Below are 54751 nucleotides of genomic sequence, written 5' to 3'. Positions count from 1 at the left end.
ATGTCTGGTCGACAGGCCGCGTGTCGGATCGGGGAGTTCCCATGGAGAGTATCGGAACGCCGACCGAGACATCGTCAGGCACTTATTCCGAGAAAACCCTGGCTCAATGAGTCGGGGTTTTTTCATGTCTGGCCAATCGCGCAGGGCGCCGGTTCCTCGTGAGAGTCCGGGGCGCTGCTGTTCTCGGGCTGCGTCGGGTCGGTCCGGGCCTTCGTCGGGGGCGCCGAGGATGCTGGAGGGATGAGGGGCGCGTGTGTCGGTAAGGAGCGACAGACTGGCCTAGCGCGACGCGTTTCGGGGGTGGCCACGGCAATAGTTGGCGGCTAGGCTGGGAGGGTATTGACGCGGAAGCCGACACATCTCAGGAGGAGATACCATGATGACACAGCAGATCCTGCGCAAGATCGCCCTGGCGAGCTTCATCGGCATGACGGCCTTCGGCCTGGCCGCCTGTGAAGAGGAGGGGCCGGCAGAAGAGGCCGGTGAAAACATCGACCAGACCATGGAAGAGGCTGGTGAAAGCGTGGATGAAACCATGGACCAGGCCAGCGACTCCGTCGAGGAGGCGGGCGACAGCATCGCCGCGACCGCCGACGAGGGCATGGAAGAAGCCGGCGAGGCCGCCGACGCGACGGGCGATGCCATCGAGGGCGCCGCCGACGAGGGCATGGAAGAGGCCGGTGAGGCCGCCGACGCGACGGGCGATGCCGTCGAAGGCGCCGCCGACGAGGGCATGGAAGAGGCCGGTGAGGCCGCCGACGCCACGGGCGAGGCCGTCGAAGAGGCGGGTGACAGCGTCGAGGACGCCGCCGACGAGGCCGATTCAAGCTACTGAGTCGGAGTGGCGCTTCTGATGTGAAGCGTGACACGCAAAAGGCCGGGCTTTCGCCCGGCCTTTTGCGTTATGGCGCGAGTCGGAGCCTGTGCCCGGGAATTTCCGGCGCCGCGGCAGTTCCGCTAGAATGAGCGTTTTTCCCGGCAAGGGCGCATGCATGACCATTGGTGACCTGATCCGCCTGTTGAGCGATGGCGAATTTCATTCCGGCGAACAGCTGGGCGAGCGGCTGGGCGTGTCCCGCGCGGCCGTCTGGAAGCAGCTGCGCAAGCTGGAGTCGCTGGGGATTCCCATGGAGGCGGTGAAAGGGCAGGGCTACCGCCTGGCCGAGCCGCTGGAGCTGCTCGACGGCGCCACCATCGTGGCCGGCCTGTCGCGGGAGGTGCGTCAACACGTCAGTCGCCTGTTCGTCGAGGAGACGCTGCCCTCGAGCAACCTGTTCCTGCGCGAGCGCTTCGCGCAGGGGGCGGGCCACGGCGAGATCTGTCTGGTGGAGCAGCAGAGTGCCGGTCGTGGGCGCCGTGGGCGCACCTGGGTGACGCCCTGGGGGCGGACCCTGATGTTCTCGATCGGCTGGCGGGTGGAGTCCGGGGTGGCCGCTCTCGAGGGGCTCAGCCTGGCCGTCGGTGTCGTGCTGGCCCAGGTGCTGGAGCGCCATGGGGTGCGGCCTCGCCTCAAGTGGCCAAACGACGTGCTGCTGGAGACAGAGTCTGGCGAGCTGGGCAAGCTGGCGGGCATCCTGGTCGAGCTGACGGGGGATGCGACGGGGCCCTGCGAGCTGGTGGTCGGCATGGGGATCAACGTGGATTTGCCGCTGGCGTTCCGGGAAGGGATCGAGCAGCCGGTGGGGGCGGTCCGCGACCAGGCCCCGGGGCTGTCGCGCAACCAGCTGGCCGTGGAGCTGTTCGACGGCCTGATGCCGCTGCTGGCAGAGTTCGAGCATCAGGGCTTCGGTGCCTGGCAGGAAGCCTGGAATGCTCGGCATGCCTTCGCCGGGCGTGAGGTGGACATCATCCGCGGTGAACGCCGCGAGCCGGCGATCGCCGAGGGGGTCGATGCGGCGGGCAACCTCTGGGTGCAAGGGGAGGGCGGTCGCGAGCGTCTCGCCGGGGGCGAGATCAGCGTGCGGGGGCGGTAATGATCCTGGACCTGGATATCGGCAACACCCTGTCCAAGTGGCGGCTGAAGGATGCCGAGAGCAGCGAGATCCGTTCGCGCGGAGCCGTGTGGACGCGCGAGGAATGGCGCCCCGGGGCCGACATCCCCGATCTCGACGTGGTCGAGGCGGTGAGGATCTCCAGCGTGGCGCGCAAGGCGGTGCTGGCCCAGACCGTGGCTCTGCTGCAGCGTCGGGTGCGCAGCGTGCATGTGGCGCGCTCGGAGCCCGAGGCGCTGGGGGTCACCAACGGCTATCAGGAGCCCGGCAAGCTGGGGGTGGACCGGTGGCTGGGCGTGCTGGCCGGCTATCAGCTGGCGGGCGGCTGCTGCACGGTCGACTGCGGCAGCGCCATCACCGTGGATTTCGTGCTGCCCGGCGGGCAGCATCTGGGCGGCTATATCCTGCCCGGACTCCGGCTGATGAAGGAAAGCCTCAAGCTCGGTACGCGCAACGTGGCGATCGATCCCGACAGCGAGGCCGACGCGCTGCTGGTGCCGGGCGAGCGCACGGTGGAGGCCGTCAATCATGGCATCTACATGGCGGCGGTGAGTGCGGTGAATCGGATCTACAGCGAGGTGTGCGACCGCGAGGGGGTGTCGCTGCCGCTGCTGCTGACCGGGGGGGATGCCCGGGTGGTCTCCCGCGGGGTGCAGGTCCCGCATGCCGTCTGGCCGGACATGGTCTACGGCGGGCTGGAGGCCTGCTTTCCGCTCACGGCGGCGGAGCGGGCGGGCCGGATGTCCGGGGCGCCGACGGTGCCGCGTCGGGTGCCGCTGGAAAAGATTCGCGCAGGGCTTGCGTTCTCCATGCTGCTTTGACACAATGCGTCGCGTTCTAGGGGAGCAGGCGAGCCGAGGCCGCCGTGCCATGCTTCAAGAAGATTGGTAAAACAATCACTTGACACCGAGAACGGGAGCGGTAAAATGCTCCGCCAGTTGGAGGGGTTCCCGAGTGGCCAAAGGGAGCAGACTGTAAATCTGCCGCGAAAGCTTCGAAGGTTCGAATCCTTCCCCCTCCACCAGGTTTGGCCGCACTCGTCGAGGCGGGTGGTGGCAGCAAGAGCGGGCAGGCGGGCATAGTTCAATGGTAGAACCTCAGCCTTCCAAGCTGATGATGCGGGTTCGATCCCCGCTGCCCGCTCCAAGCTAAGGTTTTGCTCATGTAGCTCAGGGGTAGAGCACACCCTTGGTAAGGGTGAGGTCGACGGTTCAAATCCGTCCATGAGCTCCAAATTGAAAAGGCGAGCGCGAGCTCGCCTTTTCTCTTTCCCTGGCCGGTGCGAGAGAGGCTGGATCAGGGGTTGTCAGTACGGGCGGCATTCGCTATGATGGCGCCCGCTGTCGCTGAGGCCTCCCGCAAAGGGCGGTCGCGGAAGCAACAGGCCAGTAGCTCAATTGGCAGAGCAGCGGTCTCCAAAACCGCAGGTTGGGGGTTCGATTCCCTCCTGGCCTGCCAGTCTTCCCCAGGCTGGTGAGATTTCTTTTGTCTTTCATGTTTCGATTGCCGCACCTTGAGGAGTCTCGTTTTCATGAAACATAACGCCGAGGTGCAGGAGACGCGCCACGACGGTCTCAAGTGGGCGGTTGTCGTTACCCTGCTGGTTCTTGCCGTGGTCGGCAACACCTATTTTGCCGATCAGGCGCTGCTCTATCGCGTGCTTGGCGTCGTCGCCCTGAGCGTGGTGGCGGCGCTGGTGGCGCTGACCACCACCAAGGGGCGTGAGCTGGTCGAGCTGGCCCGCAGTGCCAAGAAGGAAATTCAGCGCGTCGTCTGGCCCAGCCGTCCCGAGACCGTGCAGACCACCGCCATCGTGCTGGTCGCCGTTCTGGTCGTGGGCCTGGCGCTGTGGCTCATCGACACGCTGCTTGGCTGGGCCATGTCCGGCGTCATTGGTTAGGAGTCTTCATGTCCAAGCGTTGGTACGTCGTTCACGCCTACTCCGGCTTCGAGAAGCATGTCATGCGCTCGCTCATCGAGCGCGTGAAGATGTACGGCATGGAAGATCGCTTCGGCGAGATCCTGGTGCCGACCGAAGAAGTCGTCGAGATGCGTGACGGCAAGCGCCGCAAGAGCGAGCGCAAGTTCTATCCCGGCTATGTGCTGGTCGAGATGGAAATGGATGACGAGACTTGGCACCTGGTCAACGAGACTCCGCGCGTCATGGGGTTCATCGGTGGCACCAAGGAGAAGCCGGCGCCGATCACCCAGCGGGAGGCCGATGCCATCCTCAGCCGGGTCAAGGACGGCACCGACAAGCCGCGCCCCAAGACGATGTTCGAGCCGGGTCAGTCCGTGCGCGTCATCGACGGCCCGTTCGCCGACTTCAACGGCGTTGTCGAGGAAGTCAACTACGACAAGAGCCGTCTGCAGGTCAGCGTGCTGATCTTCGGCCGCGCCACGCCGGTCGAGCTGGAGTTCTCCCAGGTCGAGAAGGAATAACCTTCCTCTCGCCAAGCAGACTTTCGTGACGGCCGCCGAGAGCGGCCGTCTTAACCGGGGAGCCGCAAGGCGCTATCACCCATCTGGAGTAAATCATGGCCAAGAAAGTACAGGCTTACATCAAGCTGCAGGTTGCAGCCGGTAAGGCCAACCCGAGTCCCCCCGTGGGCCCCGCGCTGGGTCAGCACGGCGTGAACATCATGGAGTTCTGCAAGGCGTTCAACGCCGAGACCCAGAACCTCGAGGCCGGTCTGCCGACGCCCGTCGTCATCACCGTGTACTCCGACCGCAGCTTCACCTTCGTCACCAAGACGCCGCCCGCAGCCGTCCTGCTGAAGAAGGCCGCTGGCATCAAGTCCGGCTCCGGTGAGCCGAACAAGAACAAGGTCGGTACCGTGACCCGCGAGCAGCTGGAAGAGATCGCTCAGGCCAAGGAGCCGGATCTGACCGCTGCCGACCTCGACGCCGCGGTGCGTACCATTGCCGGTAGTGCCCGCAGCATGGGCCTCAACGTGGAGGGCCTCTGATCATGGCTAAGCTCACCAAGCGCGCTCAGCAGATTCGCGAGAAGGTCGACCCGAACAAGGCGTACTCCCTCGAGGAGGCCGTGGCCCTGCTCTCCGAGCTGTCCACCGTCAAGTTCAACGAGTCCGTTGACGTCGCCGTCAACCTGGGGGTCGATCCGCGTAAATCCGACCAGGTCGTGCGTGGCGCCACCGTCATGCCGAACGGCACCGGCAAGGACGTGCGCGTTGCCGTCTTCACCCAGGGTGCCAACGAAGAAGCCGCCAAGGAAGCCGGTGCCGACATCGTCGGCATGGACGACCTGGCCGAGCAGGTCAAGAAGGGCCAGCTCGACTTCGACGTGGTCATCGCCTCGCCGGACGCCATGCGCGTCGTCGGCCAGCTGGGTCAGATCCTCGGTCCGCGCGGCCTGATGCCGAACCCGAAGGTCGGTACCGTGACCCCGGACGTGGCCACCGCCGTCAAGAACGCCAAGGCCGGTCAGGTGCGTTTCCGTACCGACAAGAACGGCATCATCCACGCCACCCTCGGCAAGGCCGACTTCGACGCCGACGCCATTCGCGGCAACCTCGAAGCCCTGATCGCCGACCTGAAGAAGCTCAAGCCGAGCACTTCCAAGGGCGTGTATTTCAAGAAGATTTCCCTGTCCACCACCATGGGCCCGGGTCTGACCGTCGATCACGCTGCGTTCGTCTAACGCCGCGATCGACAATCGAGCAAGAACTTTGCGGTCCCCGTGCACGACATCGATGCGAGTCGGCGGGGCATCGTCAAAGACCGCAGGTGCCGCCTCGCTGCCGAGGCGGCTTAATCGTCCCTCGGGACCGCCTGCGCAGATGGTGTGGCCGCCAGATATCTGGTGAGCACCATCACCCAGGACCCCCGGCCCGCGGCCTCATGGCCCGGCCGGGGGAGATGGTAACCACCGGAATCCTCTGCGGAGATTCCGGCACGAAGGAGTGATCACCGTGCCACTAGCACTCGAAGGCAAGAAGGCCATTGTTGCCGAGGTCAGTGAAGCGGCCAAGGATGCTCTCTCCGTCGTCGTTGCCGACTCTCGTGGCGTCTCGGTCACCAAGATGACCGAACTGCGCAAGCAGGCCCGCGAGAATGGCGTCCAGATCCGTGTTGTCCGCAACACCCTGGCACGCCGCGCCCTCGAAGGCACTCAGTGGGAGTGCCTGAACGAGTCTTTCGTGGGTCCGACTCTGCTGGCCTTCTCCACCGATCATCCGGGCGCCGCCGCCCGTCTGTTCAAGGAGTTCGGCAAGTCCGAGGAAGACTTCGAAGTCAAGGCGCTGGCATACGAAGGCGAGTTCATCCCGGCGAGCGATCTCGACCGCCTGGCAAGCCTGCCGACCTATGACGAGGCCATCGCGAAGCTGATGTCCGTCATGAAGGAGGCTTCTGCCGGCAAGCTGGTTCGTACCCTCGCCGCGCTGCGTGACCAGAAGGAAGGCGAGGCCGCCTGAACGGCGAACTCGACCTCCTCTCGCGAATCGAATATTGAATCACCGAGTCGTCGGCCCGCCGAGACTCCCGCAAAGTTAGGAACGTGAAAATGGCACTGACCAAAGAAGACATCATCAACGCCGTCGCCGACATGTCCGTGATGGAAGTCGCCGAGCTGATCGAAGCGATGGAAGAGAAGTTCGGCGTGACCGCCGCTGCTGCTGTCGTCGCTGGCCCGGGTGGCGGTGAAGCCGCTGCTGCCGAAGAACAGACCGAGTTCGACCTCGTCCTGACCGCCGCTGGTGACAAGAAGGTCAACGTCATCAAGGCCGTCCGCGAGATCACCGGTCTGGGCCTGAAGGAAGCCAAGGGTGCCGTCGACGGCGTCCCGGCTACCCTGAAGGAAGGCATGTCCAAGGAAGACGCCGAAGAAGCCAAGACCAAGCTGGAAGAAGCCGGCGCGAGCGTGGAGCTCAAGTAATCCTTGTGCCCATGGCTTCACGCGCTGCGTAAGCTTCCATGGCTGGTGGCGGGACACCCGCTGCCGGCCTTTTTCTGTTGTCGCTAGGCGGTACGCCCCTCGGGCCTCCGCTAGCCGAATTCCGACGGCGAGCCTCCCTCCGGGGGCTTGCCGTCAGCGCCTGACGGAGCCGCGTCCGTCGGGTGGCGCCGACACGCATCGGTCACCCATGGTGAACAAGCTGGGGAATACAGATGGCTTACTCATACACTGAGAAAAAACGCATCCGCAAGGATTTCGGCAAACTGCCCCAAGTGATGGATGTGCCTTACCTGCTGGCCATCCAGCTTGATTCCTATTACGACTTTCTCCAGCAGGATCGCTCCCCCGAAGAGCGCCTCGACCTGGGCCTGCATGCCGCCTTCCGCTCGGTCTTCCCGATCGAGAGCTTCTCCGGCAATGCTGCGCTGGAATACGTCAGCTACCGTTTTGGCACTCCGGCCTTCGATGTCAAGGAATGCCAGCTGCGTGGCGTCACCTATTCGGCTCCCCTGCGCGTTAAAGTCCGCCTGATCATCTATGACAAGGATTCGTCCAACAAGGCGATCAAGGACATCAAGGAGCAGGAAGTCTACATGGGGGAAATCCCCCTGATGACCGAGAACGGTACCTTCGTCGTGAACGGTACCGAGCGCGTCATCGTTTCCCAGCTGCACCGCTCCCCGGGCGTGTTCTTCGATCACGACAAGGGCAAGAGCCACTCCTCCGGCAAGCTGTTGTATTCCGCTCGGGTGATTCCCTACCGCGGTTCCTGGCTGGACTTCGAGTTCGATCCCAAGGACAACGTCTTCGTGCGTATCGACCGTCGCCGCAAGCTGCCGGCCACGGTGCTGCTGCGCGCGCTGGGCATGAGCGCCGAGGAGATCCTCGACGAGTTCTTCGACACCAGCACCTTCCACATCGAGAAGCGCGGCTTCTCCGTGGAACTGGTGCCGTCTCGCCTGCGCGGCGAGACCGCGACCTTCGACATCAAGGATGGTGACGGCAACGTCATCGTCGAGGAAGGTCGTCGCGTCACCCAGAAGCACATCCGTCAGCTGGAGAAGGCCGGCCTCGAGCGTCTCGAGGTGCCGATGGACTACCTGTTCGGCAAGGTGCTGGCCAAGGACCAGATCGATCCCAACACCGGTGAGCTGATCTGCCCCTGCAACACCGCGATCACCCCGGAAGTGCTGGAGTCCGTGGGCCAGGCCGGCCTGACCCGCCTGGAGACCCTGTACACCAACGATCTGGATTGCGGCCCGTTCGTCTCCGACACCCTCAAGCTGGACACCACCGGTTCCCAGCTCGAGGCGCTGGTCGAGATCTACCGCATGATGCGCCCCGGCGAGCCGCCCACCAAGGAAGCCGCCGAGACGCTGTTCAACAACCTGTTCTTCACCGAAGACCGCTACGACCTGTCCGGCGTCGGTCGCATGAAGTTCAACCGTCGTCTGCGCCGCGAGCAGGACGAGGGCGCCGGCGTCCTCGACCAGCGCGACATCCTCGACGTGCTTGGCGAGCTGATCAACATCCGTAACGGCTTCGGCGACGTCGACGACATCGACCACCTGGGCAACCGCCGCATCCGCTGTGTCGGCGAGATGGCCGAGAACCAGTTCCGCGTCGGCCTGGTGCGTGTCGAGCGTGCGGTCAAGGAACGCCTCTCCATGGCGGAGAGCGAAGGCCTGATGCCGCAGGACCTGATCAACGCCAAGCCGGTGGCCGCGGCGGTGAAGGAGTTCTTCGGCTCCTCCCAGCTGTCGCAGTTCATGGACCAGAACAACCCGCTGTCCGAGGTGACGCACAAGCGCCGCGTCTCCGCCCTCGGCCCGGGCGGTCTGACCCGCGAGCGTGCCGGCTTCGAGGTGCGTGACGTTCACGCCACCCACTACGGCCGCCTGTGCCCGATCGAGACCCCCGAGGGTCCGAACATCGGTCTGATCAACTCGCTGGCCACCTACAGCCACACCAACAGCTACGGCTTCCTTGAGACGCCGTACCGCAAGGTCGTGGACGGTCAGGTGACCGACGACGTGGTGCATCTCTCCGCGATCGAGGAGGGCAACTTCGTCATCGCCCAGGCCTCGGCCACCGTGGACGAGGGCGGCAAGCTGGTCGACGACCTGGTGCAGGTCCGCCACCGCGGCGAGACCACCTTCATGCGCCCCGAGCAGGTCACCCTGATGGACGTCTCGCCGCGTCAGGTGGTGTCCGTGGCCGCGGCCCTGATCCCGTTCCTCGAGCACGATGACGCCAACCGCGCCCTGATGGGGGCGAACATGCAGCGTCAGGCCGTGCCGACCCTGCGCGCCGACAAGCCGCTGGTCGGTACCGGCATGGAGAAGTTCGTCGCCCGCGACTCCGGCGTCTGCGCCGTGGCCCGTCGTGGCGGCACCATCGACTCCGTCGATGCCAAGCGCATTGTGGTGCGGGTCAACGAGGACGAGATCATCGGCGGCGAAGCCGGCGTCGATATCTACAACCTGACCAAGTACCTGCGGTCCAACCAGAACACCTGCCAGAACCAGCGTCCGATCGTGCGCCCCGGCGACAGCGTGTCGAGCGGCGACATCCTGGCCGACGGCCCGTCCGTCGACATGGGTGACCTGGCCCTGGGCCAGAACATGCGCATCGCCTTCATGCCGTGGAACGGCTACAACTTCGAGGACTCCATCCTGCTCTCCGAGCGGGCCGTCCAGGAAGACCGTTTCACCACCATCCACATCCAGGAGCTGACCTGCGTCTCCCGCGACACCAAGCTGGGCGCGGAAGAGATCACCTCCGATATCCCGAACGTCGGCGAGTCCGCGCTCGGCAAGCTGGATGAGGCCGGCGTCGTCTACATCGGTGCCGAGGTCGGCGCGGGCGACATCCTGGTCGGCAAGGTCACGCCCAAGGGCGAGACCCAGCTGACTCCGGAGGAGAAGCTGCTGCGTGCGATCTTCGGTGAGAAGGCGTCCGACGTGAAGGACACCTCCCTGCGTGCCCCGACCGGCATGAAGGGCACCGTCATCGACGTGCAGGTGTTCACCCGCGACGGCGTGGAGAAGGACTCCCGTGCGCTCTCCATCGAGCAGCAGCAGCTCGACGAGGTGCGCAAGGATCTCCAGGAGACCTACCGCATCGCCGAGGACGCCACCTTCGAGCGTCTGCAGCGCACCCTGGTCGGTCAGCCGGTCAACGGCGGTCCGAAGCTCAAGAAGGGCGACGTGCTCAGCGACGAGTACCTCGAGGAGCTGCCGCGTCAGCAGTGGTTCAAGCTGCGCATGCAGGACGAGAGCCTCAACGAGCTGCTGGCCCAGGCCGACGAGCAGCTGGAGACCCGTCGCAAGGAGATGGACGAGCGCTTCGAGGACAAGAAGCGCAAGCTCACCCAGGGCGACGACCTCGCGCCGGGCGTGCTCAAGATCGTCAAGGTCTACCTCGCCATCAAGCGTCGCCTGCAGCCGGGTGACAAGATGGCCGGTCGTCACGGTAACAAGGGTGTCATCTCGGCCATCATGCCGATCGAGGACATGCCGTTCGATGACAACGGCGAGCCGATCGACGTGGTGCTGAACCCGCTGGGTGTCCCGTCGCGGATGAACGTCGGCCAGATCCTCGAGACCCACCTGGGCATGGCCGCCCGCGGCCTCGGGGTGAAGATCGAGCACATGCTGCGCGACGCCCGCGACCAGCAGGTCTCGCAGATCCGTGAGTTCCTGGGCAAGGTCTACAATACCGAGTCGAGCACCCGGGTCGAGGACATCGACTCGCTCTCCGACGACGAGGTGATCTCCCTGGCCAAGAACCTCAAGGCGGGTGTGCCCATGGCCACGCCGGTCTTCGACGGTGCTCGCGAGCAGGAGATCAAGCACCTGCTGACCCTGGCCGATCTGCCGGACTCCGGTCAGACGACCCTCTACGACGGGCGTACCGGCGATGCCTTCGATCGCCCGGTCACCGTGGGTTACATGTACATGCTGAAGCTCAACCACCTGGTGGATGACAAGATGCACGCGCGTTCCACCGGCTCCTACTCCCTGGTGACCCAGCAGCCGCTGGGCGGCAAGGCGCAGTTCGGTGGTCAGCGCTTCGGGGAAATGGAGGTCTGGGCCCTGGAAGCCTATGGCGCCGCCTACACCCTTCAGGAAATGCTCACCGTCAAGTCCGATGACGTGGAAGGCCGCACCAAGATGTACAAGAGCATCGTGGATGGTGACCACACCATGCAGGCGGGCATGCCGGAATCCTTCAACGTGCTGGTGAAGGAAATCCGTTCGCTGGGCATCGATATCGAACTGGAGAGCTGAGGCTGCCGCTAGGCGCTTCGCAGTAATGACGGTCCGCGGGGGCGTGCGCGCCCCCGCCCATGACAACTCCGCAACGGAGCCGACCCATGAAAGATTTGGTGAAAGTCCTCAAATCGCAGTCTCAGTCCGACGAGTTCGACGCGATCAAGATCACGCTGGCGTCGCCGGACATGATTCGCAGCTGGTCCTTCGGCGAGGTCAAGAAGCCCGAGACCATCAACTATCGTACCTTCAAGCCGGAACGTGACGGCCTGTTCTGTGCCAAGATCTTCGGCCCGGTGAAGGATTACGAGTGCCTGTGCGGCAAGTACAAGCGGATGAAGCATCGCGGCATCATCTGCGAGAAGTGCGGCGTGGAGGTCACCAAGGCCGCCGTGCGCCGCGAGCGCATGGGTCACATCGAGCTGGCAAGCCCGGTCGCGCACATCTGGTTTTTGAAGTCGCTGCCGTCCCGCATCGGCATGTTCCTGGACATGACCCTGCGCGACATCGAGCGCGTGCTGTACTTCGAGAGCTTCATGGTCGTCGACCCGGGCATGACCACCCTCGAGCGCGGCCAGCTGCTCAACGACGAGCAGTACTTCGAGGCCCTCGAGGAGTTCGGCGACGACTTCGACGCCCGCATGGGTGCCGAGGCCGTCCAGGCCATGCTCAAGGACATCGATCTCGAGGAAGAGATCGAGCGTCTGCGTGAGGAGATCCCGCAGACCAACTCCGAGACCAAGATCAAGAAGCTGTCCAAGCGCCTGAAGCTGCTGGAGGCCTTCCAGGGCTCCGGCAACGATCCGGCGTGGATGGTCATGGAAGTGCTGCCGGTGCTGCCGCCGGACCTGCGTCCGCTGGTGCCGCTGGACGGCGGCCGCTTCGCGACCTCGGACCTGAACGACCTGTACCGTCGCGTGATCAACCGCAACAACCGCCTCAAGCGGCTGCTGGATCTCAACGCGCCGGACATCATCGTGCGCAACGAGAAGCGCATGCTGCAGGAAGCGGTCGACGCCCTGCTCGACAACGGCCGTCGCGGCCGGGCCATCACCGGCTCGAACAAGCGTCCGCTGAAGTCGCTGGCCGACATGATCAAGGGCAAGCAGGGTCGTTTCCGTCAGAACCTGCTGGGCAAGCGCGTCGACTACTCCGGCCGCTCGGTCATCACCGTGGGCCCGACCCTGCGTCTGCACCAGTGCGGCCTGCCGAAGAAGATGGCGCTCGAGCTGTTCAAGCCGTTCATCTACTCCAAGCTGCAGGCCAGCGGCCAGGCGTCCACCATCAAGGCCGCCAAGAAGATGGTCGAGCGCGAGCTGCCGGAGGTGTGGGACATCCTCGCCGACGTCATCCGCGAGCACCCGGTACTGCTCAACCGCGCCCCGACCCTGCACCGTCTCGGCATCCAGGCCTTCGAGCCGCTGCTGATCGAGGGCAAGGCGATCCAGCTGCACCCGCTGGTGTGTGCCGCCTACAACGCCGACTTCGACGGCGACCAGATGGCCGTGCACGTGCCGCTGACCCTGGAGGCGCAGCTCGAGGCCCGCGCGCTGATGATGGCCACCAACAACGTGCTGTCACCGGCCAACGGCGAGCCGATCATCGTGCCGTCCCAGGACGTGGTGCTGGGTCTGTATTACATGACCCGCGAGAAGATCAATGCCAAGGGTGAAGGCATGGTGTTCTCCGACCTCAACGAGGTCGAGCGCGCCTTCGGCACCCAGAGCGTCGACCTGCACGCTCGCGTCAAGGTGCGCCTCGATGAGGTGGCCGTCGACGAAGAGACCGGCGAGAAGACCGAGACCCGCAAGATCTACGACACCACCGTGGGTCGCGCGCTGCTGTTCCGCATCCTGCCCGAGGGCGTGCCCTTCGAGCTGATCGATCAGCCGATGAAGAAGAAGGCGATCTCCCAGCTGATCAACGAGGTGTATCGCTGCTCCGGCCTGAAGCCGGCGGTGATCTTCGCCGACCAGCTGATGTACACCGGCTTCCGCATGGCCACCTGGTCCGGCGCCTCCATCGGCGTCAACGACTTCGTCATCCCGGACGCCAAGGCCGAGATCGTCGAAGCCGCCGAGGAAGAGGTCAAGGAAATCGAGGACCAGTTCTCCTCCGGTCTCGTGACCGCGGGCGAGAAGTACAACAAGGTCATCGACATCTGGGCGCGGGCCAACGACCAGGTCGCCAAGGCGATGATGACGGGCATCTCCAAGGAGAGCGTGATCGACCGCGAGGGCAACGAGGTCGAGCAGGACTCCTTCAACAGCGTCTTCATCATGGCCGACTCCGGCGCCCGGGGTAGTGCCGCCCAGATCCGCCAGCTGGCGGGCATGCGTGGCCTGATGGCCAAGCCGGACGGCTCGATCATCGAGACCCCGATCGTCGCCAACTTCCGTGAGGGTCTGAACGTACTGCAGTACTTCATCTCGACCCACGGCGCGCGTAAGGGTCTGGCGGATACCGCCCTCAAGACGGCCAACTCCGGTTACCTGACCCGTCGTCTGGTCGACGTGGCCCAGGACATGGTCATCACCGAGGCCGACTGCGGCACCGAGAACGGCCTGACCCTGCATCCGGTCATCGAGGGCGGCGACATCATCGTCTCGCTGGCCCAGCGCGTGCTCGGCCGCGTGGTCGCTCAGGACGTCGTCGATCCCGAGAGCGAGGAAGTGCTGATTCCGCGCGGCACCCTGCTCGACGAGGCGTGGTGCGCCGAGCTCGACACCATGGGCGTCGACGAGATCGTGGTGCGCTCCACGATCAGCTGTGACACCAGCCATGGCGTCTGCTCCGCGTGCTACGGCCGCGACCTGGCGCGCGGCCATCAGGTCAACGTCGGCGAGTCCGTGGGCGTCATCGCCGCCCAGTCGATCGGTGAGCCGGGTACCCAGCTGACCATGCGGACCTTCCACATCGGTGGTGCGGCCTCTCGTGCCTCCGCGGTGGACAGCGTCCAGGTCAAGCACGGCGGCAAGGTGCGCCTGCACAACATCAAGCACGTGGAGCGCGGCGACGGCAAGCTGGTCGTGGTCTCCCGCTCCAGCGCCCTGGCCGTCGCCGACGAGCATGGCCGCGAGCGCGAGTACTACAAGCTGCCCTATGGCGCCGAGCTCTCCGTCAAGGACGGCGATGCCGTCGATGCCGGGCAGACCGTGGCCAAGTGGGATCCGCACACCCACCCGATCGTGGCCGAGGCCGAGGGCAAGGTGCAGTACGCGGACATGGACGAGGGCGTCACCATCCACCGCAGCGTGGACGAGATGACCGGCCTGTCCTCCATCGAGGTGATCGAGTCGGCGGCGCGCCCCATGGCCGGCCGCGACAAGCGCCCGATGATCCTGCTGTCCGACGAGGCCGGCAAGCCGGTGACCCTGGCCAACTCCGACACCCCGGTGCAGTACCTGCTGCCCGGCAACGCGATCGTGACCGTCGACGACGGCTCCAAGATCGGCGTCGGCGAGGTGGTGGCCCGTATTCCGGTGGAAGCCACCGGCAACAAGGACATCACCGGTGGTCTGCCGCGCGTCGCCGACCTGTTCGAGGCGCGCAAGCCGAAAGAGCCGGCGATCCTCGCCGAGATCAGCGGCACCATCAGCTTCGGCAAGGAGACCAAGGGCAAGCGTCGTCTGGCGATCACCCCGGAATCCGGCGATCCGTTCGAGATGCTGATCCCGAAATGGCGCCAGATCGCCGTGTTCGAGGGCGAGAGCGTCGAGAAGGGCGAGGTCATCTCCGATGGCCCGAGCAACCCGCACGATATCCTGCGTCTGCTCGGCATCGCCGAACTGGCCAAGTACATCGTCGCCGAGGTGCAGGACGTCTACCGTCTGCAGGGCGTGGGCATCAACGACAAGCACATCGAGGTGATCGTGCGTCAGATGCTGCGCAAGGTCGAGATCACCGACGCCGGCGATTCCGACTTCATCCCGGGCGATCAGGTCGAGCTGGTGCGCGTGCTGGAGCAGAACGCCGCACTCGCCGCCAACGACAAGTTCCCGGCCAAGTTCCAGCGCCTGCTGCTGGGTATCACCAAGGCCAGTCTGGCCACCGAGTCGTTCATCTCCGCGGCCTCCTTCCAGGAGACCACGCGGGTGCTGACCGAGGCGGCGGTCACCGGCAAGCGCGACTACCTGCGCGGCCTGAAGGAAAACGTGGTGGTGGGTCGTCTGATCCCGGCCGGTACCGGCCTGACCCATCACGCGGAGCGTCGCCGCAAGCGTGAAGACGCCGAACGCGTGCTCCAGCCGTCGGCCCACGATGTCGAGCAGGAGCTGGGCGCTCAGCTCACCGCGCTCGACTCGGACGACGACGAGATCTGACGTCCACGGCCCCAAGTGCGGCGCTCCTCGGGGCGCCGCGCTTGACGGTGCATGGCGTCAGCCATTAGAATGCGCAGCCTTTAACAGTGGGGCGGGTGCGCCCGCGCCATTGGTGAAGAGGAACGCAAGACAGGAAGCGAACGGCTACTCGCTTCCGCCAAGGCAACCCATTTGGAGCGATAAATGGCTACCATCAATCAGCTCGTGCGCAAGCCGCGCAAGCGCCAGGCCGCCAAGAGCGACGTGCCTGCGCTGCAGGCCTGCCCGCAGAAGCGCGGCGTTTGCACCCGCGTCTACACCACCACCCCGAAGAAGCCGAACTCGGCTCTGCGTAAGGTCTGCCGTGTGCGCCTGACCAACGGCTTCGAGGTGTCTTCCTACATCGGCGGTGAAGGCCACAACCTCCAGGAGCACTCCGTGGTCCTGATCCGTGGCGGTCGAGTGAAGGACCTTCCGGGTGTCCGTTACCACACCGTTCGCGGTGCCCTGGATACCTCCGGCGTCCAGAACCGTAAGCAGGGTCGTTCCAAGTACGGTACCAAGCGTCCGAAGGCCTAAGCCTCCGCGCAGCGTTACCGGCTACGGCCACACCAGAACATTGATATTGACACGGTCTGATAAGAGTAAGGTCGAGCGCCCATCCGGTCGTCTCGGGTTTACCTGAAGGACCCTTCGGAAGAGGGCTTATCATGCCTAGAAGAAGAGTTGCGGCCAAGCGCGAGATCCTCCCGGATCCCAAGTTCGGATCCGAGCGCCTGGCGAAGTTCATGAACCACCTGATGATCAGCGGCAAGAAGTCCGTAGCTGAGCGCATCGTCTATGGTGCGCTGGACAGGGTTGCCGATCGTTCCAACGAAGAGCCGCTGGAGATCTTCGACAAGGCGCTGGAAACCATCCAGCCCATGGTCGAGGTGAAGTCTCGCCGCGTCGGCGGTGCGACCTATCAGGTGCCGGTCGAAGTGCGTCCGTCTCGCCGTCAGGCGCTGGCCATGCGTTGGCTGGTGGACGCCGCACGTCGTCGCGGTGAGAAGACCATGGTGCAGCGTCTGGCTGGCGAAATGCTGGATGCCGCCGAAGGCAAGGGTTCGGCCGTCAAGAAGCGTGAAGACGTGCATCGCATGGCAGAGGCCAACAAGGCCTTCTCTCACTACCGCTTCTAAACCGCACCGCCAACCAACGGGAGTTACATCGTGGCTCGCAAGACTCCGCTCAAGCGTTACCGCAATATCGGTATCGTGGCCCACGTCGACGCCGGTAAGACTACCACTACCGAGCGTGTCCTGTTCTACACCGGTCTGTCCCACAAGGTCGGCGAGGTCCATGAGGGCGCCGCCACCATGGACTGGATGCAGCAGGAGCAGGAGCGTGGCATTACGATCACCTCCGCGGCGACCACCTGCTTCTGGCAGGGCATGAACAAGCAGTTCGATGAGCACCGCATCAACATCATCGACACCCCTGGGCACGTTGACTTCACCATCGAGGTCGAGCGTTCCCTGCGTGTGCTCGACGGTGCGGTCGTCGTGCTGTGCGGTTCCTCCGGTGTGCAGCCGCAGACCGAGACCGTCTGGCGTCAGGCCAACAAGTACGAAGTCCCGCGCATGGTGTTCGTCAACAAGATGGACCGTGCCGGTGCCGACTTCTTCATGGTCGTCAACCAGCTGAAAGACAAGCTGGGCGCCAACGTCGTGCCGATCCAGATCAACTGGGGTGCCGAGGACGAGTTCAAGGGCGTGATCGACCTCATCCAGATGAAGGCCATCCAGTGGGATGAAGCCAACTTCGGGATGAACTACGAGCTGGTCGACATTCCTGCCGATCTGCAGGACAAGGCCGCGGAATACCGCGAGCACATGGTCGAGTCCGCCGCCGAGGCCTCCGAAGAGCTGATGGAGAAGTACCTCGAGGAAGGCGACCTCTCCGAGGAGGAGATCAAGGCCGGCCTGCGTCGTCGTACCCTCGACAACGAGATCGTGCTGGTCACCTGTGGCTCCGCGTTCAAGAACAAGGGCGTGCAGGCGGTTCTGGATGGCGTGATCGAGTACATGCCGTCTCCGACCGAGGTCAAGGCCATCGAGGGTGAGCTGGACGACAAGGACGGCACCATCGCCACTCGTGAGGCCGATGACAGCGCGCCGTTCGCGTCTCTGGCGTTCAAGATCGCCACCGACCCGTTCGTCGGCACCCTGACCTTCATCCGCGTCTACTCCGGCGTGCTGAAGTCCGGCGACAGCGTCTACAACTCCGTCAAGCAGAAGAAGGAGCGCGTCGGCCGTATCGTGCAGATGCACTCCAACTCCCGCGAGGAGATCAAGGAAGTGCTGGCCGGCGACATCGCCGCCTGCATCGGCCTGAAGGACGTCACCACCGGTGACACCCTGTGCGACCTGAATGACAAGATCATTCTCGAGCGCATGGAGTTCCCGGATCCGGTGATCTCCGTGGCCGTGGAGCCGAAGTCCAAGGCCGACCAGGAGAAGATGGGCGTCGCCCTCGGCAAGCTGGCCCAGGAGGATCCGTCCTTCCAGGTCAAGACCGACGAGGAAACCGGCCAGACCATCATCTCCGGCATGGGCGAGCTGCACCTGGACATCATCGTCGACCGCATGCGTCGCGAGTTCAAGGTGGAGGCCAACATCGGCAAGCCGCAGGTTGCCTACCGCGAAACCATCCGTCAGAGCGTCGAGCAGGAAGGCAAGTTCGTTCGCCAGTCCGGTGGTCGCGGTCAGTACGGTCACGTTATCCTGCGCATCGAGCCGTTGACGGCCGAGGACAAGGGCGAAGATGAAGAGATGAACTTCAAATTCGCTTCCGAGATCGTCGGCGGTGTGGTTCCGAAGGAATACGTGCCGGCCGTCGAGAAAGGGGCCTATGAGCAGCTCCAGAACGGTGTCATCGCGGGCTACCCGATGATTGACGTCAAGGTCACGCTGTTCGACGGTTCCTACCACGACGTGGACTCTAACGAGACCGCGTTCAAGGTCGCCTCTTCCATGGCGATCAAGGAAGGCGCACCCAAGGCCAAGGCCGTGCTCCTCGAGCCGGTGATGAAGGTCGAAGTCGTGACTCCCGAGGAATTCATGGGGGACGTCATGGGCGACCTGAACCGTCGCCGTGGCCTGGTCCAGGGTATGGACGACTCGCCTGCGGGCAAGGTCATCCGCGCCACCGTTCCGCTGGCTGAGATGTTCGGTTACGCAACCGACCTGCGCTCTCAGACCCAGGGCCGCGCGAGCTACACCATGGAGTTCGCGGATTACGAAGAGGCGCCGAACAGCGTCGTTGAAGCCGTCATCAACCAGAACGGTTAACCGTTAGCTAACGTAAAGAGGTCATAGCAGTGGCTAAGGAAAAATTCGAACGTTCCAAAACGCACGTCAACGTCGGTACCATCGGTCACGTCGACCACGGTAAGACCACGCTGACTGCGGCCCTGACTCGCGTGTCCGCGGAAGTCTTCGGTGGCGACGCTCGTGCGTTCGACTCCATCGACAACGCCCCGGAAGAGCGTGAGCGCGGTATCACCATCGCGACCGCTCACGTCGAGTACCAGTCCGAAGAGCGTCACTACGCTCACGTCGACTGCCCGGGTCACGCCGACTACGTCAAGAACATGATCACCGGTGCCGCCCAGATGGACGGCGCTATCCTGGTCTGCTCTGCCGCCGACGGCCCCATGCCGCAGACTCGCGAGCACATCCTGCTGTCTCGCCAGGTCGGCGTGCCGTACATCGTCGTGTTCCTGAACAAGGCCGACATGGTCGACGACGAAGAGCTGCTCGAGCTGGTCGAGATGGAAGTCCGTGAGCTCCTGAACGAGTACGACTTCCCGGGCGACGACTGCCCGATCATCACCGGTTCCGCCCTGATGGCCCTGGAAGGCAAGGACGACAACGGCATGGGTACCACCGCCGTTGCCAACCTGATCAAGGCCCTGGACGCGTACATCCCGGAGCCGGAGCGTGCCATCGATCAGCCGTTCCTGATGCCGATCGAGGACGTGTTCTCCATCTCCGGTCGCGGTACCGTGGTGACCGGTCGCGTCGAGCGCGGCATCATCAAGTCCGGCGAAGAAGTCGAGATCGTCGGCATCAAGGACACCACCAAGACCACCGTTACCGGTGTCGAGATGTTCCGTAAGCTGCTCGACGAAGGTCGTGCCGGCGAGAACATTGGCGCCCTGCTGCGCGGCACCAAGCGTGACGACGTCGAGCGTGGTCAGGTCCTGGCCAAGCCGGGCACCATCACCCCGCACACCAAGTTCGAGGCCGAGGTGTACGTGCTGTCCAAGGACGAGGGTGGTCGTCACACTCCGTTCTTCAAGGGCTACCGTCCGCAGTTCTACTTCCGTACCACCGACATCACCGGTACCTGCGAACTGCCGGAAGGCGTCGAGATGGTCATGCCGGGCGACAACGTCAAGATGGTTGTCAGCCTGATCGCCCCGGTCGCCATGGACGAAGGTCTGCGTTTCGCCGTTCGTGAAGGCGGTCGTACCGTCGGCGCCGGCGTCGTGGCCAAGATCGTCGAGTAAGCATTACGCTGATCGAACGATCGAAGGGGGCTCCTTGCGGAGCCCCCTTTCTGCGCACCGTCACGAGGGGTTTGACTCTCGACGGCGGCGCGCCTATAATGCGCATCCTTTGAATGCGTGGGTTGACGGCTCGCGCCGTCAAGATCCATTGGAGTTTAGGGCAAATGCAGAACCAGAAGATTCGCATTCGGTTGAAGGCCTTCGACCACCGCCTGATCGACCAGTCCGCCGCGGAGATCGTTGATACCGCCAAGCGTACCGGCGCCCAGGTGCGGGGTCCGATTCCTCTGCCGACCAATCGCGAGCGTTACACCGTGCTGATCTCTCCGCACGTGAACAAGGACGCCCGTGATCAGTACGAGATTCGTACTCACAAGCGTGTGCTCGATATCGTCGAGCCGACCGAGAAGACCGTTGATGCACTGATGAAGCTCGACCTCGCCGCCGGCGTGGACGTGCAGATCAAGCTCGACTGATACCACACTAGACACTTGCGGCCCAGCGCCTGTCGGAAGTTCGCACAGGCAGCAGCCGCCGCGCCGGGATGGCGCCATACAACGTGCTAGTGGAATGCTCTGGAAAGGGCAGCCATAGCGGGTGATAGCCCCGTACACTAAAGGAGACGTAGTAATGACTATCGGTTTGGTCGGTACGAAGGCCGGGATGACCCGTGTCTTTACCGAAGACGGCGCCTCAGTGCCCGTGACCGTGATCGAGGTTGATCCGAACCGCGTGACTCGCGTCAAGACCGTCGAGTCCGACGGCTATGCCGCGGTGCAGGTGACAACCGGTTCCCGCAAGGCCAAGCATCTCTCCAAGGCCCAAGCCGGTCAATTCGCGAAAGCCGGCGTTGAGGCTGGTCGTTCGCTGATGGAGTTCCGCCTGGACGAAGGCGTCGAGGCTCCGGAAGTGGGCGGCGAACTCACCGTATCCCTCTTCGAGGCTGGTCAGAAGATCGACGTGACCGGCTCCTCCAAGGGTAAGGGTTTCCAGGGCGCCGTGAAGCGCTGGAACTTCCGTACCCAGGACAACAGCCACGGTAACTCCCTGGCCCACCGTGCACCGGGTTCCATCGGCATGTGCCAGACCCCGGGTCGCGTGTTCAAGGGCAAGAAGATGGCCGGTCAGCTCGGCAACGAGCGTTGCACCGTCCAGAGCCTGGAAGTCGTCCGTGTCGACGCCGAGCGTAATCTGCTGCTGGTCAAGGGTGCCGTGCCCGGTGCCACCGGCAGTGATGTCATCGTGCGCAGCGCCGTCAAAGCAGGCTGAAGGGGAATTTACCGATGAATCTGAATCTTGCAGGTGCTGGCGGCACCGTCGAAGTCGCCGAAGCCACCTTTGGCAAAGAGTTCAACGAAGCACTCGTGCACCAGGTCGTCACCGCCTATCTGGCCGGTGGTCGTCAGGGCACCCGCGCCCAGAAGAACCGTTCCGACGTGCGTGGCGGCGGCAAGAAGCCGTGGCGTCAGAAGGGCACCGGTCGTGCCCGCGCCGGTACTATCCGCTCGCCGATCTGGCGTGCTGGCGGCGTGACCTTCGCGGCTCGTCCGCAGGACTACACCCAGAAGGTCAACCGCAAGATGTACCGTGCGGCCATGCGCTCGATCCTTTCCGAGCTCGTGCGCCAGGAGCGTCTGGTGGCCGTCGACGCCTTCGCCGTCGAGACCCCCAAGACCAAGCAGCTGGTCGCCAAGCTCAACGAGCTGGGCCTCGAGGACAAGGTGCTGATCGTCACCGAAGAGGTCGACGAGAATCTGTACCTCGCCGCCCGCAACATCCCCAACGTGGATGTCGTGGACGTCGCTGCCGCCGACCCGGTGAGCCTGGTTGCCTTCGACAAGGTCCTGGCCACCGTCTCCGCTCTGCGTAAATTCGAGGAGAAGCTGGCATGAACCAGGAACGTGTATTCAAGGTGCTGCTGGGTCCGCACGTGACCGAGAAGGCCGCCATGGCCGCCGAGCGCAACCAGTACGTGTTCAAGGTGGCAAGCGACGCGACCAAGCCCGAGATCAAGACCGCCGTGCAGGAACTGTTCGGCAAGAAGGTCGACAGCGTTCAGGTCCTGAACGTCAAGGGCAAGACCAAGCGCACCGCGCATGGCACCGGTCTCCGTAAAGGCTATCGCAAGGCGTACGTCACCCTGGCCGCCGGCGAGACGCTCGAAGACTTCTCTGGCGCCGAGTAAAGGCAGGAGCACGGATCATGGCAATCGTCAAGACTAAACCTACTTCCGCCGGTCGTCGCCACGTCATCAAGATCGTCGGCGATGAGCTGCACAAGGGCCGCGCGTACGCGCCGCTGCTCGAAAAGCAGTCCAAGTCCGGTGGCCGTAACAACTACGGTCGCATCACCACCCGCCACGTGGGCGGTGGTCACCGTCAGCACTACCGGATCATCGACTTCAAGCGCACCAAGGATGGCATTCCCGCCGTCGTCGAGCGCCTGGAGCACGATCCGAACCGTAGCGCCCACATCGCGCTGCTGAAGTACATGGACGGCGAGCGTCGCTACATCATCGCTCCGCGCGGTGTGAAAGCCGGCGACCGTCTCGAGTCCGGCGTGAATGCAGCGATCAAGAAGGGCAACGCCCTGCCGCTGCGCAACATCCCGCTGGGTTCCACCGTGCACTGCATCGAGCTGAAGCCCGGCAAGGGTGCTCAGATCGCTCGCAGTGCCGGCACCAGCGCCCAGCTGGTGGCCCGTGAAGGCAACTACGCCACCCTGCGTCTGCGCTCCGGCGAGATGCGCAAGGTGCTGGCCGAGTGCCGCGCGACCCTGGGTGAGGTGAGCAACTCCGAGCACAGCCTGCGTCAGCTTGGCAAGGCCGGTGCGAAGCGCTGGAAAGGCGTGCGCCCGACCGTTCGCGGTGTGGCCATGAACCCGGTGGATCACCCGCACGGTGGTGGTGAAGGCCGCACCAGCGGTGGTCGTCATCCGGTGTCTCCGTGGGGTATGCCCACCAAGGGCCACAAGACCCGCAAGAACAAGCGCACCGACAAGCTGATCGTCCGTCGCCGCAAGGCCCGGAAATAAGATCCCACGCCAAGACATTAAGAGGTAACGGCTGTGCCACGTTCACTGAAGAAAGGTCCTTTTATTGACCTTCATCTGCTGAAGAAGGTTGAGACTGCAGTGGAGAAGGGCGAACGCAAACCGATCAAGACCTGGTCGCGTCGCTCCATGATCCTGCCCAACATGGTCGGGCTCACCATTGCGGTCCATAACGGTCGCCAACACGTCCCGGTGCACGTCTCCGAGGAAATGGTTGGCCACAAGCTGGGCGAATTCGCTGCCACCCGCACCTATCGCGGTCACGCGGCGGACAAGAAAGCCAAACGGTAAGCCGAGAGAGGATTAGAGATGGAAGTCACAGCAAAGCTGCGTGGCGCTAGCTTATCCGCCCAGAAGGCCCGTTTGGTGGCTGACCAGGTGCGCGGTAAGCCGGTCGCCGAAGCACTCGACCTGCTGACCTTCTCCCCGAAGAAGGCAGCGAAGCTGGTCAAGAAGGTGCTGCAGTCCGCCATCGCGAACGCGGAAGAAAACAACGGCATGGATATCGACGAGCTGCGTGTCTCGACCATCTGCGTCGATGAGGGCATGACGCTCAAGCGCATCCGTCCGCGCGCCAAGGGCCGTGCGGATCGCATTCTGAAGCGCACCTGCCACATCACCGTCAAGGTAGCCGAGAAGTAGGAGTCGACCAGATGGGTCAGAAAGTCAATCCGACAGGCATTCGCCTGGGTATCGTCAAGGACCATACCTCGGTCTGGTATGCCGAGCGCGGCGCCTATGCCGATAAGCTGAACAACGACCTCGAGGTGCGTAGCTTCCTGGAAGAGCGTCTCAAGAACGCCTCTGTCAGCAAGATCACCATCGAGCGTCCGGCCAACAACGCCCGCGTGACCATTCACACCGCCCGTCCGGGCATCGTGATTGGCAAGAAGGGCGAGGACGTCGACAAGCTGCGTCGCGAAGTCACTCAGATGATGGGCGTGCCCGTTCACGTCAACATCGAGGAAGTTCGCAAGCCGGAGCTGGACGCCCAGCTCGTCGCGCAGAACATCGCCGGCCAGCTCGAGCGTCGCGTCATGTTCCGCCGCGCCATGAAGCGCTCCGTCCAGAACGCCATGCGCCTGGGCGCCGGCGGTATCAAGGTGCAGCTCTCCGGCCGTCTCGGCGGTGCCGAGATCGCCCGCACCGAATGGTATCGCGAAGGTCGCGTGCCGCTGCACACCCTGCGTGCGGACATCGACTACGCCACCTACGAGGCCAAGACCACCTACGGCATCATCGGTGTCAAGGTCTGGGTCTTCAAGGGTGAAATCCTCGGGGGCATCGAGGAGGTCCGCGCCAAGGCCAAGCAGCCGCAGAGCGCGCCCTCCAAGAAGAAAGGTTCCAAGTAAGGGGAGAGCGAGTCGATGTTACAACCCAAGCGTTTGAAATTCCGTAAGGTGCAGAAGGGCCGCAACCGTGGCCTGGCGCAGCGCGGTAGCAAGGTGAGCTTCGGCGAATACGGCCTCAAGGCCACTGGCCGCGGTCGTGTCACCGCCCGTCAGATCGAAGCCGGTCGTCGTGCCATCACGCGTCACGTGAAGCGTGGCGGCAAGATCTGGATCCGTGTCTTCCCCGACAAGCCGATTTCCAAGAAGCCGTTGGAAGTCCGTATGGGTAAGGGTAAGGGCTCCGTCGAGTACTGGGTCGCGCAGATCCAGCCCGGCCGTGTCCTGTACGAGATCGAAGGCGTTTCCGAGGAGCTGGCTCGCGAGGCATTTGGTCTCGCCGCGCAGAAGTTCCCGGTCTCCACCACCTTTGTGAAACGGACGGTGATGTGATGAAAGCCCAGGAAATTCGTGAAAAGTCCGCAGAGCAGCTCAAGGAGCAGCTCCTCGAACTCCTCCGCGAGCAGTTCAACCTGCGCATGCAGAAGGCCACCGGCCAGCTCAGCCAGACGCATCTGCTCAAGCAGGTTCGTCGGGATATCGCCCGGGTGAAGACTGTGCTCAACGAGAAGGCAGGTGTCTGAGATGGCCGAAGAGAAAAAAGCCCGTACGCTCACCGGTAAGGTGGTGAGCGACAAGATGGACAAGTCCATCGTTGTGATGATCGAGCGTCGTGAGCGCCACCCGATCTACGGCAAGTACGTCAAGCGCTCCACCAAGCTGCACGCCCATGACGAGGCGAACCAGGCCAAGGCTGGCGACACGGTCTCCATTCAGGAGAGCCGTCCGCTGTCGAAGAAAAAGGCCTGGGCCCTGGTCGAAGTTCTCGAACAGGCCAAGGGTTGATCGGCAAACGCCAGTCGAACCAGTGCAGTCAGTTTAGGTTTGGAGAAAACCGATGATTCAGACTCAGACAATGCTGGATGTCGCCGACAACAGCGGGGCGCGCCGGGTGCAGTGCATCAAGGTGCTCGGCGGTTCACACCGCCGCTACGCCCGCGTTGGTGACGTCATCAAAGTCACGGTGAAAGAAGCCATCCCGCGTGGCAAGGTCAAGAAAGGCCAGGTCCTCAAAGCGGTGGTCGTTCGCACCCGTAGTGGCGTCCGTCGTAACGACGGTTCGCTGATCCGCTTCGATGGAAATGCGGCCGTTCTGTTGAACAACACCAACGAACAGCCGATTGGTACCCGGATCTTCGGTCCGGTGACCCGTGAGCTTCGTACTGAGAAGTTCATGAAGATCATTTCCTTGGCGCCTGAAGTGCTGTAAGGAGCGAGGCGGATATGCAAAAGATCAAACGTGACGACGAAGTCGTCGTCATCGCCGGGAAAGACAAGGGCAAGCGTGGCACCGTGAAGCGCGTCCTCCAGGACGACCGCTACATCGTGTCCGGTGTGAACATGATCAAGCGTCACACCAAGCCCAATCCCATGGCGGGTAATCAGGGCGGTATCGTCGAGCGCGAGGCTCCGATTCACGCGTCCAACGTGGCCATCTTCAACCAGGAGACCGGTAAGGCAGATCGCGTCGGCGTCCAGGTTCAGGAAGACGGTACCAAGGTACGTATCTACAAGTCGACGCAAGCGCAGATCGACGCCTAACGCGAGTCGGGTAGCAAAATGGCGAACTTGAAAGAACGTTATCAAAACGAGGTGGCGGCTAAGCTCCAAGAGCAGTTCAGCTACGCCAACGTTATGCAGGTGCCCCGGATCACCAAGGTGACCCTGAACATGGGCATCGGCGAAGCGACCAGCGACAAGAAGCTGATCGACAACGCCATCGGTGACCTGGAGAAACTCTCCGGTCAAAAGCCGCTGGTGACCAAGGCGCGCAAGTCCATCGCGGGCTTCAAGGTGCGTGAAGGCTGGCCGATCGGGATCAAGGTGACCCTGCGCTCCGAGCGCATGTGGGACTTCCTCGATCGCCTGGTGAATATCGCGATCCCCCGCGTTCGTGACTTCCGTGGTCTCAACCCGAAGTCCTTCGACGGTCGTGGCAACTATTCCATGGGGGTGCGTGAGCAGATCATCTTCCCGGAGATCGAGTATGATAAGATCGACCGGATCCGTGGTCTGGATGTCACCATCACCACCACCGCCAACACCGATGAAGAAGGTCGTGCGCTGCTGAGCGCATTGAACTTCCCGTTCAAGAAATAAGGGTGGGATCATGGCAAAGAAAAGCATGGTAGAGCGTGAGGCGAAGCGCGCCGAGCTGGTGGAGAAGTATGCCGCCAAGCGCGCCGAGCTCAAGGCGATCATCCAGGACGTGAACGCTTCTGACGAAGAGCGCTTCGATGCGCAGCTCAAGCTGCAGCAGCTGCCGCGTGACTCCAGCCCGGTGCGCCAGCGCAACCGCTGCCGCGTCACTGGCCGTCCGCACGGCTACTACAACAAGTTCGGCCTCGGCCGCAACAAGCTGCGTGAAGCCGCCATGCGTGGCGATGTACCCGGACTCAAGAAGTCCAGCTGGTAACGTCACGTAGAATCATCAGGAGCGCAACGTAAATGAGCATGCAAGACACTCTGGCGGATATGTTCACCCGTATCCGCAATGCGCAGATGGCCACCAAGGAGACGGTTTCCATGCCGTCCTCCAAGCTCAAGGTCGAGGTGGCCCGCGTGCTGAAGGAAGAGGGTTATGTCACGGACTATGCCGTCAGCGAAGAGGCCAAGCCGTCGCTGACCGTGACCCTCAAGTACTTCGAAGGCAAGCCGGTCATCGAACATCTGCAACGGGCTTCCAAGCCGTCTCTGCGCAGCTACAAGGGCAAGGACTCCCTGCCCAAGGTTGCCGATGGCCTGGGTATCGCGATCGTCACCACCTCCAATGGTGTGATGACCGACCGCGCGGCCCGTCAGGCCGGTGTCGGTGGCGAAGTCATCTGCACCGTATTCTAGGAGTTTGGAATGTCACGCGTAGCCAAATATCCGGTTAAAGTGCCCGCCGGCGTCGAGCTCAAGCTCGACGGCGACCAGCTGTCCGTCAAGGGCAGCCAGGGCGCGCTGTCCATGACCGTTCACCCCGACGTGGCGATCGCTCATGAGGAAGGTCAAGTGACCTTCCAGCCGAGCGAGTCCGCCAAGAGCTGGGCGATGGTCGGCACCACCCGTGCCCTGGTTCAGAACCTGGTCACCGGTGTTTCCGAGGGCTTCACCAAGTCCCTCGAAATCAATGGCGTCGGTTATCGTGCCCAGGCCAAGGGCCAGACGCTGAACCTGACACTGGGCTTCTCACACCCGGTCGACTACGAACTGCCTGAAGGTGTCACGGCGGAAACGCCGAAGAACACCACTATCGTGCTGAAGAGCGCGGACAAGCAGAAGCTCGGCCAGGTTGCCGCGGAAATTCGCGCCTACCGTCCGCCCGAGCCCTATAAGGGCAAGGGTATCCGGTACGGCGACGAGCAAGTCCGCCGCAAAGAAGCCAAGAAGAAGTAAGGCAGGGTTATGAACGCGAAGAAAGAATCTCGTCTCCGTCGTGCCCGCCGCGCTCGCGCCAAGATCCGCGAGCTGGGCGTGTATCGCCTGTGCGTCAACCGTACCCCGCGCCACATCTACGCGCAGATCATCTCGCCGGATGGTGGCAAGGTCCTGGCCAGCGCTTCCACGCTGGACAAGGCCCTGCGCGAGGGTGCGACCGGTAACGTCGACGCCGCCACCAAGGTCGGCGCACTGATTGCCGAACGGGCCAAGCAGGCAGGCATCACCCAGGTGGCCTTCGACCGTGCCGGTTTCAAGTACCACGGTCGTGTCAAGGCCCTGGCCGACGCCGCTCGTGAAGGCGGCCTGGAATTCTAAAGGGTTTTACGATGGCGAAGAACGAACAGCAAAGCGGCGATCTGCAGGAAAAGCTCGTGCAGGTCAACCGTGTCGCCAAGGTGGTCAAGGGTGGCCGGATCTTCGGCTTCACCGCCCTGACCGTCGTCGGCGACGGTAACGGTCGTGTTGGCTTCGGTCGTGGCAAGGCACGTGAAGTGCCGGTCGCGATCCAGAAGGCCATGGACCAGGCGCGTCGCAACATGGTCAAGGTCAACCTGAAAGGTGCCACTCTGCAGTACGCCGTCAAGGCCCGTCACGGTGCCTCCAAGGTGTACATGCAGCCGGCTTCCGAAGGTACCGGCATCATCGCCGGCGGCGCCATGCGCTCCGTGCTCGAGCTGGCCGGCGTCCATGACGTCCTGGCCAAGTGCTACGGCTCCACCAATCCGGTGAACGTGGTGCGTGCGACCGTCAACGGTCTGACCGCCCAGCGCTCTCCGGAAGACGTGGCCGCCAAGCGCGGTCTGTCTGTCGAAGCGATCACGGGGTGAGTACCATGGCAGCTACGATCAAGGTTACCCAGACCCGCAGCACCATCGGCGTGCTGGCCAAGCACAAGGCCACCATGAAGGGCCTCGGCCTGCGTCGCATCGGTCACACGGTCGAACTGGAAGACACCCCTGCCGTTCGCGGCATGATCCACAAGGTCAACTACCTTGTGCGTGTTGAGGGAGAGTAATCCATGAAACTCAATAGCCTGAGCCCGGCACCGGGCTCCAAGCACGCCGAAAAGCGCGTCGGTCGTGGCATCGGCTCCGGTCTGGGCAAGACCGGTGGCCGGGGCCACAAGGGCCTCAAGTCGCGCAGCGGCGGCAGCGTGAAGCCCGGCTTCGAAGGCGGTCAGATGCCGCTGCAGCGTCGTCTGCCGAAGTTCGGTTTCACTTCCGCGAAGTCGCTGGTCTCCCAGGAAGTCCGCCTGGCCGAACTCGGCCGGGTCGAGGGTGACGAAGTCACCCTGGACACCCTGAAGCAGGCCAACGTGCTGAAGGATGCCACCCAGTATGCCAAGGTGATCCTTTCCGGCGAACTGAACAAGGCGGTTACCGTCCGCGGCCTCAAGGTCACCAAGGGTGCCCGTGCCGCGATCGAAGCCGCCGGCGGTAAGGTAGAGGACTAAATGGCCAAGTCAGGAAATATGCCGGCGATGGGCAGCGGTCTGAGTGAACTCTGGGCGCGTCTGCGCTTCGTGCTCCTCGCCATCGTGGTCTACCGTATCGGTGCCCACATTCCCGTTCCCGGTATCAATCCTGACCAGCTTGCTGCCTTGTTCAGGGAGCAGCAGGGCACCATCCTGGGCATGTTCAACATGTTCTCGGGCGGTGCCCTGGAGCGCATGAGTATCTTCGCACTCGGCATCATGCCGTACATCTCCGCGTCGATCATCATGCAGCTGCTGACCGCCGTCTCGCCTCAGCTGGAGCAGCTGAAGAAGGAGGGCGAGGCCGGTCGTCGCAAGATCAGCCAGTACACCCGCTACGGCACCGTACTGCTGGCTCTCGTCCAGGCCACCGGCATGTCGGTGGGCCTGGCGAGCCAGGGTATTGCCTACACGGCCGACTTCAGCTTCTATTTCACCGCCGTCGTCACCTTCGTGTGCGGCGCGGTGTTCATGATGTGGCTGGGCGAGCAGATCACCGAGAAGGGCATCGGCAACGGCATCTCGCTGCTGATCTTCGCGGGGATCGTCGCCGGTCTGCCGGGGGCCGTGGGCCAGGCCTTCGAACTGGCCCGTAATGAAGGCGCATGGAACGTGCTGCCGCTGCTGGCCTTGTCCCTTCTGGGCATCGCCACCGTGGCCTTCGTGGTGTTCATCGAGCGCGGCCAACGCCGCATCACGGTGAATTATCCGCGTCGCCAGGTCGGCAACAAGATGTACGCCGGCCAGAGCAGCTATCTGCCGCTCAAGGTCAACATGGCGGGCGTGATTCCGGCGATCTTCGCCTCGAGCATCCTGCTGTTCCCGGCATCGCTGGGTCAGTGGGTCGGTGCCGGGGACGGCATGGAGTGGCTGCAGCGTGCATCCCAGGCTCTTGGCCCGGGTCAGCCGCTGTACATCTTGCTTTTCGCGGCAGCGGTGGTATTCTTCTGCTTCTTTTACACAGCGCTGGTCTTCAATCCCAAGGACGTCGCCGACAACCTCAAGAAGTCGGGGGCCTTCCTTCCGGGCATCCGCCCCGGCGAGCAGACCGCTCGCTACGTCGACAAGGTCATGACCCGTCTGACCCTGTTCGGTGCCCTCTACATCACTGCTGTTTCCCTGATGCCCCAGTTCCTGATCGTGGCCTGGAACGTACCGTTCTTCTTCGGCGGTACTTCGTTGCTGATCGTGGTGGTGGTCATCATGGACTTCATGGCCCAGGTGCAGTCGCACCTCATGTCGCATCAGTACGATTCGGTGATGAAGAAGTCCAACCTGAAAGGCTACGGCAGCGGCGGCATCACGCGCTGAGTGCGCCGCTGGTGAATTGGCGCGCCGCGAGCTGAATTGTTGGCTCGCGACGCGGGCCAACAATGGAGAGGAACGATGAAAGTTCGAGCTTCCGTGAAGAAAATGTGCCGTAACTGCAAGATCATTCGTCGCAATGGCGCCGTGCGCGTCATCTGCAGCGAGCCGCGGCACAAGCAGCGTCAGGGCTGATCCCCTGACACTGCACTAAACCGGGTGCCGGCATGCCCCTTGCCCTTCGCAGGGTAAAGGGGTATGCTGTTGCGCCTTTTGTAGATGACTAATCGAGCAAGCCGCTCAAATTTCGGAGTAAGCTGATGGCCCGTATTGCAGGCGTCAATATCCCGGACAACAAGCATGCGGCGATCTCGCTGACCTATATCTTCGGGATTGGCCGCACTCGCGCTCAGGAAATCTGTGTCGCGGCCGGCATTGCGCCGACCACCAAGATCCAGGAGCTGTCTTCTGACGAAGTCGACACCCTGCGTTCCGAAGTCGGTAAGTACACCGTTGAAGGCGATCTTCGTCGTGATGTGACGCTGAACATCAAGCGTCTCATGGACCTGGGTTGCTATCGTGGTCTGCGTCATCGTCGTGGTCTCCCGCTGAAGGGTCAGCGGACCAAGACCAATGCGCGCACCCGTAAGGGTCCGCGTAAGCCGATTCGCAAATAACACGCACGTTCTGCGTAACGACAGGAATTGACATCAACATGGCTAACCCGCGTAGCAACCGTAAAAAGGTTAAAAAGCAGGTAGTGGATGCCGTCGCGCATATCCACGCCTCTTTTAACAACACGATCATTACGATCACAGACCGCCAGGGCAACGCCCTTTCCTGGGCGACTGCCGGTGGTTCGGGTTTTCGTGGTTCTCGCAAGAGCACCCCGTTCGCTGCCCAAGTGGCAAGTGAACGTGCAGCGACCGCTGCAGCCGAGTATGGTGTGAAAAACGTCGACGTGCTGGTCAAAGGCCCCGGTCCGGGCCGTGAATCCGCCGTGCGTGCACTGAATGCCGCCGGCTTCCGCGTGCAAAGCATCACCGACGCGACGCCCATTCCGCACAATGGCTGCCGTCCGCCGAAGAAACGCCGCGTTTAAGGAGACAGATTCATGGCTCGTTATATTGGACCGAAGTGCAAACTGTCTCGTCGTGAAGGCACCGACCTCTTCCTGAAGAGCGGTGTCACTCCCTTCGAGAAAAAGTGCAAATCCGAGCAGATCCCGGGTGTGCACGGCCAGCGTCGTCAGCGGATTTCCGACTACGGCTTGCAGCTTCGCGAGAAGCAGAAAGTACGCCGCATGTACGGCGTGCTCGAGAAGCAGTTCCGCAACTACTACAAGGAAGCGGCCCGTCTGAAGGGCGCGACCGGTGAGCTGTTGCTGCAGCTTCTCGAATCCCGACTGGACAACGTCGTCTACCGCATGGGCTACGGCGCCACTCGCTCCGAGGCCCGCCAGCTGGTGAGCCACAAGGCGATCGCCGTCAACGGCAAGACCGTCAACGTGGCGTCCTACCAGGTCAAGCCGGGTGACGTGGTCTCCGTCCGCGAAAAGGCCAAGAACCAGGCGCGTATCCAGAACGCCCTGAGCATCGCCGCCAACCGTGGCGATGTCGCCTGGGTCGAGGTCGATGCCAAGAAGATGGAAGGCACTTTCAAGGCTCTGCCTGAACGCGGTGACCTGTCTGCCGACATCAATGAGCAACTGATCGTCGAGCTGTACTCGAAGTAAGCGGCGATCGCCGCGCCGCCCTCCCCGCGGGGTGGGCGGCCTTCAGTACCGAGTATCCGTTTGGCAGCCTGAAAGGTATTCATCATGCAGCGTTCAGTGACAGAGTTTCTCCGTCCTCGCGACATCAAGGTCGAAGAGATCAACGCGCACCACGCAAAGATCGTGCTCGAGCCCTTCGAGCGTGGCTTCGGCCACACTCTGGGCAACGCTCTGCGTCGTATCCTGCTCTCGTCCATGCCCGGCTGTGCCGTGGTGGAAGCCGAGATCGCCGGTGTCGACCACGAGTACAGCGCGATCGAGGGCGTTCAGGAAGATGTCATCGAAATCCTCCTGAACCTCAAGGACGTGGCGATCAAGATGCACAGCCGCGACGAGGCGGTGCTCTCGCTGAACAAGCAGGGCCCGGCCATCGTGACCGCGGGTGACATCGCCCTCGACCACGACGTCGAGATCGTCAACCCCGAGCACGTCATCGCGCACGTCAACGAAGGCGCCGAGCTGAAGATGCAGCTCAAGGTGGCCCGCGGCCGCGGCTATGAGCCGGCGGACGTTCGTGGCGACGCCGACGACGAGTCTCGCGCCATCGGCCGCCTGCAGCTGGATGCGACCTTCAGCCCCGTGCGTCGGGTTTCCTATAACGTCGAGGCCGCGCGTGTCGAACAGCGCACCGACCTCGACAAGCTGATTCTCAATCTGGAAACCGACGGCACCCTGGATCCGGAAGAGGCGATCCGTCGCAGCGCGACTATCCTGCAAGAGCAGCTGGCCGCGTTCGTCGACCTGGAAGCCGACAAGGAACAGGAAGTGGAAGAGGAAGAGGATCACATCGATCCGATCCTGCTGCGCCCCGTAGACGATCTCGAGTTGACCGTCCGCAGCGCCAACTGCCTGAAGGCCGAGAACATCTACTACATCGGGGACCTGATCCAGCGCACCGAGGTGGAGCTGCTGAAGACCCCGAATCTCGGCAAGAAGTCCCTGAACGAAATCAAGGACGTGTTGGCCGCCCGTGGTCTGTCCCTGGGTATGCGGCTGGAAAATTGGCCGCCCGCTAGCCTGAAGGACGACAAGGCCTCCGCGTGAGCGTCGACTCGAGTCCCAGTTTGGTAAGGAATCACAACCATGCGTCATCGTAAGAGTGGTCGTCACCTGAATCGCACCAGCTCGCACCGCCAGGCCATGTTCCAGAACATGAGCGTGTCGCTGGTCGAGCACGAGGTGATCAAGACAACCCTGCCCAAGGCCAAAGAGCTGCGTCGTCACATCGAGCCGCTCATCACTCTGGCCAAGCAGGACAGCGTCGCCAACCGTCGTCTGGCCTTCAGCCGCACTCGCTCCAAGGAAGCGGTCGGCAAGCTCTTCAACGAGCTGGGTCCGCGTTACGCCAATCGCCCGGGCGGTTACGTCCGTGTGCTGAAGTGCGGTTTCCGCACCGGCGACAACGCCCCCATGGCCTACGTCGAACTGGTCGACCGTCCGGTCGTTGAGGAAGCCGCCGAGGATTGATCCTCGCGCGCGACCTCAAGGTCCGACACGAAACCGGCTCCCCAAGGAGCCGGTTTTTTTATGTCGTGATTTTGGGCCGTGAGGCCGACGACGGATCAGAAGCGATAGCTGTAGGCCACCACCGGCCCCTCGTAGATCACCTCGTCGAGGAAGTCGCTGTCGTCGAGCCGCCACTTCATGTAGCGATAGCCTGCGGTGACGCTGCTGGCTCCCCAGGCGTATTCGGCGGCGGTGAAGGCTTGCAGGCTGATCTCGGTGCTGCCGGTGCCGACGTCGACGATGAAGGGCGTGGACCAGCGGGGCGTGAAGCTGTAGTGCCCGCGCAGGCCGAAGGTAGCGTCGGTCAGGTTATCCTCGGTCTCGAAGCGTCGGGCACCCTCGTCGGTTTCCACGGTCAGGTCGGTCTCGAAGCGGGTGTGGCGGATGCCGCCGGTGCCGTAGACGGACCAGTTGGCGTCGCGGTACCACTCATGGCCGACGAAGGCGTGAGCCATGGTCGTCCTGGTGGTGAAGTCCAGCGCCGCCTCGATGGAGCCCGGTCCGTCGGGCTCCTCGCTTTCCACCGGCACGTCGACGTCGCCGTCCTTGCCGATATCGGCGTAGAGGCCGTCGAAGCCGTAGAGCCAGGGGCCGCGGCGATGCACTAGGGTGCCCATCAGGCCGAACTCCAGGTTTTCCATGACCGTCTGGCGGCTGGTCTCGAGACGCGTGCCGCCCTTCAGCGTCTGGTCGACGTCGGTGCCCCACAGGTAGAGCGAGGCCGTGGTCTCGTCGGCCTGGGCCTGAGGCGCCGCCAGGGCCAGGCATAGCGCTGCGCCACTGAGCAGGCGTGAGGTGGTCGGAGCGGACGTGCGGGGAATGGCGAGGGGCATGAGCGGTCTCCAGGAACGGAAGGGCGGGCAATGGCCGTCTCTGGAAAAGCTAGCAGATTCTGTCCCGTTCGCCGCCGGTCATCCTGAGCGGCGGCGAACGGTGGGGTCAGGCGGGGGTGGTATCCCGCGAGGTGGCCGCCGCCCGCTCCAGCAGCGGCTGGAGGAAACGCCCGGTGTGGGAGGTCTCCTCACGGGCGACCTGCTCCGGCGTGCCCTCGGCGATGATCCGCCCGCCGCCGGAGCCGCCTTCGGGGCCGAGGTCGATCAGCCAGTCGGCGGTCTTGATCACGTCCAGGTTATGCTCGATCACCACGATGGTGTTGCCGTGGTCGCGCAGGCGGTGGAGCACGGTCAAGAGCTGGCGGATGTCCTCGAAGTGCAGGCCGGTGGTGGGCTCGTCGAGGATGTAGAGCGTCTTGCCGGTGTCGCGCTTGGCCAGCTCCCGGGCCAGCTTGACGCGCTGCGCCTCGCCGCCGGACAGCGTGGTGGCGCTCTGGCCCAGGCGGATGTAGGACAGTCCCACGTCCATCAGCGTCTGCAGGCGGCGGGCGATGGCCGGGACCGGGCTGAAGAACTCGAGCGCCTCCTCGACGGTCATCTCCAGCACCTCGTGGATGCTCTTGCCCTTGTACTGCACCTCGAGGGTCTCGCGGTTGTAGCGCTTGCCCTTGCACACGTCGCAGGGCACGTAGATGTCCGGCAGGAAGTGCATCTCCACCTTGATCATGCCCTCGCCCTGGCAGGCCTCGCAGCGCCCGCCCTTGACGTTGAACGAGAAGCGGCCGGGCTTGTAGCCGCGGGAGCGCGCCTCCTGGGTGCCGGCGAAGAGTTCGCGGATCGGGGTGAAGATGCCGGTGTAGGTGGCCGGATTGGAGCGCGGCGTGCGGCCGATCGGGCTCTGGTCGATGTCGATCACCTTGTCCAGGTGCTCGAGGCCCTCGATGCGGTCGTGGGCGGCCGGGCTCAGCGCCGTGGCGCGGTTGAGCTCGCGGGCGGCGATCGGCATCAGCGTGGAGTTGATCAGCGTCGACTTGCCGGAGCCGGAGACCCCGGTCACGCACACGAACAGTCCCAGCGGCAGGTTCAGCGTCACGTCCTGCAGGTTGTTGCCCCGGGCGCCGTGCAGTACCACCTGCTTCTCGGGGTTGCCCGGGATGCGCCAGGGCGGCACCTCGATGCGCTTCTCGCCGGACAGGTACTGCCCGGTCAGCGAGTCCGGCGTGGCCATGACCTGCTCGGGCGTGCCCTCGGCCACCACCCGGCCGCCGTGGACGCCGGCGCCGGGGCCGATGTCGAGCACGTGGTCGGCGGCGCGGATGGCGTCCTCGTCGTGCTCGACCACGATCACGGTGTTGCCCAGGTCGCGCAGGTGCTCGAGGGTGTGCAGCAGGCGGTCGTTGTCGCGCTGGTGCAGGCCGATGGAGGGCTCGTCGAGGATGTACATCACCCCGACCAGGCCGGCGCCGATCTGGCTGGCCAGGCGGATGCGCTGGGCCTCGCCGCCGGACAGGGTCTCGGCGCTGCGCTCGAGGTTAAGGTAGTCGAGCCCGACGTTGACCAGGAATTCGAGGCGCGCGCGGATCTCGTTGAGGATCTTCTCGGCGATCTCGCCCTTGCGCCCCGGCAGCGACAGGGCCTGGAAGTAGGACAGCCCCTCGCCGATCGGCAGGCGCACCACGTCGGGCAGGGTCTGGTCGTCGATGTAGACGTGGCGCGACTCCTTGCGCAGCCGCGAGCCGTGGCAGGTCGGGCAGGGCTGCACGGCGATGTGGCGAGCCAGCTCCTCGCGCACCGAGCTCGACTCGGTCTCGCGGTAGCGGCGCTGCATGTTGGGCAGCACGCCCTCGAAGGGGTGCTCGCGGGTGACCTTGCGGCCGCGGTCGTTGACGTAGTGGAAGGCGATTTCGTCGCTGCCGCTGCCGTGCAGGATGACCTCGCGCTCGTGGCGGGCGAGGTCCTGCCAGGGCGTCTCCAGGGTGAAGCGGTAGTGGTCCGCCACCGCCTGCAGCTGGTTGAAGTAGTAGACGCTGCGCCGGTCCCAGCCCTTGATCACACCCTCGGCCAGCGACAGCTCGGGATGGCTGATCAGCTTGTCGGGGTCGAAGTACTGCTGCACGCCCAGGCCGTCGCAGCTCGAGCAGGCGCCGGCCGGGTTGTTGAACGAGAACATCCGCGGCTCGAGCTCGGAGATCGAGTAGCCGCAGACCGGGCAGGCGAAGCGCGAGGAGAAGGCGATGTCGTCGCGCTCGCCGTCCATGAAGTGGATCAGCGCGGTGCCGTCGGCCAGCCCCAGGGCGGTCTCGAAGGACTCGGCCAGGCGCTGCTCCAGGCCCTCGCGGACCTTGATGCGGTCCACCACCACGCTGATGTCGTGCTTCTTGTTCTTGTCGAGCGGGGCGATGTCGTCGAGCTCGAGCACCTGGCCGTCGACCATGGCGCGCACGAAGCCCTGGGCACGCAGTTCGGCCAGCAGCTGCAGGTGCTCGCCCTTGCGGCCGCTGACCACCGGGGCCAGCAGCATCAGCTTGCTGCCCTCGGGCAGTGCCGTCACCTGGTCGACCATCTGCGAGATGGTCTGGGCCTCGAGATCCTCGCCGTGTTCGGGGCAGCGCGGCGTGCCGGCGCGGGCAAACAGCAGGCGCAGGTAGTCGTAGATCTCGGTGATGGTGCCCACGGTGGAGCGCGGGTTGTGGGAGGTCGACTTCTGCTCGATGGAGATCGCCGGCGACAGGCCCTCGATGTGGTCGACGTCGGGCTTCTCCATCATCGACAGGAACTGCCGGGCGTAGGTGGAGAGCGACTCCACGTAGCGCCGCTGGCCCTCGGCATAGAGGGTGTCGAAGGCCAGCGACGACTTGCCGGAGCCCGACAGCCCGGTGACCACGATCAGCTTGTCCCGGGGCAGCTCGACGTCGATCTGCTTGAGGTTGTGGGTGCGAGCACCCCTGACCAGAATCCTGTCCATTCCTACCTCGCGGGCCACGGCAAAAGATCGATTATACGGGCCCGGCCGGGAGTGCGGCAAAGTCGCTCGGGGAGGCGGCGTTTCGTGTGCCGGAGCGACGCGGTAGAATACGCGGTCCATCATCTCCGGGGCCCCGCGCCCTCCCTCTGGAAGCACTGGAATCGCTATGTCCAAGGCCAGCTTGCTGTTAGCCGCCGAGCGGCGGGCCATCGTCGGCCTGGCCGGGCTCTATGCCACGCGCATGCTCGGCCTGTTCATGGTGCTGCCCGTCCTGGCGCTGAAGGCCGAGGAGCTGATCGGCGCCACGCCGCTGCTGGTCGGGTTCGCACTCGGCATCTACGGCCTCACCCAGGCCGTGCTGCAGATCCCCTTCGGCCTGCTCTCCGACCGCATCGGGCGCAAGCCGGTGATCGCCGGCGGGCTGCTGCTGTTCCTGGTCGGCAGCGTGGTGGCGGCCCAGGCCGACAGCATCGCCGGCATCATCCTGGGCCGCTGCCTGCAGGGCAGCGGCGCCGTGGCCGCCGCCATCATGGCGCTGCTGGCGGACCAGACCCGCGAGCAGGTGCGCACCGCCGCCATGGCCACCATCGGGCTGTCGATCGGCGTCGCCTTCGCCGTGGCCATGGTGCTGGGGCCGCTGGTGTCGGCGCACTTCGGCCTTTCCGGCGTGTTCTGGTTCACCGCCGCCCTGGCCGTGCTGGGGCTCGGCGTGCTGTGGAAGCTGGTGCCCCGGGCGCCGCAGCGGCGCGGGCACCAGGACGTGGGCGTCGACCGGGACCAGCTCAAGGGGCTGGTCGGGCGTCTCGACCTGTGGCGCCTCAACGCCTCCATCTTCGGCCTGCACCTGGTGCTGATGGCGATCTTCGTCGCCGTGCCGTTTCGGCTGGTCGACGCCGGCATCGCCGAGCCCCATCACGGCCTGGTATACCTCGGCGTGATGGGGCTGTCCTTCGTGGCCATGGTGCCGCTGGTGATCGTGGCCGAGAAGCGGCGCAAGATGAAGCTGATGTGCCTGGGGGCCATCGCCGTCATCGTCGCCAGCCTGCTGGGCCTGGGCCTCGAGGGGCACGGCCTGATGCCGCTGATCGGCTGGCTGTTCGCCTTCTTCACGGCGTTCAACCTGCTCGAGGCGACGCTGCCGTCGATGATCAGCAAGCTCGCCCCGGCCGGCGCCAAGGGCACCGCCATGGGGCTGTATTCCACCAGCCAGTTCCTGGGCGCCTTCCTCGGCGGCGTGCTGGGCGGCTTCCTGTCGCAGCATTTTGGCCTGACGGCGGTGTTCCTCGGGGTGGCCGTGATCGGCCTGGCCTGGTTCGTGTTCATGCTCGGCATGACGCCGCCGCGGCATCTCTCCAGTGAGGTGGTGGCGCTGGCCGAGCAGCAGCAGGACGATGCCCTAGACGCCCTGATGGCCCGCTTCGCCGCCGTGGCCGGCGTCGAGGACGTGCTGGTGGTGCCCGAGGAGCGGCTGGCCTATCTCAAGGTCGACCGCGAGCGGCTGGACACCGAGGCCCTGTCGCGGCTGACCGGGTCGCGTTGACCGGGTCGCGCCGCGCGAGCCTCGGCGATCGCCGCTCCGCCGGCGGCGTCGAGGCGGGAACTCGCGTATAGTATCGGGATCGGTCTTTCACGCGCGGGTGCGGCCGGCGCGTCAATCTACCTACATGCATTCGAGCGTTCCGGGAGGCCGGGGCTCTTCGCCCGGGCCTCGCCCGGCGGTCCGCCTTCCGACAGAATCAAGGAGTCAACCATGGCCCGTGGCGTCAACAAGGTCATTCTCATCGGCAACCTCGGACAGGATCCCGAGGTGCGCTTCACCCCGTCCGGCACCGCCGTGGCCAACCTCAACCTCGCCACCACCGATACGTGGATGGATCGCCAGAGCGGCCAGCGTCAGGAACGCACCGAGTGGCACCGGGTGGTGATGTTCAACAAGACCGCCGAGATCGCCCAGCAGTACCTGCGCAAGGGCAGCAAGGTCTACGTCGAGGGCCGCCTGCAGACGCGCAAGTGGCAGGACCAGAACGGCCAGGACAAGTATTCCACCGAGATCGTCGCCAACGACATGCAGATGCTGGATTCGCGCGGCGGCGAGATGGGTGGCGGCCAGCCGGGCGGATTCGGCGGCGGTCAGCCGCGTCAGCAGGGCGGCAACTACGGCCAGCCCCAGGGCGGTCAGCCGCAGCAGGGCGGCGGCTTCGGCGGCCCGCAGCAGGGCGGCAACTATGGTCAGCCCCCGGGCGGCCAGCCCCAGCAGGGCGGCGGCTTCGGCGGTCAGCAGCAGGGCGGCCAGCGCCCCGCGCCCCAGCCGGCACCCAACCAGGGCGGCGGCCAGCAGCAGGGCGGCAACTTCGGCGCCCCGGATCCGGGCAGCTTCGACGACTTCGACGACGAGATCCCGTTCTGAGGCGAGCCTCGGCGCGTTCCCCGTGCGGCTTCACGACGCCCTGCCTCGGCAGGGCGTCGTCGTTTCTGCGTTGTCGTTTCTGCGTTGTCGTGTCTGCGTTGGTGCCGCGCGTTGACTCAGGGCAACTCGCCCCCGGCGAGACCCGCTATGTTGGGAAGAGGTGCCGACAGGAGTCCTTCCCATGACACGATCTTTACCGGGACGCCGGAGCCGGACCGCCGCATGGCTGGCCCTGGCGATGCTGGTGTGGCTGGCGGGCTGCAGCCCCCTGCCGCCGCTCGAGGGGCGCAGCGAGACGCAGCAGCTGCCGGTGGCGCAGGCCAGAGAGACGTCGCTGGGCGAGATGGTGTCGCCGCTGGTGGCGCAGCATGACGGCATCAACGGCTTCCACGCGCTGCGCAACGCCCGGGATGCCTTCGCGGCCCGGCTGCTGTTGGCCCAGTCGGCGGAGCAGACCCTCGACGTGCAGTACTACATCTGGCACGACGACATCACCGGCTCGCTGCTGCACCGGGCGATGCTGGACGCGGCCGATCGCGGCGTCCGGGTGCGCATGCTGCTGGACGACACCAACACCGCCGGGCTGGACGACACGCTAGCCGCGCTCGATGCGCACCCCAATATCGAGGTGCGGCTGTTCAATCCCTTCGTGATCCGCTCGCCGCGCTTCGTGGGCTACCTCACCGATTTCTCCCGCGCCAACCGGCGCATGCACAACAAGTCCTTCACCGCGGACAATCAGGCCACCATCATCGGCGGCCGCAACATCGGCGACGAGTACTTCGGCGCGGCGATGGACGTGGCCTTCTCGGATCTGGACGTGCTGGCCATCGGGCCGGTGGTGCAGGACGTCTCGGGCGACTTCGACCGCTACTGGTCGAGCCGCTCCTCCTACCCGGCCAGCCGGCTGATCGACTCGGTGGGCCGCGAGGGCACCGCGCGGCTCAAGACACAGGTCGACGCGCTGGTCGGCGAATCCGAGGCCCAGGAGTATCTGAGCGCGCTGGAGGAGGAGCCGCTGATCCAGCGCCTGCGCGAGCGTCGACTGCCGCTGGTCTGGGCCGAGGCGAGGATGGTCAGCGACGATCCGGCCAAGGGGCTGGGCGAGGCCGAGGCCGACGAGCTGCTGACCGGACGCATCCGCGGCCTGCTGGGGCCACCGGAAGACGAGGTCTATCTGGTCTCGCCCTATTTCGTGCCGGTGGACAAGGGCACTCGGCTGTTCACCCGGCTGGAGGAGAACGGCGTCGATGTCACCATCCTCACCAACGCCCTGGAGGCCACCGACGTGGGCGCGGTGCATGCCGGCTACGCCAAGCATCGCCGCGAGCTGCTGGAGGCCGGGGTGAGGCTGTTCGAGCTCAAGCGACAGCCCGGTGCGCCGGGGCGCAGCGAGGCGGCGGGGCCCTTCGGCAGCAAGGGGGCCAGCCTGCACGCCAAGACCTTCGCCGTGGACGAGCAGCGGCTGTTCGTCGGCTCCTTCAACTTCGATCCGCGCTCCGCGGAGCTGAACACCGAGCTCGGCTTCGTCATCGAGAGCCCCGAGCTGGCGCGGGAGATGACCGTGTTCTTCCGCGACGACGTTCCCGGCAACGCCTATGAGGTGCGCCTCGACGAGAACGATGACCTGGTATGGCTGGAGCGCACCGATGAGGGCACGGTGCGTCACGACAGCGAGCCCAACGTGGGGCTGCTGCGGCGCGGCTGGGTGCAGTTCATCTCGGTGCTGCCCATCGACTGGCTGCTGTGACGGGGCTCGGCGCTCGACGCGAGCCGCCGAGCGAATCGAACGACGGGGTCGGGCCATGTCCGGCCCCGTTTTCGTCTGTGCGTGCGCGTTCTCCCGCGGTGGCCGGCGGCACGGTCGGCGCTGCCATGACGGCGGGCGGTAATGGTATAGTGGCGCGATTGCTGACGTGAGGGGCGTCCTGTTTCAGGATGCCCCTCACGTCATGGTTCCCAAGATTGTCGCCGTCTGGTGAGTCGTGGTCGCTGCGATCCCGACGCCCAGCCCCGAGGAGTCATCGTGAAGCTGCTGATCCTGGACGCCGGACACTGTCTGAGCCTCGCCATGGCGCGCGAGGCCAATCGTCGCACCGACGTGGAGCTGGTCATCGAGCCCGGCCTGTCGTTGTCGCGGGAGCGGCTCGACGAGGTGCGCCCCGATGCGCTGCTGATTCCGCCGCTGTCGCGCCCGATCACCGATGCGCCGGCCGCCGTGACCGCCCATGCCGAGGCCGTGGAGGCCTGCGTGACCGCCTGCCGCGAGCGGGAGGTGCCGCTGGTGTGGTGCGTGTCCGACCAGCTCTACGAGGAGGGGTACGAGGAGCCCATCGACGAGCATGTGGTGCCCGCGCCCCGCGACGAGGGGCTGCGGCGCCTGGTCGCCACCGGCGAGCGCATCCGCGCCGAGCTGCCGAGGCACCTGATCGTGCGCCTGGGGCCGCTGTTCGCCCTGGATGGCAGCCATGCCTGGCTCGGCGAGCTGCTTGATACCCTGGTCAGCGGCAACGACCTGCGCGCCGAGGACGACGTGATCTTCTGCCCCACGTCCGCCGACTCGGTGTCCATGGCGCTGATCGGCATGCTCCAGCAGCAGGGCTGCGGCGCCGCTGCCTGGGGCAGCTACCATCTGGCCGGCACCGAGCCGGTCAGCGCCTACACCTTCGTGTCGATGGTGCGCACCCAGCTGGTCACCCGCCTCGAGGGGCGCGGCGAGACGGTCGCGCTGGGCGGCGTCAAGGCGCTCAGCCACCACCACGACCAGCCGCTGCGCCGGGTGCTGAACTGCCGGCGGGTGCTCGACGTCTTCGGCGTCCACCAGAAGCCCTGGCGGCTCGAGGTGGGGCGCATGCTCGACATCTGGTGCCTGGCGCGCGACGACGATGCCCGCCCCGTCGAGGAGACCCGCGAGACATGAGCGTGATCCGCAGCATCATCTTCTATATCGGTTACTTCATCGCCATGCTGGTGTGCGGGGTGCTGTTCCTGCCGCCGGCACCGCTGCTGCCGCTGCGTTCGCGCTATCGCCTGCTCAACCTCTACAACCACTTCATCATCGCCTGGTTCCGGCTGGTCTGCGGGGTGCGCTACGAGATCCGCGGGCTCGAGCGGCTGCCCGATGGCCCCTGCGTGCTGCTGTCCAACCACCAGTGCGAATGGGAGACCGTCTATCTGCAGCTGCTCAAGCCGCCGGTGTGCACGGTGCTCAAGAAGGAGCTGCTCAGCATTCCGATCTTCGGCTGGGGGCTCAGGCTGCTGCATCCCATCGCCCTGGACCGCTCCAAGCCGGCCCGGGCCATGAAGCAGGTGCTGATCCAGGGCAAGACGCGCCTCGAGGAAGGGCTCTCGGTGCTGATCTTCCCCGAGGGCACCCGGGTCGAGCCGGGCAAGCGTCGCCGCTACAACAAGAGCGGGGCGGTGATCGCCTGCCGCGCCGGCAAGCCGGTGGTGCCGGTGGCGCACAATGCCGGCGAGCGCTGGCCGGGGCGTCACTGGGTCAAGCATCCCGGGCGCCTGACGCTGGTGGTGGGCGAGCCGATCGAGACCGTCGGCCGCAGCCCGGAAGAGGTGCTGGCCGAGACCGAGGCCTGGATCGAGGCGCAGCTGGCCGAGATCTCCGAGGTGCCGCGCCCCCGCGACGAGAACGTCGAGGCCGGCCCCCGGGAGACGGCGGCAAGCTGAGCCGACTCGCCGCCGGCGCCACCCGCGCCGCGAGACACAAAAAAGAGAGGCGCCCCGCGGGGCGCCTCTCTTCATTTTTATCGCCGCGGCCTGAACCAGCGCCGCGGCGATGATCGCGCGTCAGTCGCGATACTTCTCCAGCACCAGGCAGGCGTTGGTGCCGCCGAAGCCGAAGCTGTTGGACAGCACGCGCTCGACCTTGGCCTCGCGGCGCTCGGTGACGATGTCGAAGCCGTCGGCCTGCTCGTCGAGGTTCTCGACGTTGGCGGAGGCGGCGATGAAGTCGTTCTCCATCATCAGCAGCGAGTAGATCGCCTCCTGCACGCCGGTGGCGCCCAGCGAGTGGCCGGTCAGCGACTTGGTCGAGCTCATCGCCGGCGTGGAGTCGCCGAACACCTCGCGCACCGCCTTCAGCTCGGCGACGTCGCCGACCGGGGTGGAGGTACCGTGGGTGTTGATGTAGTCGATGTCGCCGTCGACCGTGGCCATGGCCTGGCGCATGCAGCGCACCGCGCCCTCGCCGGACGGGGCGACCATGTCGACGCCGTCGGAGGTGGCGCCGTAGCCGACCAGCTCGGCGTAGATCTTGGCGCCGCGGGCCTTGGCGTGCTCCAGCTCCTCGAGCACCAGCATGCCGCCGCCGCCGGCGATGACGAAGCCGTCGCGGGCCTGGTCATAGGGGCGGGAGGCCTGCTCGGGCGTCTCGTTGTAGTGGGTCGAGAGCGCGCCCATGGCGTCGAACAGGCAGGACAGCGTCCAGTGCTCCTCCTCGCCGCCGCCGGCGAAGACCACGTCCTGCTTGCCCAGCTGGATCTGCTCCATGGCGCTGCCGATGCAGTGCGCGGAGGTGGCGCAGGCGGAGGAGATGGAGTAGTTCACGCCCTTGATCTTGAACGGCGTGGCCAGGCAGGCGGACACGGTGCTGCCCATGGTGCGGGTGACCCGATAGGGCCCCACGCGGCGCAGGCCCTTCTGGCGCATCACGTCGGCGGCCTCGACCTGGTTGGCGCTGGAGGCGCCGCCGGAGCCGGCGATCAGGCCGGTACGCACGTTGGAGACCTGCTCCGGGGTCAGGCCGGAGTCCTCGACCGCCTGGGCCATGCTGACATAGGCATAGGCCGCGGCGTCGCCCATGAAGCGGCGCAGCTTGCGGTCGACCAGGGCGTCGAGGTCGATATCGACGACGCCCGCCACCTGGCTGCGGAAGCCGAGCTCGGCGTATTCATCCTTGAAGCGAATGCCTGAGCGCCCGGTGCGCAGGGCGTCGAGAACCTGTGTTGCGTCGTTGCCCAGGCAGGACACGATGCCCAGGCCGGTGACTACCACTCGTCGCATGGGAGCCTCCTGATCAGAAATTCGCGGTGGAGGTGAACAGGCCGACCCGCAGGTCGTTGGCCTGATAGATGTCGCGGCCGTCGACGGACACGGTGCCGTCGGCGATGCCCAGAATCAGGCGCCGGGTGATGATGCGCTTGATGTTGATGCGGTAGGTCACCTTCTCGGCATCCGGCAGGATCTGACCGCTGAACTTGACCTCGCCGCAGCCCAGGGCGCGCCCGCGGCCCGGGTGACCCAGCCAGCCGAGATAGAAGCCGACCAGCTGCCACATGGCGTCGAGGCCCAGGCAGCCCGGCATGACCGGATCGCCGGGGAAGTGGCAGTCGAAGAACCACAGGTCCGGGCGGATATCCAGCTCGGCGATCAGTTCGCCCTTGCCGTGTTCGCCACCCTCTTCATGGATGTGCGCGATGCGGTCGAGCATCAGCATGTTGGGTGCCGGCAGTTGGGCGTTGCCGGGGCCGAACAGCTCGCCACGGCTGCATGCCAGCAGTGCTTCGCGATCAAAGGAATGTTGCTTGGTCACTGAATCGTTCCGAGTGTCGAGATGGTGGTATGCCGTATCGAAACGGCATGGGCCGCCCTGGCGGCCACGCCTAGTCTACTGTTCGTGTCTCGCGAATGCACGCCGGCCGGGGTGCCGGAGGGTCATCGCCGTCGTCCGGGGTACCGTTATGTTCGCATCGGCCGATATGGTGACGATATGGCCCGCTCACAAGAGGGGCAAACATTCATGTCGAAGAGTCGAGAGCGAAGCCATGTGGCCCGTGCTTTCCCTGAATCGCCCGTCGGTTGGATGCGCTGCCCGCCATGGCCCGGGGGCTGGCGCTGGAGGTGGTGGCCGAAGGCGAGGAGCCCCGCCCTGGCGCGAACGGTCCTCAGCCGAAGCAAGCGAGGTCGCCGCGTCGGCCGAGTCGATGGCATAGCCACAGGCACAGCGCCGCCCAGCACAGCGCCTCGACGGCCAGCAGCCAGGGGGCGAGGGTGACGCCGGCGAGCCGGGCGCCGGCATAGTAGGACAGCGGCCCGCTGGTCGCGCCGCCGGCCGCCGCCAGCCAGGGGTGGCGCCACAGCCAGGCCAGGGAATGGTGCAGCAGGGTGGCGAACAGCGGCCACAGTAGCCACAGCCACGGTGGCAGCGGGCCGAGCAGGAGGGTCTCCGGCGGGAAGCGAAAGCCCCCGGCCAGCGCCAGGCCGCCGTCGATGGCGAGCCCCAGCCCCGCGAAACCCGCCAGCCAGCGCCATTCCCCCGGCCGCGCCTGCCAGCGCAGATGCGCCGCGATCACCCCGCCCGCCACGACGAGCCCCGCGAGGCTGCCGCCCATCACGCAGGCCAGCCAGCCCAGCTGGAACCCGGCCAGGTTGGCCAGCGCCCGCCAGACCCCTCGCTTCACACCGCCCCCGAGAGCGGCGCCGGCCGCGCGCCGGGCTTGGCCAGCAGCAGCTGGCTGGTGCCGATGGTGCGCTCCAGGAAGCCGCCTTCGCAGTAGCACAGGTAATAGCGCCACATGCGGATGAAGCGCTCGTCGTAGCCGAGCCGGCGCACGGTCTCCAGGTTGGCCTCGAAGCGGTGGCGCCACTCGCGCAGGGTGCGCGCATAGTGCTGGCCGATCTCGTCCAGGCCCACCAGGTTCAGCGAGGTGTGGCGGGTCAGGCCGTCGAGGATGACGCGGTGGGAGGGCAGGAAGCCGCCGGGGAAGATGTAGCGCTTGATGAAGTCCATCTCGCGCTTGGCGGTCTCGTAGCGCTGATCGCGGATGGTGATGGCCTGCAGCATGGCCATGCCGTCGTCGGTCAGCAGCCGGTCGAGGGTGGTCAGGTAGGTCTCCAGATACTGGTGGCCGACCGCCTCGATCATCTCCACCGAGATCAGCCGGTCGAAGCGGCCCTCCAGTTCGCGGTAGTCGCGCTTGAGCAGGGTGACGCGGTCCTCGAGCCCCTCCTCGGCCAGCCGCCGGGCGGTGTGGGCATACTGCTCGTCGGAGATGGTGGTGGTGGTGACCCGGCAGCCGCGGGTGCGGGCGGCGTGGATGGCCAGCCCGCCCCAGCCGGTGCCGATCTCCAGCAGATGGTGATGCGGACGCACGTCGAGGCGCTCGAGCATCAGGTCGAGCTTGTGGGTCGAGGCCTCCTCGAGGCTGGCGCCGGCGCGGGGGAAGACGGCGCTGGAGTACATCCAGTGGCGGCGGTCGAGGAAGGTCGCGAACAGGTCGTTGCCGATGTCGTAGTGGGCGGCGATGTTGCGCCGCGAGCCGCTCAGGCTGTTGCGCTGCAGCCGGTAGAGCGCGCCGAGCAGCCAGCGGCCGGCGCCGGCCAGGCCGCCCTCCATCTCGCCGTTGACCCGTTCCAGGTTGGCGGCGAACAGCCGCACCAGCGCCACCGGGTCGTCGGCGTCCCAGTCACCGTCCATGTAGGCCTCGCCGGCGCCCACGGTGCCGCCCAGCGCCATGCGCCGCCAGGCCCGCGAGTCGCGCACCACCAGGGTCACCGAGAGCGGGCCGCCGCGGCCCAGGCGGTGGCGCTGATGGCCCTCGATCAGGGTGATCTCGCCGCCTTCCAGACGATCCAGCTGGGGCAGCAGGCGAGCCTTGAGCCAGCGCGTCAGGCGGTCGCCCTCGGCCGGCAGTGGACGGGCGTTGGCGGTGCGTGTATTCACGGCGAACTCTCCTGATGGCGGGGATGGTCGTGGACGGGGACGCGCTTGAGCCACAGGCGCAGGGCCTCGAAATGGATGCCGGCGAGGGTCTTCAGCGCCATCGCCGGATGGCGGGCCAGGGTGGCCAGCAGCACGCCGCGGGTCGCCGGGCGGGCCTCCAGGCTCAGGCTGGCGTCGAAGTGGCGCTCGTCGCCGCGCCAGGTCTCCATGTTCAGGTTCAGGCGTTCGCCGGGGCTGTCGAAGCGCCAGCGGTAGCGCATGTCCATGGGGTTGAACGGCGAGACGTGCATGGCCTTGTCGAACTCGGCGCGATGGCCGTGGCGCCGCGGCTCGACCCGGCAGGCATAGGTGGTGCGCTCGCCCCAGGGGGTGTTGCTGACCTCGCCGAGCAGCGCGCGCAGCTCGCCGCGGGCGTCGTAGGCGTAGTACAGCGACACCGGATTGAAGCCCAGGCCCAGGGTGCGCAGCTGGGTGAGCAGGCAGATGCGGCCGTCCGGGGCGTCGCCCAGCAGCCGCGTCAGCTCGGCGCGCACGGCGTCCTTGAGCGGCCGGTCGTGGGGCGCCAGGTAGTCCTCGCGGCGAAAGCGCGCCAGGGCCGGGCGCCGGGCGCTGAAGCCGGGCACGCCGTCGAACAGCTCCGGCAGCTCGTCGAGGTCGAGCCAGGCCATCCACAGCCGGTAGCGGAAGGCGTGGGCATGGGGCAGGAAGCGACGATGACGCAGCCAGCCGCGGTAGATGCGCGAGCGCGGGGCCTGGATCATGCCGGCACCTCCGTGGCCGCCCGGGCCCCGGCCGGCGCGTCGGGGTCGCAGCCCAGCGCCCGGGCGACCCGCAGCGCGCTCCACACGCCGTCCTCGTGGAAGCCGTTGCGCCAGTAGGCGCCGCAGAAGTGGGTGCGCCGGCCCGGCCCCGAGATCTCGGCGTGGCGGGCCTGGGCGTTCATGCCGGCGAGGCTGAACTGCGGATGGGCGTAGGTGTAGCGCCCGAGCACCCTGGCCGGGTCGATGCTGTCGCCGTCGTTGAGGGTCACGCAGAAGGTGTGCGGCGCCTCGAGGCGCTGCAGGATGTTCATGTCGTAGGTCACCGAGACCCGGGCGTCATCGCCGCGGCCGTCGAGCCGGTAGTTCCAGCTCGCCCAGGCGCGCCGGCGGCGGGGCAGCAGGCGAGTGTCGGTGTGCAGCACCACCTCGTTGTCGTGGTAGGGCAGGGCGCCGAGGATCTGGCGCTCGGCGGGGCTGGCGTCGTCGAGCATCGCCAGCGCCTGGTCGGCGTGGCAGGCCAGCACCACCTGGTCGAAGCGCTCCTCGCCGGCGTCGCTGCGGACGCGGACTCCGTCGGCCTCGCGGCGCAGGCCGCGCACCGGGGTGGCCAGCCGGATGCGCTCGGCGTAGGGCGCGGTCAGCGCCGGAATGTAGGCCCGCGAGCCGCCGACCAGGGTGTACCACTGGGGGCGCTCGTTGACCGACAGCAGGCCGTGATGATGGAAGAAGCGCACGAAGAAGCGGGCCGGGAAGGCGCGCAGCTGGCCGATGCTGGCCGACCAGATCGCCGCGCCCATGGGCAGCAGGTAGTGGCGCTGGAAGCCCTCGCCGTAGCCGCCGGCGTCCAGGTAGTCGCCCAGGGTCAGGTCCGCCGGCAGGCGGTCGTCGACCATCGCCTGGGTGGCCTCGCGGTTGAAGCGCAGGATGTCGCGCAGCAGGCCATGGAAGCTCGGCCGCAGCAGGTTCGACCACTGGGCGAACAGCCGCGGCAGGCTGTGGCCGTTGTACTCGAAGTCGCGGGCCGTCTCGTGCACCGAGAAGCTCATCTCGGTGGGCTGGCTCTCCACGCCGAGGGTCGCGAGCAGACGCCGGAAGTGGGGATAGGTCCAGTCATTGAAGACGATGAAGCCGGTGTCGATGGCGTAGTGGCGGCCCTCGAGCTCGACGTCCATGGTCGCGGTGTGGCCGCCGAGGCGGGTGTCGGCCTCGAACAGCGTGACCTCGTGGCGGCGGGACAGATACCAGCTGGCGGCCATGCCGGCGATGCCGCTGCCGATCACCGCGATGCGCTGGCGGCCCTGGGGAGAGGCGGGAGTGGCGAGCGACGTCATGACGAGGCCTCCGTGTCGGCGCCGCGGGCCAGGCGCCGCCCGAGGCGGAAGCGCAGCCCCGGCGGCAGGATGCCCAGCAGCTTGAGCGGCAGGGTGAAGCGGCGCGGGAAGTGGACGTCGAGGCGATGGGCCTCGAGGCCCTTGAGGATCGCCTCGGCGGCCTGATCGACGCCGACCCGCATCGGCATCGGGAAGTCGTTGCGATCGGTCAGCGGCGTCTTCACGAAGCCGGGATGAATGAGGCTGACGTCGATCTCTTCGCCGGCCAGATCGAGGCGCAGCGATTCCAGGAAGTGACTGAGCGCGGCCTTGGAGGCGCCGTAGGCCTCGGCGCGGGGCAGCGGCAGATAGGCCGAGGCGCTGGAGGTGGCGGCCAGCAGCGGCCGGCCACCCCGGGCCCTGGCCCGGCGCAGCAGCGGCAGCGCCGCTTCCACGCCGTGCAGGGCACCGAAGAAATTGGTGGCGAAGACCCGCTCGATCAGCGCGGCGTCGAAGGTGCCGGCCTCGAGATATTCGCAGGTGCCGGCGTTGAGGATCGCCAGGTCGAGGTGGCCGAAGCGGGCGGCGATGCGATCGCCGGCGGCCAGCACGGCAGCCCGGTCGTTGACGTCCAGCGGCAGCAGCAGGGCGTTGTCGCGCTCGCCGGCCAGTTCCTGCAGGGCGTCCGAGCGGCGGGCGCTGAGGGCGACCCGATGGCCCTGGTCGAGCAGCCGTGTCGCCAGCGCCCGGCCGATGCCGGATGTCGCGCCGGTCAGCCAGATGCAGCGGGGCGTGTGAGGTGCCGTCATGTCGTCTCCTCGCGTCCTGCTATGTCTCTTGTTAGGGATACGCGGGTCACGGCCTCTGGGTTTCAGCCGTAGGGCTCGAGGGGCTGGCCCCTCAGCCTCCCGCGCGGCGCTTGAGCCAGCGGATCACCGTGCCCAGCAGCGGCAGTCGCTCATATAGTAGTTCGCCGGCGTCGAAGTAGTCCCGGTGCTCACTCACCCGCCCCGATCCGTCGTCGGCGAAGACCAGCCGCGAGGCGCCCTCCACCGTGATGTCCCTGCCGCCCGCCAGCCGCCGATGGGCCAGGTGCATCGTCCAGGTCACGAAGGCGATGTCGCCGTGACGCTGACGCTCGTGAAAGGTGAAGCGACACGCCGTTACGTTCTCGTACAGGGCGGCGAAGTAGGCTTCCAGGGCCGGCAGGCCGTCGATGCGATGCAGCGGGTCGGTGAATGCAATGTCTTGAGTATATATCTTGTACAGATTTTTTGTACAGGAATTGTCTAGCTTGTTGTAGAAGGCGCAGAAGGCCTCCAGGTCCGGATCGGGTGACATGACGGCCTCCTGGGCGAGGGAAGGTGGAGAAGTGGGGACGGGGCGTGATCGGGGGAACAGGAACCGGGAGACGCGGCCGGGAAGACGCGCCCGCCTCAGGACGCGGGCAGGTTCTTGAACGCGTCCAGCGCCCGGGCGCGGGCGGCCTTGTGGTCGACGATGGGCGGCGGATAGTCGACGCCGCTCAGCAGGTCGTTGCCCGGGGCGTGACGGGCCTTGGGCGACAGCTCGGCGAGCTCCGGCAGCCATTCGGCGAGGAAGCGGCCTTCCGGGTCGAAGCGCTGGGACTGGGTGGTGGGGTTGAAGATGCGGAAGTAGGGCGCGGCGTCGGTGCCGGTGGAGGCCGCCCATTGCCAGCCGCCGTTGTTGGCGCCGAACTCGCCGTCGACCAGGTGGCGCAGGAAGAAGGCCTCGCCGCGGCGCCAGTCGATCAGCAGATGCTTGGACAGGAACATGGCGGTGACCATGCGCAGCCGGTTGTGCATCCAGCCGGTGGCGACGAGCTGGCGCATGGCGGCATCGACGATGGGGTAGCCGGTGCGCCCCTCGCACCAGGCCCGGAAGCCGGCCTCGTCGTCGCGCCACGGCAGCGCCTCGGTGTGACGCTGGAAGGCACGGTGGCGGCACACCCGCGGGAAGCCGGCGGCGATGTGCTGGTAGAACTCGCGCCAGATCAGCTCGCCGACCCAGGCCGTGAGGCCGGCGTCACCGTCGGCCAGGGCGCCATCGTTCTCGGCCATCACCGCCTGCATGCACTGGCGATGGGAGATCATGCCCAGCGCCAGGTAGGGCGAGAGCTCGCTGGTGCCGCGGATCGCCGGGAAGTCGCGCTGATCGTCGTAGTGGCGGCCGCGAAAGCGCAGGAAGCGCTCCAGGCGGTCCCCGGCCGGGCCCTCGCCGGCGGGCCACAGGCGGCCGTCGATCGGGGCGTCCTCGAGTTCGGGCAGCTCGGGAATCGGGTCGGGGGCGACGGGCAGGCTGGCCTGGGGCTCGGGCGCGTCGTGCAGCGCCAGCCGCTCGGCGGTGATCGCCTTGTGCCAGGCCTTGGCGAAGGGCGTGAAGACGCCGTAGACGTCGCCCTTGCCGGTCAAGAGCTCGCCCGGGGCGAAGGCCACGGCGTCGCGATGGCCGTGGGCGGCCAGGCCGGCGTCCTCGAAGGCCTCGATCACCGCGGCGTCGCGGCGCGCCTCGTCCAGCGGATACTCGCGGTTGAAGTGCAGGGCCTCGGCGCCGAGCTCCCGGGCCAGGTCGAGCAGCATCGCCGGGGCCTCGTCGAAGCGCTCGATGTCGCGATGCAGCAGCGGAATGTTGAGCCCGGCCAGCGACTCCGACAGCGCGGCGACGCCGCGTCGGGTGAAGTCGAGCTTGTTGGCGCCGTGGCCATGCTGCTGCCACTGGGGCAGGCAGCGCAGGAAGACGCCGATCACCGGGCCACGGCGGGCCGCGGCGGCCAGGGCGGTGTTGTCGTGGATGCGCAGGTCGCTGCGGAACCAGACCAGGGTCGGGGACATCGGCGCCTCCGTTCAGGCGGCTTGGGTCAGGGATTTCAGACGCGTCATGGCGTGGCTCAGGTCGTCGCCGAGCAGCTCCACGCCGGAGGCGTCGAGGTCGGCCGCGCGGATGCGCGCCACCGGCCCGCACAGCGCCACCGGCACCTCGAGCTGCTCGGCCAGGCGCGGCAGCTGGCGGCGGATCAGGTCGGCGCGCTCGGCGCGTCCGCTGGCCAGCAGCAGGGCGGTGGCATGGAAGCGCTCCACGGCCAGCGTCAGCTCCTGGGGCGGCAGCGCGGCGTCGAGCCACTGCACGCGATAGCCGCGATCGGCGGCGGCCAGGGCGGCCAGCAGCCCCCACATCGGGCCGTCGTCGGGCAGCGGAACGATCAGCAGCGTGGCCTCGCCGGCCTGGGCGTTGGCGTGATACAGCCGGGTGCCGATGCGGGTGCGCAGGAAGGCTTCCAGGGTGCGGCGCTGGAGGTCGGCGCCCAGGCGATCGTCCCAGCGCTCCTCCAGCTCGCGCAGCACCGGCTGCCACAGCTCGTCGAGGCAGGTGGCCACCGGATAGAGCGCTAGCGCCTGATTGAACAGCGCTTCCAGGCGTTCGAGGTCCAGCGCCTCGACGGCGGCCAGCAGCTGGCGGCGCTGGCTGTCCCAGTCGCCGGCCGCGGGCGGCGGCGCCTCCACGGCCTCGGGCTGTTCCAGCAGTTCGCGGACCTGGCTGACGGGGACGCCGCGGTTGAGCCATTGCAGGATGCGTTCGACGCGGGCGATGTCGTCCTTGGCATAGAGTCGGTGGCCCTTGGGGGTGCGCTTGGGCTGGATCAGCCCGTAGCGGCGCTCCCAGGCACGCAGGGTCACGGCATTGACGCCGGTCAGGCGCGAGACTTCGCGGATCGGATAGAGCGGCGCATCGGCCGGATGGTTCGCCTGATCGCTCATGCGGTCTCTGCCTCGGTGAGATCGGTGACGGAAGGGGTGTCGCTTCAACCACCAATTTTGTACAAAAGACGGTCGATGTACAACACGACGATCAGTCGCTCTCGCCCGCTCGTTCGGCGATCACCGCCGCCAGGGCCTCGACGAAGGCCGGATGCTCGCCCACCGGCGGCAGCAGCGTCAGCTGCACCTCGGGGTGCGCCTCGCCGAGGGCCTCGACCTGGCCGGGCACGTCCTTGCGCAGGTGGCGGCCGGCGGCGAAGAACAGTGGCAGGATCTCGGCGCGCTCGACGCCCTCGGCCGCCAGCTCGGCCACGGTGTCCTCCAGCGAGGGGGCGCAGATCTCCATGTAGGCCAGGCGCAGCGGGGTGGAGAGCCGGGCGGAGAGCTGTTCGGCGAGACGCTCGAAGGGCGCGCGCCAGTTGGGGTCGCTGGAGCCGTGGGCCATCAGGATCAGGGCATTGCTCATGTCGGGAAATCTCCAGGGTCGGAAAGGCGATGGCACAGCGCCTCGCCCAGGTGGTGGCCGGACAGCCAGGCGTCCTCGATGCGCCCGCCGCGCCAGCCGTCGCCGCACAGCGCCAGGCCGGTGTCCGTCAGGCGATGGTCATCGCCCGGCGCCACCGCACCGGGCTCGGCATAGCGCCAGCGGTGGGCGCCTCGCGCCTGCACCCCCGGCAGGCCGGTGGTGGGCCGGAGCGTCTCGAGCGCGGCGTTCAGGGCGGCGAGCAGGTCTTCGGCCACGGCATCGGGGGCGTCTTCGAGCCGGCGTTCGCTCCAGTCGAGGTCGGCCAGCAGGGTGATGAGCTCGGGCGCATCCTCGCGGCCGGGCTTGGTGCGGTGGCGGACCACGCGCTTCAACGGGCCCTCGTCGAACTGCAGCAGCGGCCAGCCGGCCTCGGCGCCGGGCAGCGCGAGCGGCGCCTCGAGGCGGGCCCAGGCCGCCCAGCAGGCGCGCTGGGGCAGCTGTCGGCATTCGCTCGCGAGCCCCGGCGCAT

The 54751-nt window shown here is 65.9% G+C and carries 62 protein-coding genes and 4 tRNA genes; 52 read left to right on the top strand and 14 right to left on the bottom strand.

Features of this window, described 5'->3' with window-relative positions:
- Positions 1 to 376 precede the first annotated feature (376 nt).
- From UYS_RS18705 to rplQ, 47 genes are all read left to right on the top strand, one after another.
- On the top strand, positions 377 to 835 hold the full coding sequence (locus tag UYS_RS18705; RefSeq protein ID WP_016856435.1) for a hypothetical protein: 459 nt from the start codon (positions 377 to 379) through the stop codon (positions 833 to 835).
- A gap of 157 nt (positions 836 to 992) precedes the next feature.
- On the top strand, positions 993 to 1973 hold the full coding sequence (locus tag UYS_RS0215505; RefSeq protein WP_016856434.1) for a biotin--[acetyl-CoA-carboxylase] ligase: 981 nt from the start codon (positions 993 to 995) through the stop codon (positions 1971 to 1973).
- Positions 1973 to 2812, top strand: coding sequence for a type III pantothenate kinase (locus UYS_RS0215500; protein WP_016856433.1), 840 nt, complete (start codon positions 1973 to 1975; stop codon positions 2810 to 2812). Before UYS_RS0215505 ends, UYS_RS0215500 begins: the two co-directional genes overlap by 1 nt.
- Before the next feature lie 119 nt (positions 2813 to 2931).
- A tRNA-Tyr gene (locus UYS_RS0215495) sits at positions 2932 to 3015 on the top strand.
- Between the two features lie 48 nt (positions 3016 to 3063).
- Positions 3064 to 3137: transfer RNA gene (locus tag UYS_RS0215490), tRNA-Gly, on the top strand.
- Between the two features lie 12 nt (positions 3138 to 3149).
- A tRNA-Thr gene (locus UYS_RS0215485) sits at positions 3150 to 3224 on the top strand.
- Between the two features lie 149 nt (positions 3225 to 3373).
- Positions 3374 to 3449: transfer RNA gene (locus UYS_RS0215480), tRNA-Trp, on the top strand.
- Positions 3450 to 3522: 73 nt separating this feature from the next.
- Positions 3523 to 3891: a preprotein translocase subunit SecE gene (secE, locus tag UYS_RS0215475; protein WP_016856432.1), complete on the top strand. Its 369-nt coding sequence runs from the start codon at positions 3523 to 3525 to the stop codon at positions 3889 to 3891.
- Positions 3892 to 3899: 8 nt separating this feature from the next.
- Positions 3900 to 4433 carry a transcription termination/antitermination protein NusG gene (gene nusG, locus UYS_RS0215470; RefSeq protein WP_016856431.1) on the top strand — a complete coding sequence of 178 codons (534 nt, stop codon included), beginning with the start codon at positions 3900 to 3902 and terminating at the stop codon, positions 4431 to 4433.
- A 95-nt stretch (positions 4434 to 4528) separates the two neighbouring features.
- Complete coding sequence (rplK, locus tag UYS_RS0215465) at positions 4529 to 4960, top strand: 50S ribosomal protein L11 (RefSeq protein ID WP_016856430.1); 432 nt, start codon at positions 4529 to 4531, stop codon at positions 4958 to 4960.
- 2 nt (positions 4961 to 4962) lie between these two features.
- Entirely contained in the window at positions 4963 to 5655 is a 693-nt protein-coding gene (gene rplA, locus UYS_RS0215460) for a 50S ribosomal protein L1 (protein ID WP_016856429.1), read from the top strand.
- Between the two features lie 271 nt (positions 5656 to 5926).
- Complete coding sequence (rplJ, locus tag UYS_RS0215455; protein ID WP_016856428.1) at positions 5927 to 6430, top strand: 50S ribosomal protein L10; 504 nt, start codon at positions 5927 to 5929, stop codon at positions 6428 to 6430.
- An 89-nt stretch (positions 6431 to 6519) separates the two neighbouring features.
- Positions 6520 to 6891 carry a 50S ribosomal protein L7/L12 gene (gene rplL, locus UYS_RS0215450; RefSeq protein WP_016856427.1) on the top strand — a complete coding sequence of 124 codons (372 nt, stop codon included), beginning with the start codon at positions 6520 to 6522 and terminating at the stop codon, positions 6889 to 6891.
- A gap of 233 nt (positions 6892 to 7124) precedes the next feature.
- Positions 7125 to 11204 carry a DNA-directed RNA polymerase subunit beta gene (gene rpoB, locus UYS_RS0215445; RefSeq protein WP_026068606.1) on the top strand — a complete coding sequence of 1360 codons (4080 nt, stop codon included), beginning with the start codon at positions 7125 to 7127 and terminating at the stop codon, positions 11202 to 11204.
- Positions 11205 to 11290: 86 nt separating this feature from the next.
- Positions 11291 to 15508, top strand: a complete 4218-nt coding sequence (gene rpoC, locus UYS_RS0215440; protein ID WP_016856425.1) for a DNA-directed RNA polymerase subunit beta' — start codon at positions 11291 to 11293, stop codon at positions 15506 to 15508.
- A gap of 183 nt (positions 15509 to 15691) precedes the next feature.
- Entirely contained in the window at positions 15692 to 16066 is a 375-nt protein-coding gene (rpsL, locus tag UYS_RS0215435) for a 30S ribosomal protein S12 (RefSeq protein ID WP_016856424.1), read from the top strand.
- Between the two features lie 131 nt (positions 16067 to 16197).
- On the top strand, positions 16198 to 16668 hold the full coding sequence (rpsG, locus tag UYS_RS0215430; protein WP_016856423.1) for a 30S ribosomal protein S7: 471 nt from the start codon (positions 16198 to 16200) through the stop codon (positions 16666 to 16668).
- A gap of 30 nt (positions 16669 to 16698) precedes the next feature.
- A complete protein-coding gene (gene fusA, locus UYS_RS0215425; protein WP_016856422.1) occupies positions 16699 to 18819 on the top strand; it encodes an elongation factor G in 2121 nt (706 codons plus the stop codon).
- A gap of 29 nt (positions 18820 to 18848) precedes the next feature.
- Positions 18849 to 20042 carry an elongation factor Tu gene (gene tuf, locus UYS_RS0215420; RefSeq protein ID WP_016856421.1) on the top strand — a complete coding sequence of 398 codons (1194 nt, stop codon included), beginning with the start codon at positions 18849 to 18851 and terminating at the stop codon, positions 20040 to 20042.
- Between the two features lie 164 nt (positions 20043 to 20206).
- The gene (gene rpsJ, locus UYS_RS0215415; RefSeq protein WP_010626466.1) at positions 20207 to 20518 is read left to right on the top strand and encodes a 30S ribosomal protein S10; all 312 of its coding nucleotides are present in this window, start codon (positions 20207 to 20209) and stop codon (positions 20516 to 20518) included.
- Positions 20519 to 20672: 154 nt separating this feature from the next.
- Positions 20673 to 21311 (top strand): 50S ribosomal protein L3, encoded by a 639-nt coding sequence (gene rplC, locus UYS_RS0215410; protein ID WP_016856420.1) that lies wholly within the window; start codon positions 20673 to 20675, stop codon positions 21309 to 21311.
- A 14-nt stretch (positions 21312 to 21325) separates the two neighbouring features.
- Positions 21326 to 21934 (top strand): 50S ribosomal protein L4, encoded by a 609-nt coding sequence (rplD, locus tag UYS_RS0215405; RefSeq protein WP_016856419.1) that lies wholly within the window; start codon positions 21326 to 21328, stop codon positions 21932 to 21934.
- Positions 21931 to 22227, top strand: a complete 297-nt coding sequence (gene rplW / locus UYS_RS0215400) for a 50S ribosomal protein L23 (protein ID WP_016856418.1) — start codon at positions 21931 to 21933, stop codon at positions 22225 to 22227. The genes rplD and rplW overlap by 4 nt, the downstream gene beginning before the upstream one ends.
- A gap of 17 nt (positions 22228 to 22244) precedes the next feature.
- A complete protein-coding gene (gene rplB / locus UYS_RS0215395) occupies positions 22245 to 23075 on the top strand; it encodes a 50S ribosomal protein L2 (RefSeq protein ID WP_016856417.1) in 831 nt (276 codons plus the stop codon).
- 33 nt (positions 23076 to 23108) lie between these two features.
- On the top strand, positions 23109 to 23384 hold the full coding sequence (rpsS, locus tag UYS_RS0215390) for a 30S ribosomal protein S19 (RefSeq protein ID WP_026068605.1): 276 nt from the start codon (positions 23109 to 23111) through the stop codon (positions 23382 to 23384).
- A gap of 18 nt (positions 23385 to 23402) precedes the next feature.
- Positions 23403 to 23735, top strand: a complete 333-nt coding sequence (gene rplV, locus UYS_RS0215385) for a 50S ribosomal protein L22 (RefSeq protein ID WP_016856415.1) — start codon at positions 23403 to 23405, stop codon at positions 23733 to 23735.
- 11 nt (positions 23736 to 23746) lie between these two features.
- Positions 23747 to 24445 carry a 30S ribosomal protein S3 gene (gene rpsC, locus UYS_RS0215380; RefSeq protein WP_016856414.1) on the top strand — a complete coding sequence of 233 codons (699 nt, stop codon included), beginning with the start codon at positions 23747 to 23749 and terminating at the stop codon, positions 24443 to 24445.
- A gap of 15 nt (positions 24446 to 24460) precedes the next feature.
- A complete protein-coding gene (rplP, locus tag UYS_RS0215375; protein WP_016856413.1) occupies positions 24461 to 24874 on the top strand; it encodes a 50S ribosomal protein L16 in 414 nt (137 codons plus the stop codon).
- Positions 24874 to 25065 (top strand): 50S ribosomal protein L29, encoded by a 192-nt coding sequence (gene rpmC, locus UYS_RS0215370; RefSeq protein WP_016856412.1) that lies wholly within the window; start codon positions 24874 to 24876, stop codon positions 25063 to 25065. The genes rplP and rpmC overlap by 1 nt, the downstream gene beginning before the upstream one ends.
- Position 25066: 1 nt before the next feature.
- Positions 25067 to 25327, top strand: a complete 261-nt coding sequence (gene rpsQ / locus UYS_RS0215365) for a 30S ribosomal protein S17 (RefSeq protein WP_016856411.1) — start codon at positions 25067 to 25069, stop codon at positions 25325 to 25327.
- 52 nt (positions 25328 to 25379) lie between these two features.
- On the top strand, positions 25380 to 25751 hold the full coding sequence (gene rplN, locus UYS_RS0215360) for a 50S ribosomal protein L14 (RefSeq protein ID WP_016856410.1): 372 nt from the start codon (positions 25380 to 25382) through the stop codon (positions 25749 to 25751).
- 14 nt (positions 25752 to 25765) lie between these two features.
- Positions 25766 to 26083: a 50S ribosomal protein L24 gene (rplX, locus tag UYS_RS0215355; RefSeq protein ID WP_016856409.1), complete on the top strand. Its 318-nt coding sequence runs from the start codon at positions 25766 to 25768 to the stop codon at positions 26081 to 26083.
- 18 nt (positions 26084 to 26101) lie between these two features.
- Positions 26102 to 26641, top strand: a complete 540-nt coding sequence (gene rplE, locus UYS_RS0215350; RefSeq protein ID WP_016856408.1) for a 50S ribosomal protein L5 — start codon at positions 26102 to 26104, stop codon at positions 26639 to 26641.
- 10 nt (positions 26642 to 26651) lie between these two features.
- Entirely contained in the window at positions 26652 to 26957 is a 306-nt protein-coding gene (gene rpsN, locus UYS_RS0215345; RefSeq protein WP_026068604.1) for a 30S ribosomal protein S14, read from the top strand.
- A gap of 32 nt (positions 26958 to 26989) precedes the next feature.
- On the top strand, positions 26990 to 27382 hold the full coding sequence (gene rpsH, locus UYS_RS0215340; protein WP_016856406.1) for a 30S ribosomal protein S8: 393 nt from the start codon (positions 26990 to 26992) through the stop codon (positions 27380 to 27382).
- A gap of 9 nt (positions 27383 to 27391) precedes the next feature.
- Complete coding sequence (gene rplF, locus UYS_RS0215335) at positions 27392 to 27922, top strand: 50S ribosomal protein L6 (RefSeq protein ID WP_016856405.1); 531 nt, start codon at positions 27392 to 27394, stop codon at positions 27920 to 27922.
- 9 nt (positions 27923 to 27931) lie between these two features.
- Positions 27932 to 28282, top strand: coding sequence for a 50S ribosomal protein L18 (rplR, locus tag UYS_RS0215330; protein ID WP_016856404.1), 351 nt, complete (start codon positions 27932 to 27934; stop codon positions 28280 to 28282).
- Between the two features lie 11 nt (positions 28283 to 28293).
- Complete coding sequence (rpsE, locus tag UYS_RS0215325; RefSeq protein ID WP_016856403.1) at positions 28294 to 28794, top strand: 30S ribosomal protein S5; 501 nt, start codon at positions 28294 to 28296, stop codon at positions 28792 to 28794.
- Positions 28795 to 28799: 5 nt separating this feature from the next.
- Positions 28800 to 28982 (top strand): 50S ribosomal protein L30, encoded by a 183-nt coding sequence (rpmD, locus tag UYS_RS0215320; protein ID WP_016419098.1) that lies wholly within the window; start codon positions 28800 to 28802, stop codon positions 28980 to 28982.
- A gap of 3 nt (positions 28983 to 28985) precedes the next feature.
- Positions 28986 to 29420 (top strand): 50S ribosomal protein L15, encoded by a 435-nt coding sequence (gene rplO / locus UYS_RS0215315; RefSeq protein ID WP_016856402.1) that lies wholly within the window; start codon positions 28986 to 28988, stop codon positions 29418 to 29420.
- Positions 29421 to 30752 carry a preprotein translocase subunit SecY gene (gene secY / locus UYS_RS0215310; RefSeq protein WP_026068603.1) on the top strand — a complete coding sequence of 444 codons (1332 nt, stop codon included), beginning with the start codon at positions 29421 to 29423 and terminating at the stop codon, positions 30750 to 30752.
- A 75-nt stretch (positions 30753 to 30827) separates the two neighbouring features.
- Positions 30828 to 30941, top strand: a complete 114-nt coding sequence (rpmJ, locus tag UYS_RS0215305; RefSeq protein ID WP_008959154.1) for a 50S ribosomal protein L36 — start codon at positions 30828 to 30830, stop codon at positions 30939 to 30941.
- Positions 30942 to 31066: 125 nt separating this feature from the next.
- Entirely contained in the window at positions 31067 to 31423 is a 357-nt protein-coding gene (gene rpsM, locus UYS_RS0215300) for a 30S ribosomal protein S13 (protein ID WP_016856399.1), read from the top strand.
- 38 nt (positions 31424 to 31461) lie between these two features.
- Positions 31462 to 31848: a 30S ribosomal protein S11 gene (gene rpsK / locus UYS_RS0215295; RefSeq protein WP_013331014.1), complete on the top strand. Its 387-nt coding sequence runs from the start codon at positions 31462 to 31464 to the stop codon at positions 31846 to 31848.
- A 12-nt stretch (positions 31849 to 31860) separates the two neighbouring features.
- On the top strand, positions 31861 to 32481 hold the full coding sequence (rpsD, locus tag UYS_RS0215290; RefSeq protein ID WP_016856398.1) for a 30S ribosomal protein S4: 621 nt from the start codon (positions 31861 to 31863) through the stop codon (positions 32479 to 32481).
- A gap of 84 nt (positions 32482 to 32565) precedes the next feature.
- Positions 32566 to 33564 (top strand): DNA-directed RNA polymerase subunit alpha, encoded by a 999-nt coding sequence (locus UYS_RS0215285; protein ID WP_016856397.1) that lies wholly within the window; start codon positions 32566 to 32568, stop codon positions 33562 to 33564.
- 39 nt (positions 33565 to 33603) lie between these two features.
- Positions 33604 to 33987: a 50S ribosomal protein L17 gene (gene rplQ, locus UYS_RS0215280; RefSeq protein ID WP_016856396.1), complete on the top strand. Its 384-nt coding sequence runs from the start codon at positions 33604 to 33606 to the stop codon at positions 33985 to 33987.
- A gap of 95 nt (positions 33988 to 34082) precedes the next feature.
- Here rplQ and UYS_RS0215275 read toward each other — a convergent pair whose 3' ends face one another.
- Both UYS_RS0215275 and uvrA read right to left on the bottom strand, forming a co-directional pair.
- Positions 34083 to 34859 carry a hypothetical protein gene (locus tag UYS_RS0215275; protein WP_016856395.1) on the bottom strand — a complete coding sequence of 259 codons (777 nt, stop codon included), beginning with the start codon at positions 34857 to 34859 and terminating at the stop codon, positions 34083 to 34085.
- 106 nt (positions 34860 to 34965) lie between these two features.
- Positions 34966 to 37824, bottom strand: a complete 2859-nt coding sequence (uvrA, locus tag UYS_RS0215270; RefSeq protein ID WP_016856394.1) for an excinuclease ABC subunit UvrA — start codon at positions 37822 to 37824, stop codon at positions 34966 to 34968.
- Between the two features lie 166 nt (positions 37825 to 37990).
- Between uvrA and UYS_RS0215265 the strand changes: the two genes are divergently transcribed.
- From UYS_RS0215265 to UYS_RS0215245, 5 genes are all read left to right on the top strand, one after another.
- Complete coding sequence (locus UYS_RS0215265) at positions 37991 to 39364, top strand: MFS transporter (RefSeq protein WP_016856393.1); 1374 nt, start codon at positions 37991 to 37993, stop codon at positions 39362 to 39364.
- A 210-nt stretch (positions 39365 to 39574) separates the two neighbouring features.
- Positions 39575 to 40231 (top strand): single-stranded DNA-binding protein, encoded by a 657-nt coding sequence (gene ssb, locus UYS_RS0215260; RefSeq protein ID WP_016856392.1) that lies wholly within the window; start codon positions 39575 to 39577, stop codon positions 40229 to 40231.
- Positions 40232 to 40412: 181 nt separating this feature from the next.
- Positions 40413 to 41981 (top strand): phospholipase D family protein, encoded by a 1569-nt coding sequence (locus UYS_RS0215255; RefSeq protein ID WP_026068602.1) that lies wholly within the window; start codon positions 40413 to 40415, stop codon positions 41979 to 41981.
- 276 nt (positions 41982 to 42257) lie between these two features.
- Entirely contained in the window at positions 42258 to 43151 is an 894-nt protein-coding gene (locus UYS_RS0215250; RefSeq protein WP_016856390.1) for a sugar nucleotide-binding protein, read from the top strand.
- Positions 43148 to 43915 (top strand): lysophospholipid acyltransferase family protein, encoded by a 768-nt coding sequence (locus UYS_RS0215245; RefSeq protein WP_016856389.1) that lies wholly within the window; start codon positions 43148 to 43150, stop codon positions 43913 to 43915. The genes UYS_RS0215250 and UYS_RS0215245 overlap by 4 nt, the downstream gene beginning before the upstream one ends.
- A gap of 120 nt (positions 43916 to 44035) precedes the next feature.
- Here UYS_RS0215245 and fabB read toward each other — a convergent pair whose 3' ends face one another.
- The 12 genes from fabB to UYS_RS18700 form a co-directional block, all read right to left on the bottom strand.
- Positions 44036 to 45250 (bottom strand): beta-ketoacyl-ACP synthase I, encoded by a 1215-nt coding sequence (gene fabB / locus UYS_RS0215240; RefSeq protein WP_016856388.1) that lies wholly within the window; start codon positions 45248 to 45250, stop codon positions 44036 to 44038.
- 13 nt (positions 45251 to 45263) lie between these two features.
- A complete protein-coding gene (gene fabA, locus UYS_RS0215235) occupies positions 45264 to 45779 on the bottom strand; it encodes a 3-hydroxyacyl-[acyl-carrier-protein] dehydratase FabA (RefSeq protein ID WP_016856387.1) in 516 nt (171 codons plus the stop codon).
- A gap of 352 nt (positions 45780 to 46131) precedes the next feature.
- Complete coding sequence (locus UYS_RS0215230) at positions 46132 to 46647, bottom strand: DUF2878 domain-containing protein (protein ID WP_016856386.1); 516 nt, start codon at positions 46645 to 46647, stop codon at positions 46132 to 46134.
- Complete coding sequence (locus UYS_RS0215225) at positions 46644 to 47909, bottom strand: SAM-dependent methyltransferase (protein WP_016856385.1); 1266 nt, start codon at positions 47907 to 47909, stop codon at positions 46644 to 46646. The genes UYS_RS0215230 and UYS_RS0215225 overlap by 4 nt, the downstream gene beginning before the upstream one ends.
- Positions 47906 to 48670: a DUF1365 domain-containing protein gene (locus tag UYS_RS0215220; RefSeq protein WP_016856384.1), complete on the bottom strand. Its 765-nt coding sequence runs from the start codon at positions 48668 to 48670 to the stop codon at positions 47906 to 47908. The genes UYS_RS0215225 and UYS_RS0215220 overlap by 4 nt, the downstream gene beginning before the upstream one ends.
- A complete protein-coding gene (locus tag UYS_RS17575; RefSeq protein ID WP_016856383.1) occupies positions 48667 to 50001 on the bottom strand; it encodes an NAD(P)/FAD-dependent oxidoreductase in 1335 nt (444 codons plus the stop codon). The genes UYS_RS0215220 and UYS_RS17575 overlap by 4 nt, the downstream gene beginning before the upstream one ends.
- Positions 49998 to 50789: an SDR family NAD(P)-dependent oxidoreductase gene (locus UYS_RS0215210; RefSeq protein WP_016856382.1), complete on the bottom strand. Its 792-nt coding sequence runs from the start codon at positions 50787 to 50789 to the stop codon at positions 49998 to 50000. Before UYS_RS0215210 ends, UYS_RS17575 begins: the two co-directional genes overlap by 4 nt.
- Before the next feature lie 91 nt (positions 50790 to 50880).
- A complete protein-coding gene (locus UYS_RS0215205; protein ID WP_016856381.1) occupies positions 50881 to 51321 on the bottom strand; it encodes a nuclear transport factor 2 family protein in 441 nt (146 codons plus the stop codon).
- 95 nt (positions 51322 to 51416) lie between these two features.
- On the bottom strand, positions 51417 to 52832 hold the full coding sequence (phrB, locus tag UYS_RS0215200) for a deoxyribodipyrimidine photo-lyase (protein ID WP_016856380.1): 1416 nt from the start codon (positions 52830 to 52832) through the stop codon (positions 51417 to 51419).
- A 12-nt stretch (positions 52833 to 52844) separates the two neighbouring features.
- Positions 52845 to 53756 carry a MerR family transcriptional regulator gene (locus UYS_RS0215195; protein WP_016856379.1) on the bottom strand — a complete coding sequence of 304 codons (912 nt, stop codon included), beginning with the start codon at positions 53754 to 53756 and terminating at the stop codon, positions 52845 to 52847.
- Between the two features lie 91 nt (positions 53757 to 53847).
- Entirely contained in the window at positions 53848 to 54222 is a 375-nt protein-coding gene (locus tag UYS_RS0215190) for a sirohydrochlorin chelatase (protein ID WP_016856378.1), read from the bottom strand.
- On the bottom strand, positions 54219 to 54751 hold a 533-nt coding region (locus UYS_RS18700), incomplete at its 5' end, for a hypothetical protein (RefSeq protein ID WP_016856377.1). The genes UYS_RS18700 and UYS_RS0215190, both read right to left, overlap by 4 nt.

The organism is Halomonas smyrnensis AAD6 (genome assembly GCF_000265245.1).
Taxonomy (GTDB): domain Bacteria; phylum Pseudomonadota; class Gammaproteobacteria; order Pseudomonadales; family Halomonadaceae; genus Halomonas; species Halomonas smyrnensis.
Note: the sequence above shows the minus strand (reverse complement) of the source record. Positions and strands in the feature narration are given on the sequence as shown.

Bases quoted from the DNA above. Each gene is read 5' to 3' on its own strand.
- UYS_RS18705 (WP_016856435.1), top strand. From the start codon at position 377: ATGATGACACAGCAGATCCTGCGCAAGATCGCCCTGGCGAGCTTCATC.
- UYS_RS0215505 (WP_016856434.1), top strand. From the start codon at position 993: ATGACCATTGGTGACCTGATCCGCCTGTTGAGCGATGGCGAATTTCAT.
- UYS_RS0215500 (WP_016856433.1), top strand. From the start codon at position 1,973: ATGATCCTGGACCTGGATATCGGCAACACCCTGTCCAAGTGGCGGCTG.
- secE (WP_016856432.1), top strand. From the start codon at position 3,523: ATGAAACATAACGCCGAGGTGCAGGAGACGCGCCACGACGGTCTCAAG.
- nusG (WP_016856431.1), top strand. From the start codon at position 3,900: ATGTCCAAGCGTTGGTACGTCGTTCACGCCTACTCCGGCTTCGAGAAG.
- rplK (WP_016856430.1), top strand. From the start codon at position 4,529: ATGGCCAAGAAAGTACAGGCTTACATCAAGCTGCAGGTTGCAGCCGGT.
- rplA (WP_016856429.1), top strand. From the start codon at position 4,963: ATGGCTAAGCTCACCAAGCGCGCTCAGCAGATTCGCGAGAAGGTCGAC.
- rplL (WP_016856427.1), top strand. From the start codon at position 6,520: ATGGCACTGACCAAAGAAGACATCATCAACGCCGTCGCCGACATGTCC.
- rpoB (WP_026068606.1), top strand. From the start codon at position 7,125: ATGGCTTACTCATACACTGAGAAAAAACGCATCCGCAAGGATTTCGGC.
- rpoC (WP_016856425.1), top strand. From the start codon at position 11,291: ATGAAAGATTTGGTGAAAGTCCTCAAATCGCAGTCTCAGTCCGACGAG.
- rpsL (WP_016856424.1), top strand. From the start codon at position 15,692: ATGGCTACCATCAATCAGCTCGTGCGCAAGCCGCGCAAGCGCCAGGCC.
- rpsG (WP_016856423.1), top strand. From the start codon at position 16,198: ATGCCTAGAAGAAGAGTTGCGGCCAAGCGCGAGATCCTCCCGGATCCC.
- rpsJ (WP_010626466.1), top strand. From the start codon at position 20,207: ATGCAGAACCAGAAGATTCGCATTCGGTTGAAGGCCTTCGACCACCGC.
- rplC (WP_016856420.1), top strand. From the start codon at position 20,673: ATGACTATCGGTTTGGTCGGTACGAAGGCCGGGATGACCCGTGTCTTT.
- rplD (WP_016856419.1), top strand. From the start codon at position 21,326: ATGAATCTGAATCTTGCAGGTGCTGGCGGCACCGTCGAAGTCGCCGAA.
- rplW (WP_016856418.1), top strand. From the start codon at position 21,931: ATGAACCAGGAACGTGTATTCAAGGTGCTGCTGGGTCCGCACGTGACC.
- rplB (WP_016856417.1), top strand. From the start codon at position 22,245: ATGGCAATCGTCAAGACTAAACCTACTTCCGCCGGTCGTCGCCACGTC.
- rplV (WP_016856415.1), top strand. From the start codon at position 23,403: ATGGAAGTCACAGCAAAGCTGCGTGGCGCTAGCTTATCCGCCCAGAAG.
- rpsC (WP_016856414.1), top strand. From the start codon at position 23,747: ATGGGTCAGAAAGTCAATCCGACAGGCATTCGCCTGGGTATCGTCAAG.
- rplP (WP_016856413.1), top strand. From the start codon at position 24,461: ATGTTACAACCCAAGCGTTTGAAATTCCGTAAGGTGCAGAAGGGCCGC.
- rpmC (WP_016856412.1), top strand. From the start codon at position 24,874: ATGAAAGCCCAGGAAATTCGTGAAAAGTCCGCAGAGCAGCTCAAGGAG.
- rpsQ (WP_016856411.1), top strand. From the start codon at position 25,067: ATGGCCGAAGAGAAAAAAGCCCGTACGCTCACCGGTAAGGTGGTGAGC.
- rplN (WP_016856410.1), top strand. From the start codon at position 25,380: ATGATTCAGACTCAGACAATGCTGGATGTCGCCGACAACAGCGGGGCG.
- rplX (WP_016856409.1), top strand. From the start codon at position 25,766: ATGCAAAAGATCAAACGTGACGACGAAGTCGTCGTCATCGCCGGGAAA.
- rplE (WP_016856408.1), top strand. From the start codon at position 26,102: ATGGCGAACTTGAAAGAACGTTATCAAAACGAGGTGGCGGCTAAGCTC.
- rpsN (WP_026068604.1), top strand. From the start codon at position 26,652: ATGGCAAAGAAAAGCATGGTAGAGCGTGAGGCGAAGCGCGCCGAGCTG.
- rpsH (WP_016856406.1), top strand. From the start codon at position 26,990: ATGAGCATGCAAGACACTCTGGCGGATATGTTCACCCGTATCCGCAAT.
- rplF (WP_016856405.1), top strand. From the start codon at position 27,392: ATGTCACGCGTAGCCAAATATCCGGTTAAAGTGCCCGCCGGCGTCGAG.
- rplR (WP_016856404.1), top strand. From the start codon at position 27,932: ATGAACGCGAAGAAAGAATCTCGTCTCCGTCGTGCCCGCCGCGCTCGC.
- rpsE (WP_016856403.1), top strand. From the start codon at position 28,294: ATGGCGAAGAACGAACAGCAAAGCGGCGATCTGCAGGAAAAGCTCGTG.
- rpmD (WP_016419098.1), top strand. From the start codon at position 28,800: ATGGCAGCTACGATCAAGGTTACCCAGACCCGCAGCACCATCGGCGTG.
- rplO (WP_016856402.1), top strand. From the start codon at position 28,986: ATGAAACTCAATAGCCTGAGCCCGGCACCGGGCTCCAAGCACGCCGAA.
- secY (WP_026068603.1), top strand. From the start codon at position 29,421: ATGGCCAAGTCAGGAAATATGCCGGCGATGGGCAGCGGTCTGAGTGAA.
- rpmJ (WP_008959154.1), top strand. From the start codon at position 30,828: ATGAAAGTTCGAGCTTCCGTGAAGAAAATGTGCCGTAACTGCAAGATC.
- rpsM (WP_016856399.1), top strand. From the start codon at position 31,067: ATGGCCCGTATTGCAGGCGTCAATATCCCGGACAACAAGCATGCGGCG.
- rpsK (WP_013331014.1), top strand. From the start codon at position 31,462: ATGGCTAACCCGCGTAGCAACCGTAAAAAGGTTAAAAAGCAGGTAGTG.
- rpsD (WP_016856398.1), top strand. From the start codon at position 31,861: ATGGCTCGTTATATTGGACCGAAGTGCAAACTGTCTCGTCGTGAAGGC.
- UYS_RS0215285 (WP_016856397.1), top strand. From the start codon at position 32,566: ATGCAGCGTTCAGTGACAGAGTTTCTCCGTCCTCGCGACATCAAGGTC.
- rplQ (WP_016856396.1), top strand. From the start codon at position 33,604: ATGCGTCATCGTAAGAGTGGTCGTCACCTGAATCGCACCAGCTCGCAC.
- UYS_RS0215275 (WP_016856395.1), bottom strand. From the start codon at position 34,859: ATGCCCCTCGCCATTCCCCGCACGTCCGCTCCGACCACCTCACGCCTG.
- uvrA (WP_016856394.1), bottom strand. From the start codon at position 37,824: ATGGACAGGATTCTGGTCAGGGGTGCTCGCACCCACAACCTCAAGCAG.
- UYS_RS0215265 (WP_016856393.1), top strand. From the start codon at position 37,991: ATGTCCAAGGCCAGCTTGCTGTTAGCCGCCGAGCGGCGGGCCATCGTC.
- ssb (WP_016856392.1), top strand. From the start codon at position 39,575: ATGGCCCGTGGCGTCAACAAGGTCATTCTCATCGGCAACCTCGGACAG.
- UYS_RS0215255 (WP_026068602.1), top strand. From the start codon at position 40,413: ATGACACGATCTTTACCGGGACGCCGGAGCCGGACCGCCGCATGGCTG.
- UYS_RS0215245 (WP_016856389.1), top strand. From the start codon at position 43,148: ATGAGCGTGATCCGCAGCATCATCTTCTATATCGGTTACTTCATCGCC.
- fabB (WP_016856388.1), bottom strand. From the start codon at position 45,250: ATGCGACGAGTGGTAGTCACCGGCCTGGGCATCGTGTCCTGCCTGGGC.
- UYS_RS0215220 (WP_016856384.1), bottom strand. From the start codon at position 48,670: ATGATCCAGGCCCCGCGCTCGCGCATCTACCGCGGCTGGCTGCGTCAT.
- UYS_RS17575 (WP_016856383.1), bottom strand. From the start codon at position 50,001: ATGACGTCGCTCGCCACTCCCGCCTCTCCCCAGGGCCGCCAGCGCATC.
- UYS_RS0215210 (WP_016856382.1), bottom strand. From the start codon at position 50,789: ATGACGGCACCTCACACGCCCCGCTGCATCTGGCTGACCGGCGCGACA.
- UYS_RS0215205 (WP_016856381.1), bottom strand. From the start codon at position 51,321: ATGTCACCCGATCCGGACCTGGAGGCCTTCTGCGCCTTCTACAACAAG.
- phrB (WP_016856380.1), bottom strand. From the start codon at position 52,832: ATGTCCCCGACCCTGGTCTGGTTCCGCAGCGACCTGCGCATCCACGAC.
- UYS_RS0215195 (WP_016856379.1), bottom strand. From the start codon at position 53,756: ATGAGCGATCAGGCGAACCATCCGGCCGATGCGCCGCTCTATCCGATC.
- UYS_RS0215190 (WP_016856378.1), bottom strand. From the start codon at position 54,222: ATGAGCAATGCCCTGATCCTGATGGCCCACGGCTCCAGCGACCCCAAC.